Source organism: Paenibacillus eucommiae (assembly GCF_017874215.1).
Classification (GTDB): domain Bacteria; phylum Bacillota; class Bacilli; order Paenibacillales; family NBRC-103111; genus Paenibacillus_AI; species Paenibacillus_AI eucommiae.
Genome location: NZ_JAGGLB010000030.1, coordinates 1 through 57,671 on the forward strand (window position 1 = coordinate 1; position 57,671 = coordinate 57,671).

Genomic DNA, 57,671 nt, shown 5'->3' on the forward strand with positions numbered 1-57,671 from the left:
CTCGCTGATCCCACTGCTTGCATAGGTAGCCACGGTTACAGTGACATTCCCATTCGTTGAACTTGTCGGACTCACTGTCAAATCAATCGTGGGCACGTTGCGGTCAATGTTGCTAATTGCGATCGTCTCAACCGCTTCATTGCCGGCATTATCCCTTGTATAGACGGTATAAGTACCATTCGCAGTAACGGTAAATTCATTGCCGACAATTGCTTCTCCGCCAGTTGCGAAGAATGCTGTTCCTTCATTGCCTGCTGCCCATCTCAGCTCGCTGATCCCACTACTTGCATAGGTAGCCACGGTTACAGTGACATTCCCATTCGTTGAACTTGTCGGACTCCCTGTCAAATCAATCGTGGGCACGTTGCGGTCAATGTTGCTAATTGCGATCGTCTCAACCGCTTCATTACCTGCATTATCCCTTGCATAGACGGTATAAGTACCATTCGCAGTAACGATAAATTCATTGCCGACAATTGCTTCTCCGCCGGTTGCGAAGAATGCTGTTCCTTCATTGCCTGCTGCCCATTTCAACTCGCTGATCCCACTACTTGCATAAGTAGCCATGGTTACAGTGACATTCCCATTCGTTGAACTTGTCGGACTCCCTGTCAAATCGATCGTGGGCACGTTGCGGTCAATGTTGCTGATTGCGATCGTCTCAACCGCTTCATTGCCGGCATTATCCCTTGCATAGACGGTATAAGTGCCATTCGAGGTTACGGTGAATTCATTGCCGATAATTGCTTCCCCGTCAGTCGTGAAGAACGCTGTTCCTTCATTGCCTGCTGCCCATTTCAACTCGCTAATCCCACTACTTGCATAGGTAGCCACGGTTACAGTGACATTCCCATTCGTCGAACTTGTCGGACTTGCTGTCAAATCGACCGTAGGCAAGTTGCGGTCAATGTTGCTGATTGTGATCATTTCAACCGCTTCGTTGCCTGCCTCGTCTCGCGCATAAACGGTATACGTTCCGTTAACTGTTGCGTCGAACGAGCCGCCTGTGAGCACCTGTCCGCCTGTTGCGAAGAACGCAGCAACCTGACTGCCTGTAGCCCATTTCACGCCGTCAATGGCGCTGCCCGTACCATCCGTGCCGACTGTTATAGTAACATTCCCATTCGTCGGTGTTGTCGGGCTAGCTGTCAGGTTAATCGTGGGCACGTTTCGATCAATGTTGCTGATTGTGATCATTTCAACCGATTCGTTGCCTGCCTCGTCTCGCGCATAAACGGTATACGTTCCGTTAACAGTTGCGGCGAACGAGCCGCCTGTGAGCACCTGTCCGCCTGTTGCGAAGAACGCGGCAACCTGGCTGCCTGTAGCCCATTTCACGCTGTCAATGGCGCTGCCCGTACCATCCGTGCCGACTGTTACGGTAACATTCCCATTCGTCGGTGTTGTCGGGTTAGCTGTCAAATCAATAGATGGGCTAGTATGATCAACCTTAAATACTACTGTATATTGTTCTGTAGAGTTGTCTGGAGCTTCCACATCCAAGGTAATTGTCACCGTTCCTTCGGTAAGATCGATGGATGGAGAGTCCGACCCGTACGGCACCAGCGTATGATTGACTTTCACTTCCGAGAACGGGACAACAGGAGTAGGCGTCACGATGACAGCATTCGCATTTGTCATCAGGTTGAAGGTGCGTTCCGCCAGATTGAATGTCAACCCGGGTATGTTAAGTTCCAGGTCTGCGAGCTCTGCCGTGATTGTCTGGAAATGGAGACTGTTAACAGTAGCATAAGTCTTCGAAGTTGATGAATCATAACTATATAGTGTCAGATTGGATAAATTATAATTAAAGATTTGGTTACTCTGGAATGTTATATTCTCGCTAAGGACCAGAACATCCGAAAGTAACGCGTTATAGTAAAATGCTCTATTTCCAATTGTCGTTACGCTATCCGGAATCATCACACTTGTCAGCTTGTTTTCTTCAAACGCTCCAGGCCCGATCGTCGTCACACCTTCAGGAATCGTCAGCGTGGCCAATTCATTAATCTTGAAAGCAGAATTATCGATTGTGGTGAGACTGCTTGGAAGGGTCAAACTAGTCAGCTTGTTTGCTTCAAATGCTGCAGTCCCGATCGTCGTCACACCTTCAGGAATCGTCAGCGTGGCCAATTCATTATACTTGAAAAGAGCATTACCGATTGTGGTGAGACTGCTTGGAAGGGTCAAACTAGTCAGCTTGTTTCTTTCAAACGCTGCAGGCCCGATCGTCGTCACACCTTCAGGAATCGTCAGCGTGGCCAATTCATTATACTTGAAAGCAGAATTATCGATTGTGGTGAGACTGCTTGGAAGGGTCAAACTAGTCAGCTTGTTTGCTTCAAACGCTTGTGGCCCGATCGTCGTCACACCTTCAGGAATCGTCAGCGTGGCCAATTCATTAATCTTGAAAGCAGAATTATCGATTGTGGTGAGACTGCTTGGAAGGGTCAAACTAGTCAGCTTGTTTTCTTCAAATGCTGCAGTCCCGATCGTCGTCACACCTTCAGGAATCGTCAGCGTGGCCAATTCATTATACTTGAAAAGAGCATTACCGATTGTGGTGAGACTGCTTGGAAGGGTCAAACTAGTCAGGTTGTTTTCTTCAAACGCTGCAGTCCCGATCGTCGTCACACCTTCAGGAATCGTCAGCGTGGCCAATTCATTATACATGAAAGCAGTATTATCGATTGTGGTGAGACTGCTTGGAAGGATCAAACTAGTCAGCTTGTTTTCTGCAAACGCTGCAATCCCGATCGTCGTCACACCTTCAGGAATCGTTACCGAGGGCAGCTGCTTATTCTTGAAAGCATTCATTCCGATTTCGACCACAATTAATCCGCTACCCACAGTATTCGGTATGACAACATCCACTCCGCTAGCTCCAATGTAGCTTGTAATGATAGCGGTGCCATCGCCCAGGTCCTCATACTCAAAAACTCCTCCATGCACTGCAGCTTGTACAGTTGATACTGGAAACGACATGACACTTCCTAACAATAGCAATATTGACAGTGCTGTAAGTCCTGTTTTACGTGAAAAACCTCGCAACATCATGAATTCCCACCTTTCATATCTGCATATATGATAACTACGTAGCAATTAGTTTTCATCCTAGCATACTGATATGATAAAATTATGATAGAATTCAATTACAACATCCAATTCTCTCAACATCAAAGGAGCAACTTACTTATATATGGAAGGTCTATGGACACTACCCTCAATCACAATCCTACTATCGGCCATTCTAATGTGCATCATGTTGATGTATGCGATCGTGTACTACCGGGAACGAGGTGTGCGCTTTTTCGTATGGGTATTAGGCTGTAGAGTCGTTTATGCCGGAAGTGTGATTCTCGAGATCAGTCGCACAGACTTGCAATCCAAGCTTTTTTTTCGAAATATAGAGCAAACCGCACTTTTATTCATGGTGCCATTGATGGTGCTATTTGTCCTGGACCTGATCGGCAAGGACAGGTGGTTGAGGCTGCGATGGAGCTTCCCTCTCCTTGCCCTATTCGCTTGCTGGGCCGTTCTGATCTGGACAGATCCTTATTGGCGCATCATTAATAGATCTCAAGAGTTGATTAATGGACACCTGGTCACGACCAAGTCCCCGTACGCTCTAGCTTTCAATCTATTGTGCTATGCCATTATTGCGGGCTGCGTATTCGTTCTGTTCCGTTACATACGAGGCACGCGTCCTGAAATCCGCGGCGCCGGCATGTGGCTGCTCCTGTTCGGCAGCATTCCAGCGTCGGTGGAAATGATGAAGTTATTCATGCCCACTCTCTCTCCGTGGCTTCTACCTCTCTCCGTGTATAGCGGGATTTGTGGCATGATCATGTTCTGGATTATTCTGCGGAAGAAACTATTCACAAGTGTCCCCGTGGCGAGGAACATCGTTGTAGAAACGATGCATGAAGGGATGCTCATTATGAATACGGATGGCAAGATTATCGATAGCAATAGATTGGCTCGTTTACTGTTAGAGGATAACGGTAACCGACCAATTCTAGGCCGTAATTACGGCGAAGTACTCACAGCTTGGCCCCAGTGGCAGTCTGCATGTGCTCACATGGAAGAATGCCGAATCGAGATCAGTACACAGATCGGACATGAGAAGAAATCATACATAGTGAATATCTATCCATTCTTCACCCAGCGACAACGCAAGCTAGGAACCATCTCCATCATTATCGATATTACGGAGAAGCAACAAACGCTGGAGCAGATCGCTCACCTTAACCAAATGAAGGATCAGCTCTTCACAGCGGTATCCCATGACATTCGTAATCCGTTAGCCGTTCAAGTCAACTTGTTGGAGCTGCTAGAGCAAGAGAAAGGACCATCCAGCCAAGCTGGCAACGAGATTATTCATGCATTAGGCGAACAAATTCGCAACACCTATACGATTGTCGAGAATCTCATGGAATGGTTCCGCGGTCAGAAGGAAGGCATTGTGCTGCATCCTGAATCACTTCTCGTATCTGATATTGTCGAAGAAGCATGTCGTTTACTCTTGCTGAACTGTGAGGTGAAGCAATTGACTCTGCACGTCCATATAGATGAAGACATTCGTGTTTACGTCGATCGCGAAGCGCTTATTCTGGTAATTCGCAATCTTCTATCCAATGCGATTAAGTATTCTAATCAAGGTGGCATGATCCAAATAAGTGCTATACCTACCGAGAGCAGGGTCGAAATCTCTGTTACCGATAATGGTGTGGGGATGAGCGAGGAACAAATTCGCCATGTGTTCGATGAAACTCGGTTTGATTCCACTGTAGGCACCGCTGGCGAGAAAGGAACTGGTCTTGGATTACTCGTAAGCCGGCAATTCCTACAAATGTGCGGTGGATATCTCAAGGTGCACAGTAAACCAGGAAGCGGAAGCAACTTTACAATTGTTCTAGAGGGTGGGGATTTGCGATGAGGGTTATTGTGATTGATGATGAGAAGGCCATGCATATCGTGATGAATCACTTACTATCCGAGATAAGCGGCGTAGTCGTGGTTGGTTGCTATCAAGATGCCGAACAGGCGCTGGAGCACGTACGACAAGAAGCCATAGATCTAGTATTCATAGATATCATGATTGGGCAGGATCATGGGTTGGAGGTAGCCCGTCAGCTTCGTTCTACCCACAGTGAGATAGACATTGTATTCGTAACCTCACACAAGGAATTTGCTATTGATTCATTCGACAGCTATCCCCTAGATTATATGATTAAGCCTGTTTCGAAATCACGTCTAGAGCAGACGATCGATCGAGCCGCAGCAAGAATCAGAGAGAAATCCATGATTGCGGACAGCCCCACCGGAAAGCTGAAGGTGCGGGCCTTTGGAGGGTTCGAAGTAAGGAGCGAGCAAGTTGGACTTGCCAAATGGATCTCGAAGAAAAGTATGGAGCTGTTCGCCTACCTGCTCATGCATAGAGATCGCCAGGTTTCCAAAAGCCGGATCATCGAACACATTTACACCGACACTCCACAGATGAATGCTGCACTCTACGTGAATACGAATGTGTATCAGCTACGTAAAACCCTGCATGCACTTGGATATAAGAACATCATTGTCCATTCTCAAGAACAATACTGGTTGCTCCTCGATCAGATCGAGATTGATTTCGTGCAATTCGAAGATCAGATATCTCAATTCTCTGCAATTGAATCCGATCATATTGAGCAGGCATTGGCATGCGAACAACTGTATTCTGGAGAATTATTCGAGGACCGATCGTATGAATGGTCGATTACCGAGCAAGTCCGTCTGCACAATTTGTACGCCCACTTCGCCAAACAGTTGAGTCAGCTTCTGATATCGCATCGAAGATCCGAGCAAGCAACCCTCCTAATCAAGAAGCTGCTTCTAAGCGATGAATGGGACGAGGATGCGAACTTGTTACTACTTCAGGCTTATGGAGAATTGAAGGATTATGTATCATTTACGCAACATTATGCCCACATATCAAATCTGTACCAGCAAGAATTATCCGTTCCCCTTCCCATTGAATTCTCGGAGATGTATGAATACTTCATAAATAAATGCAATAAGACACCTTAGAGCAATTTTCACTCTAAGGTGCCTTCTGTTTACACAATGTGGGCAAAAATCTGTTTCCCCTCAAGTAAACCCTTTACAACAGGCTTTTCAGCCTACTACATCATTCCACCCATACCGCCCATGCCACCCATTCCGCCCATATCAGGCATCGAAGGTTTGTCTTTTTCCGGTTTGTCAGCGATGACAGCCTCGGTTGTCAGGAACATAGCCGCTACGGATGCAGCGTTTTGAAGCGCGTAACGAGTTACTTTAGCTGGATCTACGATACCAGCTTCAAACATGTTAACCCATTCGCCGGTAGCAGCATTGTAGCCAATACCTACTTCTTCTTTTTTCAGACGCTCAACGATAACGGAGCCTTCTTGACCTGCGTTGGAAGCAATCGTGCGTACAGGCTCTTCTAGAGCGCGTAGAACGATGTTAACGCCTGTTTTCTCGTCGCCAGATACATTTACCGCAGAAACTGCGTTATAAACGTTAACAAGGGCTGTACCCCCACCGGATACGATACCTTCTTCAACTGCAGCACGAGTAGCGTTCAATGCATCTTCGATGCGAAGCTTACGCTCTTTCAGCTCAGTTTCAGTAGCAGCTCCGACTTTAATTACAGCTACACCGCCGGAAAGCTTAGCAAGACGCTCTTGCAATTTTTCTTTATCGAAATCGGAAGTAGTTTCTTCCAATTGTGCGCGAATTTGTACGATGCGAGCGCCGATGTCTTTCTTGTCGCCAGCGCCATCAACGATGATTGTGTTTTCTTTGGTTACGCGGATTTGACGCGCGCTTCCCAGTTGCTCTGGAGTTGTTGATTTCAGTTCCAGACCCAATTCTTCAGTGATCAGCTGGCCGCCTGTAAGAGCAGCAATGTCACCCAGCATAGCTTTACGGCGATCGCCGAAGCCTGGTGCTTTAACAGCTACGCAAGTGAATGTTCCGCGAAGTCTGTTAACTACTAGTGTAGCCAGAGCTTCACCTTCAACGTCTTCAGCAATGATCAAAAGCTGCTTACCGGATTGAACGACTTTTTCCAGAACAGGCAGAATTTCCTGAATGTTCGTGATTTTTTTGTCAGTAATCAGGATGTACGGGTTTTCCAGAACAGCTTCCATTTTGTCTGTATCTGTAATCATGTAAGGGGAAATGTAGCCGCGGTCGAATTGCATACCTTCTACAACTTCCAGCTCAGTAGCAAATCCACGGGATTCTTCTACTGTGATAACTCCGTCATTCCCTACTTTCTCCATAGCTTCAGCGATCAATTGACCCACTTCATCGTCAGCAGCGGAAATAGCAGCTACTTGTGCGATGGATTGCTTGTTTTCGATCGGCTTAGCAATTTTTTGAAGCTCTTCTACAGCTGCTTTAACGGCTTTCTCAATCCCTTTGCGAATAACCATCGGGTTAGCGCCTGCAGTTACGTTCTTCAATCCTTCACGGATCATGGCTTGCGCCAGAACAGTTGCAGTTGTAGTACCGTCACCAGCTACATCATTGGTTTTGGTTGCTACTTCTTTAACAAGCTGAGCACCCATATTTTCAAATGCATCTTCAAGTTCAATTTCCTTGGCGATAGTCACACCGTCATTGGTGATAAGCGGGCTGCCGAATTTCTTCTCAAGTACAACGTTACGGCCTTTAGGACCGAGAGTTACTTTTACAGCGTTAGCCAAAGCATCAACCCCGCGAAGCATCGCGCGGCGTGCGTCTTCACTAAATTTAATTTCTTTTGCCATGAAAATGAAACCTCCCTAAGAGTGTTTGGTTAAGTAATAACGAAATGCTAATTTAATAAGTAAGTGTCCGTATGGACTCTATGCATGTGTAAATTGAGTGTGTGTGTAAATTAAGCAAATACTGCTAAAATGTCGCTTTCGCGCAAAATCAACAGCTCGCGTCCTTCGTACTTCACTTCAGTGCCTGCATATTTGGAGAAAATGATGCGGTCGCCTTCTTTAACTTCAAGCGGAACACGCACGCCATCCTTCAAAACACCTAAACCTGCTGCTACGACTTTACCTTCTTGCGGCTTTTCTTTAGCTGTATCTGGCAGCACGATGCCGCTTGCAGTAACCTCATCCTTCGCAATGGCTTCAATGATTACGCGATCACCTAACGGTCTGATCATGGAAAAATAGCCTCCTTAGATATGGTTCTTTTTATATTGTGGGTCATTAGCACTCATAAGCACTTAGTGCTAACAACAATTCTTATGATAATCATTTCAGCGGAAATTTGCAAGTCCTTTTACACATTTTTCAAACTTTTTTGCACCTCTTCATTGTATCCACGGGTTGGACGATTATTCCAAAGAAAAAAGAAAAAGCAGCCGACATCATCGTTAGCTGCTTATTCAGGTGTCGATTCTTGAGCCCACTCAGCATCCTGCAAAAGCTGCTTACGGTGGATTCTGGTCGAAAAGAACACGCCAATTTCATATAAAATAATAAGCGGAATAGAAACAAGAATAGCTGAAATTGCATCTGGTGGAGTAATCAATGTGGACAGGACAACCATCAGCATATACGCATACCGGCGAAATTTCTGCAGCAGCTTGGGGTTCAGAAGCCTGATTTTTGTAAGGAACATAACTACAATTGGCATTTCAAAAACTAGCGACAAGGGAATCAGAATGTTGAACATAAAAGAAAAATACTGCGAAACACCATAAACCTCATTAATCTCAAGGCTTTGGCTAATCGAAGACGTAAAGTGAAAGGCCAGCGGAAACACAACAAAGTAACCGAAAGACAGACCTGCCAGAAAAAATATAAAAACCGCAGGAATGTACATGATCGATGCTTTCTGTTCAGATACGCGAAGACCCGGCTTCACAAAAGCCCAAATATGATAGAGCGCAATAGGCAAGGTTATTAACAAGCCAACAACAAGGCCAAAATTCATATAAAGCTTGAGGGAGTCCCACGGGGAAAAAACATTCCACTCGATGCCATTAGCAGGGGGAACGCTTTTCAAGAACCGGATCAAAGACCGCGCAAATACCAGCCCGATTACCATGCCAATGACCAGCATTAGCAGCACCCACATAATCCGTTTCCGAAGCTCTCCAAGATGATCTACCAGGGACATTTCTTCCTTCATTGACATGTTTCACCAACCTACTTTTTTCTATTAATAATAGCATAAAAAGATAGAATAAAACGTTTACATGATCTCAGGTGGGGCTAATTAATCTGGCAAACGTCTTTCCCGTTCCCGCTGAGGCTGGACTTGTGTTGTAACGGCCTCCTGAGGAACACTTGAATCTGGCAGCAACTGCTCTTCTTTGGCCGAATCTTCTTTGATCGAATCTTCCTTAATCAAATCTTCTTTAACCAATTCGACGGTGACTTCTTTCTTCTGGGGAGCAGGAGGATTTGACTGCATGGCTTGCTTTATCATTTCTTGTGGTGGCTCCATCTTCACATTTTCCACAATTTCACGGGCGCCCTTTTTCAACTCAGCCAGCGTTTTTCCAACCGTGCGGGCAATTTCCGGAAGCTTCTGTGGCCCGAACAAAACAAGCGCGATAATAACAAGCAGTACAATTTCGCTGAAGCCGACATTTTGCAGCATCATACAGCCACCTTTCTATAGTTTAAACTAACAGTTGTAAAGCCCTCCGTACCCCATCTCCGTAATATCACCCCGTACAATTTCCTCACCTGCACAAATTCTAGGAAGCAGCACATCAAAAGAAGTATATGGATCGTGCATTACGCAACCTGGCAAACCCATTATAGGAACATCGTCCAAATAAGCCATCATTAACATAGAGCCTGGAAGCATCGGTGTTCCGTAGCTGACTATCCGGGCTCCAGCCTGCTTGATCGCCCCTGGTGTCCTGTCGTCAGGATCTACCGACATTCCTCCCGTAACGAGAATCAGATCAGCTCCCTGCGCTCTATATTGATGTATGTGCCGCACAATCATCTCACTATCGTCAGGCGTCAGCTGCTGATCTATCACTTCAGAGCCAAGCGCAGCAACCTTTGCTGTAACAACAGGACCAAACTTATCGGCGATGCGCCCCTTAAAAACTTCGCTTCCGGTCGTAATAAGCCCCACACGAAGCTTACGGAACGGCTTCACTTCAATAATCGGCTCACCTGCCTGCCGGAGCTCACGCGCCTGCTGTTCAATCCGCATAACCTTGGCTTCTTCGACAAGGAGCGGAATAACCCTCGTACCTACCAAGGATTGTCCCGCTTGAACGACCGTGTTCGTCTTCATCGTAGAGATAACGACCTGATCCTCTGCATTCGCACGGTCAACGAACGCTTTGTGGATTTTGGCCAGTCCATGAATCGCCGATTTCACATTGACCTTGCCTTCATGAGGCTCTGTGCATGTTACATTTGCGCCGCTTATTGCCCGCGCCATCCGTTCGGCCGCTTCATCCTCATGAAGGTAGCCTGGAGCAAGCTCCATAACATATATGTGTTCCTTACCTATGCTTAATAAAGCGGGAATATCCGCCTCTTGAATTTGGTAACCCTTGCGGAATAATCTCCCCTTGAACTTGCCTGGCAGAATTTGCGTCAAATCATGCGGCAAAACCATGCCAACCGCATCCTCTACCTTCACTTCCCGCAGCATGCCCTCAGGCTTCATCGGTATGCTCTCCCTCTTTGCCAGTCAGAATACCCAGCGCATGCGGCAGCTGATCGATGATAGCCATCAAATTCTCCTGCACGCCCTTCGGACTTCCTGGCAGATTGATAATGAGCGTCCTGCCGCGGATACCGGCTACTGCGCGCGAGAGCATCGCCCTGCGGGTTTTCTGCATCGATGAGACTCGCATGGCCTCTGCAAAGCCGGGAGCTACCCGGTCGATGACATTCAAAGTCGCTTCCGGCGTAACATCTCTTAGCGCAAGCCCTGTCCCACCCGTTGTGAGAATCAGGTCAGCCTGATAATAATCAGTCATTTCGATCAAGGAAGCCATGATTTCATCCATCTCATCCGGAACGACCCGGTACTCGATAATGTCCCCCTGAATTTCTTCCTCAACCAGCTCGCGGATCACCTGAGCGCTAGTGTCCTCCCTCTCGCCTCGGAAACCGCGGTCGCTGGCCGTTAGAATCGCAACCTTCCAGCGCATCAGCGTCACCTCTCTTTCTTATTACTTTACCAGAAAATCATGAAGAAAGGGGAGCATTTCTGTGAAAATCCCCATTTTTACCGCCAGTTTTCGCTAGCAGCATCGTAGAGCTTATGACCATACTCTTTTCCACAGCCTTGCACATATCATAAATTGTTAGCGCAGCCGCAGAAACAGCGGTTAAGGCTTCCATTTCTACCCCGGTTTGACCCGTAGTACGAACGGTAGCTTCTATGTATAACTCGTTATCCCCATTGTCGGAGAATTGAATATCAATGCCTGTAAGCGCAATCGGGTGACACATCGGAATCCAGCTGGACGTTTGCTTGGCACCCATAATGCCTGCCACCTGAGCCACAGCAAGGACGTCGCCCTTCTTCAGCTTGACTTGCTTAATTAGCTCCAACGTTTCGCGCTGCATGGAGATGCTGCATCTGGCGGTTGCTGATCGTTTCGTTTCTGCCTTTTCGGTCACATCCACCATGCGGGCGCGCCCCTGCTCGTTAAAATGAGTCAGCCCGGAGGAAGACTCCATCGGTATCAGCTCCTTTAAGTTTATGCTTAAGCCTGATGCAATTCAAGCGTTTCTGTTATTAGCCCATCTACACGAAAATCATGCCACGAGACAGGCACCTGCTCTACGATCTGCAAATCAAATGCAGCAGCAACCAAGTAGGGCTTGGCCAGCCCGCGTGCTGCAAACAGCTGGATAAACCGGTCATAAAATCCTCCGCCATAGCCCAGCCTGCCAAACGCTTTGTCAAAAGCAAGTCCAGGCACCAGAATCATCGACAAAGCTTCAATATGATGCTCTACAGGCAGCTCAGCTTTAGGCTCTCTAATGCCCCACAAGCTGCCTTCCACGTCCTCATAGCTGCTGACCGCATGCAAATTTAAGCTTCTCGTCTCCTTGACGACCCGCGGTAACAGTACACGCACCCCTTCCTGCCAGCACCACTCCATAAAAGGAGTAATATCAGCCTCTGAGCGAAAAGGCATATAAGTCAGCACGGTAGGCGCCATTTGCTTGACTGTAGTCCCGTCTTCCCCGCCGCCGTCTGGATGCAGAGAATCAGGAGAAGGACTCAGAGTTGGACTATAGGACAAATTTTGTGCATGAGCCAAAAGACGCTCCTTGCCAAGCTCTATAAGCTGTTCATTAATTATGGCCTGCTTGGCGGACCGGATGTCAGGAGTCAGCAGTGAGCGCTTGGCTTCTAGTTCCTTGCGCAGCTCTATTTTACGTTCACGGATGTTCATGATGTCTTTCCCCTTCCTTAGGGGTGGTTTTCCTCATTCTAACATACAGAGATCAAAAACTACACTCATACAAATACACTCCATGGTGAATAGGTGGCAGTCCGCCCTGGAATCAGGTATTCTGAAGATAGGAAAAGAAAATACGACCGGAGGTACTACAATTATGCTGCTGCAAGTGTCAGGAATATCCAAAGGCTACGGGGTTCGTACCGTGCTTTCAAATATAACGCTGCAAATAGAAGATCGCGAGAGAATTGGGCTTGTAGGCGTCAATGGCGCAGGGAAATCTACACTGCTGCAAATCATTGCAGGCGAGCTTTCCTATGATAGTGGAGATTTATTCAAGGCCAAAGAAACGAAGATTGGCTACTTGCGCCAGAACAGCGGCCTGCATACAGACAAATCGATCTGGAATGAGCTGCTGAGCGTGTTCACGTCCCTGCTGGAAACCGAGAGAGAGCTGCGCGAGCTGGAGGCGCTTATGGCCGATCCGCAGCTGCTTCTTGATGAGAAGAAATATGAAACCACCATGAACCGTTATGCGGTTAAGTCGGAATGGTTTCGCGAGCATGGCGGCTATGAAATTGAAGCTAAAATCCGCGGTATTTTGCATGGCATGGGCTTTGGCAGCTTCCCCCCGGACACGGCCGTCAAAACGCTTAGCGGAGGGCAGAAAACAAGGCTGGCATTGGCCAAGATGCTGCTGGAGGAGCCCGACCTGCTGATGCTCGATGAGCCAACCAACCATCTGGACATCGCTACGCTGACATGGCTGGAGAACTATTTACGCGGGTATCCCGGCGCCATCCTGGTCGTCTCGCATGACCGTTATTTTCTGGATGCTCTCGTTACTTCCATTTATGAAATTGAGCGCAACGCCTCCCGCCGCTACACAGGCAATTATTCCCGATATGTAGAGCTCAAAGAAGCCGACTACGAAATTCAAATGAAGCAATATGAAAAGCAGCAGGGCGAAATTTCCAAAATGGAAGAGTTTGTACAAAAGAATATTGTCCGCGCCTCTACGACCAAAAGAGCGCAAAGCCGCCGCAAGGCGCTGGAAAAGCTGGACCGCCTGGATAAGCCGTTAGGCGATTTGAAACGGGCCTCATTTTCTTTTGAAGTGGCCCATGCCTCCGGCAAAGAGGTGCTCCAGGTTGACCATATTGCCCTTTCCTATGATGGCAGCAATATGCTGGTTGAGGATGTCTCCTTTCAGCTGAAGCGCGGCGAGACGGCTGCCCTGATCGGACCTAATGGTGTGGGCAAATCCACGCTGCTCAAAACATTGATCGGCCAGCACAAAGCGGAACGCGGCAGCTTCAAGTGGGGGGCCAACGTTAGCGTCGGCTACTATGATCAGGAGCAGACCGGCCTGACGGCGTCAAACACTGTACTGGATGAAGTGTGGAACAAGTTCCCTCATTTGGAGGAGGCGAGGATTCGGACGGTGCTTGGCAACTTTCTTTTTAGCGGCGAGGATGTTTTCAAGAAAGTGTCTGCGCTCAGCGGCGGCGAAAAAGCCCGAGTCTCTCTGGCCAAGCTGATGCTGGAAAATGCCAACATGCTCATTCTCGATGAGCCGACGAACCATCTTGATCTATACAGCAAAGAAGTGCTCGAATCCGCGCTTATGGACTACGAGGGCACTCTGCTATTCATCTCTCATGACCGCTACTTCCTCAATAAAATGGCAGAGAGCATGCTTGAGCTTTCTCCCCAAGGGTTAACCAGCTATTTAGGCAATTACGATGATTTTGTCGAAAAGAAAGCCGAGCTTGCCGAAATGGAAGCTGCCCGTCTTGCCAAGGAGGCCGGCAAGCTGAAGGCAGCCGGGCAAGCGGGCGGACAGGCTGACCAGCGCCAGGGGGCAGGAAGCAGTTCAAGCGCTGGCGGCTCTAGCTCTGGCTTGAGCTCCAAGCAGGCCACGCGAGAAGAACGTACCCGACAGCGCAAGCTCGAGCAGTTGGAGCTGGACATTGCCCGGCTGGAGGGAGAGGTTTCCGCCATCGAGGCTGAGCTGGCTGACCCCTCCGTGTACAATGACTACATCCTCGTTCAGGAAAAAACGGCAGCTGCCGAGCAGCGTAAAGCAGAGCTGCAAAGCTGCTACGAGGAGTGGGAAGCGCTGCTCTTGTGAAGACTGGCTAGCCGCTGCGACTGCTCTTCCTCAAGCCGCAGCAGCAGCATTGGAACCGCGACGTAGACAATAAGCGTCGCAGCAGCAACAATTCCGGAGTCATTGAGCAGCAGTGCTGCTATGGCTCCAAGTGTATTTGCCGCAAACCCGTACATTAGATACGGGTATTTGTTTTGCCAGAGGACGAGTCTTCCTCTCGGACGAAGCACGAGCACCGCCATCACAAAGAGGCTGGTGATCAGCACTTTGCTCCATGCGGATACACCGATCAGGTGCCGGTTCATCCGCAGCTTGCGCACGATCAGCTCCCGCAGCTGATCGAACTGCCCCTCGCGCAGCGCGTGGAACGCGCGCCCCACATGGCTCTCCCGCCCGGCCGCGGCGGGAGAATCTGCGCTGTTGAGCAGCCACAGCGCCAACAGCCCTACCGCGAGCAGCGCTGCCAGCAGGGTGACCACCCTGCTCCAGCGGAGCTCGCGCAAGCTCTTGCCGGCACAGCAGCATGTGCCGGCTGCGCCGAAGGCGATGGCGGCGCTGAGCGCGCCGCCCGCATTCGCGCCCAAAGACGGTGCCGCCAGGTACACCGTCACTAGCGCGAACACCGCGCAGGCGAGCAGCGCGGCGCAAAGCAAAGCAGACGGCGCCCGGGCGCCGGAGGCACCAGATGCTGCCGTAGGAGTTCCTGCGGCAAGCCGTATATGCCAGCGCTGCAGACTGACCGTCACGGCTAGCAAGAGCGCCCCGATGAGCACACCCATCAGCTCATTGCCGATACCATAATAACGGGCTCCTATCATCGGATCATAGCTTAAAACTGAATACCTCATAGCATAGGCACCTGTTAAACCATCCGTCAAAATCATGACACTAACAATCCAGGCTAACAACGAAAGCGCACTTAGCAGCTTAACTCGCTGAAGTAAATAAGCGCCAACCAACACGACTAGAACAAAACCCGCATACATCCATCCCAAAACAGCTCCTCTTCCAACTGCAAACAACAGCGGCTTTATCCACAAACCCATTACTAGCATCACACAGGGAGCAGCAAGTATAGTTAAGAGGCAAATTCTGCATGCCTTAACGGCCCATTCTTTCCCGATTCCCATGCCTGCATATGGCCGAAAACCTATAAACACCATAAACACCAGACACAGCAGTAAAACAATCACCTCATAAGTAGCAAAAGCAAGCAAAAGCTTCAGCCGCAAACGATAAATAGTCTGCATAGCAGACACATCGCTAATCAGCCACTTGGAATCCCTCTTTTGACTTACCATCTCTACAGATTGCCCAGTCATCTCCTTTGGAATTCTAATACCGAATTCCGTTAACAGCGACGCCGACAGATCCGTGTAAGCAATCACTCCCACCCGCCGGGTAGTCTCCGAAACAAGAAGTCCTGCCCTCACTCCTCCCTCCATATCTGCAGAATAGCGAATCACCGGCGCTAAAAAAGCCTTCTCCTTCACAGCATCTACACCAACTTCGGGTGAAAAAATCCACATAACCCCCTCCTTGGATATTCCTCCCGCTATTACGCCGAGACATTCATCCAGCTCTTGAAGAATTTCAAGCTTAAGCTGCACAAACCTCTCCGCACTATAACTATCCCTATCTGCATAAAGCCGGTACAAATCTCCTAACTCCAGCAGTACGACTCGCTTCTGATTACTTTCCTCTTCCATTACACTCAACAAATGCTTATAATCCGTTTTTACACCAAAGGGCCTGTCCACAGAAGCCATCAAAGCGTCATTTCCAATCACGCCACGGTCCACTCCGCCAGCACGATCCATTAACATCTGCGCAGCGTATCTGCGAAGCTTCTTTGGATCCTCAAAAGTTATCCCCAGATCACTGCTCCCCAAAACCATTCTAAGCACTCCATGCTGCTTCAAACTTTCTCCCAACGTTCCTGGAGAAGCATTCGAAAAGCTATTCTTATTCGCCTTATCCAGAACATGAACTTGTGGAACCAAAACCTCTCCAACGTTAAAAGCAGGCTTTCCCGAATATCTATTCATAAGCTCTAAAGCAGATGCACCACCCCACAGCTCCTTAGCCCCAAAAGTCTGCACACCTGCCATTCCCACAGCATTAGCTCCGGCCCCCAAGCTCACATAAACGTCGCTCATCTGCCTTTTCTGCGTACGAATATTCATCGCTGCAAAGCCGGATTGTTTGACAAGACGTTGTAAATTCGGCATTTCCTCCAAAACAGCAGGCTCCAGCTCCATAAAAGAAAACCCCGGAATCGCCACCAGCACCACTTGCTCAAACCATCTATTTTCGTCCACAGAGGAGGCATACAGCTTTACCGGCAAACACCCCCAAACAGCCAAGCAGCTCAATATTACAATCATAATCCCAATTATATTTCGACCTAAAAACCCTCGCTTTCTCATTTATGCGTCACCCAGCCTCCCTTTTGTGCTAGTCTTAGCTTATCTCCGAAAGAGAAACCTATCCCTAACATTTTCCAAAAAGGCATGGACTATTATGTTTCACAAATTCCCAACCACTTTTCAGCCATTTTTCAACCAACGATTTACAACCATTTACAGCGATTTACAGCTAATTACCAACAAGTTAACAACTACTTACCCACTACTTATCCACAACCAAAAACGCATAAAAAAGAGGATTCCCCTCCTTATTTAGAAGGAAATCCCCACTTCTTCACAATCTTATCCACATTATCCACAAAATCTTCGAAAAAAGTTATTCTGTTGTTATCCATTTCCATGGCTATTTACAAACCCTTAATATATAAGCAATTCTACGACTTATCCCCATTGTACACAGGGTATGTGCATAACTTTACCCACACTGCGTTGTTAGTTAAAATCAGGAGCTTGCCAATTCGGTCTGAAGTGACGCATTTTGTATCCTGACAGCCTGATTGCATGCTGAGAGGAAGGCTTTCGCTACGGCCATTAGCACATCCTGGTCAATGCTTGAATTTTTAAACGTCCTGCCATTTACCGTTATCGTTACCTCAGCTTCACCTGTTGCTTTTTCTCCTGTGGATAAAGATTGAAGCTCCATATCAGAAAATTCCACTGGCATCGGCATTGCCTGCTTAAGACTGTGCACAATCGCCTCAATCGGACCTTCACCCGTAGCTGAATATACCCGCTCTTCCCCAGTCTGATTATTCCTGATGGACACAGACGCCAGCCGTTCCCTGTCGCTGCTGCTTACTACTTGCAAATGAAGCAGCGTATACGGCTCCATTTGACCATGTGCTGCTTCCCCTACAAGCTCCATAAGCTGGTCATCTGTAACAATCTTTTGTTCATCAGCCTTTACTTTGAAACGATTATAGAGATCCTCAAGCTCCTCGTTGTTAAGTTGCAGGCCGAACTGGTTGACGCGATGCTTTAGTGCATGCCGGCCGGAGTGTTTGCCAAGGATAATCATGGAGCGAGGAATGCCCAGCTTCTCAGGATCCATAATTTCGTATGTGTTTCGATTTTTAAGCAGCCCATCCTGATGAATGCCAGCTTCATGTTGAAAAGCATTACGTCCCACAATAGGCTTATTAAATGCAATCGGAAAATGCATAACTCTGCTAACCATACGGGAAGTATTAAAAATCTCCCCCATCACAATTCCCGTCTCTACGCCAATTGTCTCTTTTCGGGTTTCGATGGCCATCACCAGCTCCTCCAGCGAACAATTCCCAGCGCGCTCCCCAACGCCATTGACGGTAACTTCCACATGGGTAACACCTGCCGCAATAGCTGCAAGACTATTGGCAACAGCAAGGCCCAAATCATTATGACAATGCGCGCTGTATTCCACAGTGTTTCCGCCGCGAACCCCTTCACGAACCCTGCGGAACATCCGTCCATACTCCTCAGGCAGCGCATAGCCTACCGTATCCGGAATATTAAGAATCGTTGCCCCTTCAGCAATAGCCGCCTCCAACACTTCAAACAGGAACTCCTCTCCAGTTCTTGTTGCATCCATAGGCGAGAATTCGATTTGATCCACCTGTGATTTAGCATAAGAAACCATCGACTTGGCCATCTCAATAACCTGTTGCCGCGATTTACGCAGCTGAAAGTCAAGATGAATGTCTGAAGAGGACAGGAACAAGTGCAGCCTGCGCTTAGCAGCAGCTTCTGTAGCTCTAACCGCCTCGTCAATATCAGCTTTAACCGATCTGGCAAAACCACATATCTCTATACCTTGAAGCTCTTTCGAAATTTGCTGAACAGCATAGAAATCTCCAGGGCTCGATATTGGAAAACCCGGTTCAATCGTATCTACACCCATCTTCGCCAATTGACGTGCTATACGTATCTTCTCTTCAGGAAAAAGCGATGCACCCGGCGCCTGCTCCCCATCCCTCAACGTAGTATCAAAAATTCGAATTCGCTTGTTATTCTTATTTGTATTCATTCTCAACTTCCTCCTTTGAAATTAAATAAAAAAATAAAAAACCCGCCATCTCTATATAAGAGACGACGGGTTTATTCAACCTGACGCGGTACCACTCTCGTTGGCTCAATCAATTGAACCCACTTAAGACTCCTGTCCTTGCATTTGTACAACTAAGCCATTATGACGGCCTGCTAACAAACGAATTCGACGGAATCACCCTTTCACGGAGGTTACCCGTTACCACCTATTGGCCTGGCCACACAGCCCGTCAGCAGTACCGCTCCCAAGCGAGTTCAAGGTCCTTACGGACTGCGTCGCATCAACCCGCAGCTTTCTGTACCGTCTTTTCGCCTTTACTACTCTTGATCATTGCGTTTTTTGCATATTGTTTTTTATCAAACATCAAAAAAAGCCTACCATCTCCTATAAAAGAGACGATAGGCTTGTGCCTTCCGCGGTACCACTCTTGTTGATTCGAGAAGCTTCTCAAATCCACTCATGCACCCGTTCACGAGGGTCAACCGTCAAAACCTAAAATGGGAAGCAACTCCAATCCCACACTTCAGTCTTGCCGCTCGCAGGCGAGTTCAGGCGATGTTCCGACTGCGTTGCACCAACCCGCAGCTCTCTTGACGAAACGATCTTCCTTACTAATCCCGTTCTTAGCGTTTTTAGATATGCTGTATATTATAGTATGACAAAAAATCAATGTCAATACACATTAAAAACAAAAAAATACAAACAACCTACCACACTTGCCCACCACATTTATACCATATTTTATCACTTTCTGAATTTATTTTATCCAATAATTTACCCCTCTGACGCTTTATTGTTTTATCGCTTTATCAATTTAAAGTAACCCCCCATCTCCCTCAGTTCCAAAGTTTTTAAAACTATGAACACTATCCCCTCTCCTCAGAAAAAAATCCCTTTTATCAAATATTTGTTCTTCTTTCTTCTTTCTTCTTTCTTCTTTCTTCTTTCTTCTTTCTTCTTCCTTCCTTCCTTCCTTCCTTCCTTCCTTCCTTCCTTCTCTCATTCTCTTCCTCTTCCTCTTCCTCTTCCTCTTCCTCTTTCTCTTTCTCTTTCTCTTTCTCTTTCTCTTTCTCTTTCTCTTATTCTTTATTCTTTATTCTCTTTATTCTTTATTCTCTTTATTCTTTATTCTTTATTCTTTATTCTTTATTCTTTATTCTTTATTCTTTATTCTTTATTCTTCAATTTAATCTTTAATCTTTAATCTTTAATCTTTAATTAATTTATTCGATTAATTGTTAAACGCCTAAATGAAACTTCGAATTAGTATTTTTTATTTTCCGAATCCTCAATGACGTATATGTTAGCAATCTTATAAAATATGTAAAAAACAACCTTGAAACAAGAACAAATGTTTGGTATTATTAAAATAATAGAAATTAGGAAGATTGTTTGCATCCAACAAACCGAGGTGAATATCTTGAAAAAGAAACTAGCCCTACAAATCTCACCTTCAACCCTTAACATACAAATAAACACAGACATAACTTCTGCATTACAGAAAAAATTACATATATATGCCATATCAACCGACGAGATTTTTACAAATAACCCGATTACTAGTACCAATCAAACAAACAATATTCCTTCAAATAGTATTCTTACTGCTAGTATTCCATCTACTCATTTCCCAGCTACTCATATTTCATCTACTCGTATTCCACATGCTCGTACTCCTATAGATTCTTCTTCAGATAACGTTCCTACTTCTTCAGAGAAGGTTTCTTTAATTAGCATCCCTTCAAATAACGTTGACTCAGATAACATTTATACAGTTAATTGTAAATTTGTTTCTGCAGCTATTTCTAAAGTTATTTCTACTACAAGCATTCCTACTAATCATTTCCCAACAGAGGAATTTCATCTTCTCTTTAAAGAAGATCAGGATTTCGAAAATACGTTATTTGCAGCCAAATGGCCTAATGGATTTCGTTGTCCGCGCTGTGAACACCGTCATGCGTATAAGATTTCCAGTCGAAGGCTGCCTCTATATGAGTGCAGCACATGTAGACACCAGTCTTCTCTTACTTCAGGCACCATTATGGAAGGCAGTCGTACAGATCTACATAAGTGGTTTCTTACCTTCTTTCTTCTCTCTCACATGGAGCAGGGGATAAATGCCGTCGCCTTAAGCTCTATTATAGATGTTACATATAAAACCGCATGGCTAATGCTTACCAAGATTCGGCATGCTATGAGTCAAGCTGATTTAAAGATTATGCTTTCAGGCGTGGTCAATGTAAATACAGCTACTTATGGCAGGCCTTATAACCCTACTGTTTTCCGCCATCCCCAGGAACATCCTTTACTTATCGGCTCCTCCATGAATGAACAAGGAGAGCCACTTTATGTTAAAATAAAGAAGGTACGAAAAACTCATATGAGAGAAAAGTGTGTATTACGCTTCGGAACAGAGGCATTTAACGAAAAACATGTAGATGTCCAAACCACAGAAATTACATGCGTTACCGCCCGTTTCAGTCCTCTTCGTTTTAAAGGTTTATTAGGGATAGCTAAACAAGCAACCAGATGGATCAATAATACATTCCATGGCCTTGGATCTAAGCATCTTCAATCCTATTTGGACGAATTCTGTTATCGATTAAATCTCAATATTAACAAAAGACCTATCTTCCAAAACCTAGTTAATCTTTGCGCCAACTCATCTTCTATTTCCTATTCGATGTTAACTATTCATAGAAGTTGTTAGTTTGCAAAAGTTCTTCTCTGCATCATGAGAAATATTATGAATTTATACGATATCTGGTATGGAAAAATTACTTATATACTATAAACCTATTAGTACCAAACCTGAGCCAAAGGGATAGTTCCCATAGAAAGATAAAACACAACATATTTATCAGGAGTGGAGGAATTTTAAGTATTCACCATCACTTTAACGTTTTAGCGCGTCATCGTAACATCGCACATCTAACCTAACAAACCTCCGGCACACATTAGGCTCAGATCAACTACTTACCACTCTTCAAGTTTTAACTGTGGTTCTGCCTTTAAGTCAAGCTCAGAAAATTCCTGTTGCTCCCATTTTAGAAACGCCGCTGCAGCAATCATAGCAGCATTGTCCATGCACAAATTCAAAGGGGGGAGTAATAGCGGTACATTAAGCTCGAGACACCGTTCTGATAAGCGACTGCGCAGTCCTTTATTAGCTGCGACCCCTCCTGCAAGAAGAAGTTGTTTGGCACCGAACTCTCTCACGGCCCGGCTTGCTTTTGTGACGAGAACATCTATGACTGACTCTTGAAAACCTTTGGCGATATGAGCTGTTTGAAGCTCTTCACCACGCATTTGGGACCTGTTTACTACGTTTAAAACTGCAGATTTTAATCCACTAAAACTGAAATCATACGATATAGGATCAAGCCAGGCTCTTGGCATCACAATCTCATGATCGGCTTCCTGAGCCAATTGATCAATATAAGGCCCTCCTGGATAAGGGAGATGCATAGCACGGGCTACTTTATCATACGCTTCCCCGGCAGCATCATCTCTAGTACGTCCAATGATTTTAAATTTTCCAGGCTCATCCATAAAAATCAGTTCCGTATGACCTCCGGAAACAACTAAGGCCATTAAAGGGTATTCAAGTTTATGCACAAGCTGATTCGCATAAATATGGCCAGCAATATGGTGTACACCAATTAGCGGAAGCTCAAGTGCACAAGCAAGTGCTTTTCCCGCTACCACTCCTACTAACAATGAACCCACCAAACCTGGTCCCTGCGTAACGGCTATTGCAGATAACTCCTGCAACGAAACTCCAGATTCTTGCACTGCTTCCTCAAGCATCCACGTGATGGATTCAACATGCTTTCGGGAAGCGACTTCTGGTACTACGCCGCCAAAGCGCTGATGAGTCTCAATTTGGCTGGAGACAACGTTGGATCTGATCACTGTTCCATTTTCAACAATGGCCACAGAAGTATCATCACAACTCGTTTCTATCGCCAAAATAAAAACCGATTTACGATTCATTTCTTTGTTGGTCTCTTTGTTTGTCTCTCTGTTTGTTTCTCTGTTTATCTCTCCGTTTGTTTCATCGGCTATCGGTTCGATCATTTTTTCATTCATTGGAATATTCATCAGTCTCAGGACTGTCCTCTCGGTATTTCGGTAAGTCTAGCCACATAATGATGGCATCCTCCCGATTATCGGTGTAATAGCCTCGGCGCACTCCGACTGATGTAAATCCCATTTTGTCATATAAGCGCTGGGCTCTTACATTTGAAGTACGGACTTCGAGTGTCATGCGTTGTGCTCCTAAGAAACTTGCTGTTTTCATCAGCTCTTTTAACAGGCGTTCGCCCAGCTTCTTTCCTCTATATTTATCCCGTAAGGCAATGTTAGTAATATGGGCTTCATCCATAATAAGCCACATCCCACCGTATCCGGCGACCTCTCCGCCCAAATCCATAATCATGTAATGAGCAAATTGATTATTTGTCAATTCATTGTGAAATGCTCCAGATGTCCACGGTGTTGTAAATGCTTCTTGTTCAATTTCACATACCCACGGAATGTCATCATGCCGCATCGAACGGAATTCAAGATAGGCCCCCGATTCCTGCAATTGCTGCTGCTCCACGATTACTCTTCCCCCTTCCCCACTTTAGCTTGCAGCTTTGCTTCTGCTTCAGGCAGTTGGGCATAGTTAGGCGCAAAAGTATGCAGCTCCTGCAGTTCGCCCTTCTGCCACAGCGGATAAGCTAACAAGCCTATATTTTGCGCTTTAATTAAATGAGGAATGACTGTAACCGTCCCGCTCCAGTTTTCAGCAAATTGGGAAATCTGTGCTTCAAAGCTGTCTGTTTCCCCAACAAATACAACGTGTTCAGGGGCGCCCCATTCAACAAGCCCGGAAACCTTGCGTCTAAGCTGGGCATCATCAGCTAATATGGCAACTTGCTCCAGCCATGGCTCCACAACACGTATGCTATCCGGTATAAAAGTGCGCCATTTTGAGAATTCTTGGGTGTCATTTTCGTTATCATTAATCCTATTAACCATATATTCTATTGCATTCCAAATATTTCGTTCCTCGTAAACTCCTGTGAAGGCTTGTCCACGTCGAGCATCCACTAGTGGAATAATCCACTTTGATTTTACTGAATCCGTCCAGCCGTCAATCTGCTTTGAATCCTGTGTTGTATCCTTTGTTGTATCCTTTGTTGTATCCTGTGCTGTATCTTTGATATCCTGTGTCAGGTCATTTCCCTTGATCAGATGGATCATATCAGGCTCACCTGCAGCTACTCTTCTTCCACCAAGTGCCATGGCTTCAAGACTAGATACGCCGATTAAATCGATTCCTAGCGACCATGCGAAGGTTTTGGCAGTTGACACTCCAATTCTGACCCCTGTGTAAGAACCGGGGCCTTTTCCGCTGACTACTGCTTTTAAATCTTTTGGTTTAAGCCCTAATGAGGTGAGCAACTGCTGGATGTTAGGTAGAAGTCCGATAGAATGATTGCGCTCTGCATAGGTGCTTAATTCTCCCAAAAGATGTCCATTCTTCAGCACCGCCACTGTCAAAGAGGATGTCGAAGTATCCATAGCCAAGTATAGGCCCTTGCTATTTATATTTATTTTAGGCGTTTCTGTCGTATCTATATCCATATCCATCATTGTAGGTTCCCGTTCTCCTTCATCACTCGACACCAGCTGCGATAAGGCTCTCCATAAGGAGTTAAGTGGAATAATCGCTCTTGTCCGGCTTGATTCTCAATATATATACTAAGCCGCTGCGGTGGCAGCAATGCTTCTATTTTACTTGACCATTCCACAAGTGTAACGCCTTCCCCGTAAAAATATTCGTCCAGTCCCAGTTCATCCGCTTCTTCCAGAGTAATCCGATAAACGTCCATATGATAGAGAGGAAGCTTTGTGCCTTCATATTCTTTTATAATTGTAAAGGTGGGGCTATTGACCACATCCTCTACCCCAATTGCTTTGGCGAATCCTTGCGAAAACCGTGTTTTACCAGCGCCCAAGTCACCATCCAAAGCAATAATGGAGCCTGGAATTAACAGCAAGGAAAGATGCTTGGCCAATTCATCCGTGTTCTCTTCCCTAAAGGCTTTGTAAGTATAAATCGCCTGCTCCAGCCTCCTCATTCCCCTCTACTTTTTATATTGTTCCTATTATAGCCCTCAAAAAGCTGCCTTAGCAACCACCTTATTGCCTTCATTACCACATCTCTAAAGTAATTACCACTTTATGTACCATCAAACCAACGGTGCAACTTTCGGATTAATCAAAAAAAGCTACTGGGCACATATAGATGCACCAATAGCTTTTGTATAAATTTTTATTAGGAATTCTTCATTCTTCATTTTTATTATTCAATTCTTATTATTCAGTCTCAACTGATTCTTCTGCAGATAAAACAGATTCTTGTTCAGCCAATATGGATTCCGGATTGTTCATTGTGTCAGTCGTGGTTGCTTCAATTAGACCGTTGTGCAAAGTGACGTTGCCTCCTCCCAAACCTTCATTGATCATACGATCAATGTCCATAAAGGAGTCTTCCCTACCTTGATTTTGTTTGTCCTTGTTTTCATTTGGATTGTACGCCATCAGATTTCCTCCTCCCTCATGTAGAATTATTTCAGCTGAATTTGAACTACTTTTTGAATACTTATTGTAACTTTCCCTGTAATCGCTTGGCGCATTCTTGATTTTTCCGAATAAAATTGGGTTTTGAAGACTATACTGAACCAAAAAGGATTTGTAACTATATACTGAATTTCATTGTTACGAGGGGAGACTGCCTGTATGCATACGGTTTGGAAAGGTGCGATTAGCTTCGGGCTTGTTAATGTTCCAGTGAAGATGTTTTCAGCTACGGAAGATAAGGATATTTCCATGCGTTATATTCATAAGTCGTGTACAACACCTTTGTCCTATGTACGGAAGTGTACCACCTGTGAGAGGGAAGTCGATTGGGAGGAAATCTCCCGCGGCTATGAGTATGAGCCTGGTCGTTTTGTGCTTTTTGAGAAGGAGGATCTGGATAAAATATCTGGTGAGGCCACGAAGGAAATAAAAATTTTGGATTTTGTTAATTTAACGGATATTGATCCGATTTATTTTCAGAAGACTTATTATTTATCTCCGGGGGATACAGGGGCTGGCGCTTACAATTTGCTGCTGGAATCCATGCGACAAACTGGCAAAATCGGCATCGCCAATGTCTCTATCCGGTCAAAAAGCTCTTTGGCTGCTATTCGAGTGATCGATAGTTGTATTGCGATGGAAACTATATTTTATCCCGATGAAATACGTCCTATTTCTCAAGTCCCTAATTTACCGGATCCGGGTAAGGTAACTGTTCAGGACAAGGAGCTTGCGATGGCTAAAATGCTCATTGAGCAATTAACAACTCCTTTTGATCCGGAAAAGTACAAGGATGAATATCGCAGCAGATTAGTGGAGGCTATTGAGCATAAAGTTTCGGGCGAAGAAATTCAGACAGCTCCAGAGCCGCATAAGGCTAATGTTATTGATCTGATGTCCGCCTTACAGGCGAGTCTAGATGCCATGAAACCGATCACGGCTGATACTACTGATTCTCACGATGCCAAGAAGTCTAAAGCCAAAGGCAAAAAAGACGGATCCAAAGAAACCGTTTCATGAAAATGCCCGCTTTGTTTTCTTTTGCACCTGTCACACCGTTTGAGCCTGTACGTGATTCGTCTGTGCCTGACGGTGAGCAATGGATTCATCAGATTAAATGGGACGGAGTCCGTATGCTGAGCTATTTTGATGGCAAGGAATGCCGTCTATTCAACCGCAAGGGCAACGAGCGCACTCAAAACTATCCGGAGCTGGTCGATGTTCGCAGCTACAGCGCGGCCGGTTCTTTTATCATGGACGGTGAAATTATTGCTCTGGGAGCGGATGGGAAGCCTTCCTTTCATGAAGTTATGCGCCGCGATGCTATTCGCAAAAAGGAAAAAGTGGCTTCGGCCCAAAAAGCTGTGCAGATCACTTATATGATTTTCGATATTCTTTATTATGAGGGTGAATGGACAACAGGGCTGCCGCTGATTGCTCGTGATTCTTTGCTGAGTGAAGCTATCCGTCCTTCGGACAAGGTTCAGAAGATTGTGAGCTTCAAGGAAGGCCAGCCCTTGTTCGATTTGATGCGCCAGCAGGGCATGGAAGGGATCATAAGCAAAAACCTGCAGAGCACCTACGCTTGCTCAGGCAAGGATAGACGCTGGATCAAGGTGAAAAATTACGGCGATCTTGTGGTGGTCATTGGAGGCTTCACACTGAATGGCGGCACTGTCAATGCTATTCTGGCCGGGATATATGATACGAATGGCCAGCTTCATTATATAGGACATGTGGGGACTGGCACTTTGGCCAGGACGGAGTGGGGCGAGTTAACTAAACGGCTTCGGCCGACGATTCAAGCCAATTGCCCATTTGTAAACAATCACCCCGATATGAAGGGGGCCACTTGGGTTAAGCCGTTGTTTACAGCTAGAATTATGTACTCGGAATGGCGCTGGCGGGAAGGTCGTACGTTGAGACATCCATCCATTCAAGCTTTCGTAGACATACCGCCGCACGAATGTGTGTTTCAGGCGGAGAAGGAGGACGCTGATGGTGACAGGCACTAAGACGACAGGCACAAAAGGCTACAAAAAAGTCAAAGGCACCTTGATTATCGAAGGACATGAGCTTACGATCACGAACCCGGATAAACCGCTCTGGCCTGAAGCACAGATCACCAAGCTGGATTACCTGCAAAATTTGCTGCAGCTTGCCCCTTATTTATTGCGTTATTGCCGCAACCGCCATTTAACCACGATCCGCTTTCCGCATGGCTATGGCGATAAATCCTTTTATCAGAAAAATGCCCCGGAACCAGTCCCGGACTTTGTAAATCTGGCCCCGCTCTCCGGCATTAACTATGTCAATCTCGATTCTCTGCCTACCTTAATATGGCTGGGCAATTTGGCATGCCTGGAATTCCACCCATCCTTCCACTATATTGGCGAAACGACGCCTGCTGAATGGGTTATCGATATCGATCCTTCGCTTGAGGAGGAACCACGGATTATGCTCGCGGCGCAGCTCATTGGAGAGGCTTTGGAGGCGATGCATATCCAGTCCGTACCCAAAACCTCCGGGGCAACCGGGGTCCAAATCTACATCCCTATCCAGCGCGGCTACAGCTTCGATCAACTGCGCAAGCTTGGACATTTCATCGGCTCCTATGCCGTCAATAAATACCCCCGCTTGTTCACCATAGAACGGTTCAAGAAAAATCGCGGAGACCTCATTTATATCGACTATTTGCAGCATGCTTACGGTAAAACCTTATCAGCCCCCTATACGCCCAGAGCGCGTAAAGACGCAACAATCTCCACCCCGTTATTGTGGAAAGAAGTCGCTTTAAACCCTAGCCCGCGTGAATTTAACCAGCACACGATAATTGACCGGTTGAATAGCATGGGAGATTTAATTGATCAAACACCTCTTCAAAATCTGGATTTTGTTCTCGAACACATCGGTGCAAAATAATCTAATCCGGGATCAGATCCGGATCAAAGTCTGATCAAAGTCAGATTAAAGCCAGATCACAACAAGGGCGACAGCAGCCTGGCCAGCATTTCCTTGCGCTTTTCCCAGGAAGAGCGCTGTTCGAATTCCGCGAGTTTCAGCTCCACGCTTTCCTTTAAATCCTCGATAAAATCTTTTTCCAATCGGATGATAGCCTCCCTGTTGTACATCACTGCGTTAAGCTCAAAATTGCTGAAAAAGCTGCGCATATCGAGGTTGGTTGAACCAACCGTAGCGATAAGCTGATCAATTAGCATCACTTTGGCATGCATAAAGCCCTTTTTATATAAAAAGAAACGGACTCCAACCTGCAGCAGCTCATGAAGATAAGATTTGGATGCGTACTGCACCACTTTTGAATCTGGAACGTCTGGAATAATAATTTTCACGTCAACACCACTAAGAGCTGCCAGCTTGAGTCCCATAATAAGGCTTGGATCCGGAATGAAGTAAGGTGTTGTTAGATAGATCCGCTCCTTTGCTGCAGTAATTCCAGCGAAAAAAAGCTGCAGAATGGAATCTGTATGGTCATCAGGTCCGCTTGCTACCATCTGTACAAGTTCCGAATGCTGCTGATTCTGCTCGGGAAATAAATCAGGACCGGTTAGCTGCTGTCCACTGCAATGCGACCAATCCGTCATAAAGGTTTGTTGCAGGAAATACACCGCATCTCCTTGCAGCTTAAGATGGGTATCCCGCCAAAATCCGAGCTTGGGATTGGCACCCAAGTATTCATCGCCAATGTTAATGCCCCCGAGAAATCCGGCCTGCCCATCGACAATGATGATTTTGCGATGATTCCGGTAATTCATCCTTTTATTAAAAAAAGCAAACAGCGGCGAAAAGAAAGAATAGGCCTCCACCCCCGCGGCTTTGAGCTCTCTGAGATAATCGCCGGAAAGCTTATAGCTGCCCACACCGTCATAAATGACTCTCACCTTAACCCCTTCTCTGGCTTTGCGGATCAGAATTTCCCGAAACACACCACCAATATCATCCGAACGTATCGTATAAAATTCGAAATGAATATGCCGCCGCGCTTTACTGATAGCTTCCAACATAGCTTTATAGGTTACATCCGCATTGGTGAGTACGTTAACCTGATTATTTCCGCTGATCGAGGATTCAGGTATATGTTCACAAATAGCCCGCAGCCTGGTGTTTCCGTATATCTCCAGATTTTTTTGTTTGCTGCGCGTATCTAAGGCCGTAGGATTTCCAGCATCATCGATAGCATTGGGTTTGCTTGCAGCCAGCATTGTCTGGTTCAAACGGTGCTTCCCTGATGAACTCTGCCTGGGTAGACTCCGTCTGTCCTCTTTGCCGAGTTTGTTTTTTGTGCTGTGCTTTTTGGTATATTCCTTGGCCAGAAAATAATAGATGATGAAGCCGACAAAAGGCACAATGAACAGAATAACCAGCCAAGCTACTGTTTTGGAAGGGTGTTTGAAATGTCCTACAAGAACTGTTGCGATTTGAATGATAAATAATAATAGTACCACTGCGATCCATAGCACGCATAGTTCCTCCCCTTTACCTTAAATTGCCGCTGCCTGTCTGAACCATTGTCTGATAGATGATCCAAGGTCTCGTTTCTAGGGTTTCTTAGGTTTCTAGGGTTAGCTTGTACTATCTCACTTCTCTCTATGCGAACAGCTCTGGACCCATACAAACAGCTCAAAGAAAAAGATGTGTAATAAATTTTTGCTTTATTGCAGAAAATAACCTGGACAGGAAGGTGAACCCAATGGCATTCGGAACAAAAAAACTTTTGGATCTCGTTCTTCGGCATCGTGGTCAAGATCATGCCGAGGACAAGGAAAAAAAAGATCTGGCTAGCTCGCTGGATTATCATTTCATTGATGAGCTTAAGAGAACACCATTATCGCCAAGCTTGGATGACAATCACAAATTCATGAAGCAGATTTTCCAAGACTGCTCTGATATTATTGTGCGTGAATTTCATATGGACTCTTCCATCCCTGCACTGTTGGTCTTCGTTGATGGTTTAGTAAACACCCAGCTTCTGAACCAAACTATGGAAACGCTGATGCTGCTAAGCGGGGATGATACTGGTATCGATCGCATTATGGAAACAACGCTCCCTGTATCCCAGACAGAAATGGCGGATAACTTTGGCGATATGCTTCTGTCCGTACTGGGAGGGGACGCTTGTCTGTTGATGGATGGCAATGCAAAAGCTGTACTGCTGGGAATCCGCGGAGCCCAGAAGCGCTCTGTTGGAGAGCCGGAGACGGAAACGGTTATAAGAGGTCCCAGAGAGGGCTTTGTCGAGAATCTTCGCACCAACACCGCATTAATCCGGCTCAAACTAAAAACTCCCAGACTGAAAATGAAGTCTATGACAGTAGGCCGGGAGAGCAATACGAGCCTTGTCGTCGTATATATGGATGACTTGGCAATGCCTTCATTAGTGGAAGAGGTAGTCAAGCGGATTGAGAAAATCGATATTGACGCTATTCTGGAATCCGGCTACATCGAGGAATTGATTCAAGACGATGCCTATTCTCCCTTTCCGCAAATGCAAAATACCGAACGGCCTGATGTCGTAGCCAGTGCGCTGCTGGCTGGGCGTGTGGCTATTATCGTGGATGGAACACCTTTTGCTCTGCTGGCCCCCTTTGTATTCGTACAAATTATGCAAGCAAGCGAAGACTATTATGAACGCTACCAGATTGCTACCTTGCTTAGATGGCTGCGCTATCTCTTCATGTTCCTGTCTCTGACTACGCCAGCACTTTACGTAGCCATAACGACCTTCCATCAAGATTTGCTTCCTACAACGCTTATGCTCAGCGTTGCAGCAGCCCGTGAAGCCATTCCTTTTCCCTCTGTGGTAGAAGCTTTAATTATGGAGATTACTTTCGAGGCCTTACGTGAAGCAGGGATACGTCTTCCTAAAGCTGTAGGATCAGCCGTTAGTATTCTTGGTGCCCTTGTAGTCGGCCAGGCTGCTGTGCAAGCAGGTATCGTCTCTGCTCCTATGGTCATTGTCGTATCTATCACCGGGATCGCCTCCTTCACGATTCCCCGTTTCAACGGAGCGATTGCCGTTCGGATGCTACGCTTTCCATTTCTGTTAAGCGGAGCGATCTTCGGCTTCTATGGGATATTCATCTGTATGATGATATTGCTTGGACATTTAGCTAATCTGCGCTCCTTCGGAGTGCCATATTTATCACCATTAGGCCCTCTATCTGTTGGCGATTTGAAGGATGTTCTTCTCCGTACGCCTCTATGGAATATGCGCGATCGCCCCGCATTTATGACCGTCCAGGACCCTAGCCGGATGAGTGATGAAATGGCTCATGAAATTGCCAATGACGGGGGCATGGACGGCAGCAGAATCGAGCATGAGCACAAATCCAGTGAGGAGGGCAAGTAGCATGAGAATTCTCAGCAAAGCAGCCCGTCTCTCTTGTGCGCTTTCTCTCTTGGCCGTTCTTTTGAGTGGCTGCTGGGATCGCACGGAGACGAATGATCTTGCCTTTGTTCTGACGACCTCCATTGACCTTGAGGAAAGCGGACTTTACCGGGTCGCCTTCCTCCTCCCACTTCCTGGGGAAATGGGTGGGGCCGGAGGTGGGGGCGGAGGCACGGGAGGCAGCAAAAGCTATTATATAGATTCCGATGTGGGCAAGACGTACCTTGAAGCAACCGTACGCCTTCAGAACCGCATGCCACGCCGGCTGTTTCTCTCTCATCGCAGGACAATTGTCGTTGGAGAGGCACTCGCCAAGCATGGAATAAAACCGCTGTTCGACAGTTCTCCCCGCCTTCCTGAGAGCCGCTTAAATACTTACATCGTAGTTGCTAAGGGAAAAGGCTATGATCTTCTGAATTCGGAGCCAAGCTTCGAACGGTTTTCCGCCGAGGCTATACGTGAATTAGCCAGACCACCTATTGCCATGGCTACTACAATCAAGGATTTATCTATGACACTTAGTAATAACAATGACCCCATCGTTGCCTATATGCAGGCTACAGAAAGCAAGAAGGGTGTCACTCCAAGCAAAGAAATTGAATTTATAGGTTACGCCCAGTTTCAACTTGACAAAATGATTGGCGTCTACAAGGACGAAGCAGCGAATGGACTCGCCTGGCTGCGGGATAAGGTGATGGATCATATCATCTCTTTCCCTATAGAGCCTAATAAAGACATAAGCATTCTCGTTACTGATGGAAGAAGCTATGTCACCCCCAATATTAAAAATGGAGAACTTTCCTTTGATATTGACATGGAGATCGTAGGTAAAGTAAGAGAGGACGCATCAGGTGAAGACTTAGGAAAATCCTCAGCTACAGAAAATGTAGAGAATAAACTCGCAGCTTATACGAAGCAAACCATCCAAACCACAATTAAACAGATGCAAGAAAAAGGAACGGATTCTGCCCATCTAAAAACGCTTGTTTGGCGCAGATATCCCTATGAATGGAAGCATGGTCTGGAAGCGAACTGGAATGAGCTTTTTAAGAAGGCAACTTTCCATATTAAAGCAAAAGCGTCTATTACCGAAACAGGTCTTATCAATCGCAATTTGATTGAAGAAGGGACATAAACATGAACTTTATTTTCTTAATAAGCTTTCTTTGCATTATGGCACTTGGTATGTACTATGATGCAAAGAAGCTTAAATCTCAGAAGAAGAGTATTCAAATAACTTATTATGCTATTCACGCTTTAACTCTAACGCTCTTTGTAGGCAAGCTGATGCATATTTCCATGCCGCTGCCTGCACGATTTTTTATTCACACTGTCTCCCCCTGGGTTGGCCGGTTGATCGGTATTTAAGCCCACACACAACCCACACGCCAAAAGAAATATACGGAGGAATCCATGGACCAGAAGCAAATCATTAATCAAAGACAGATGGCTTGGCTAACAGCCTCCATTATTACTAGCGGCGGTATTATCAGTCTGCAAAATATTTTGATTCGTGTCTCGAAAGCAGATGCTTGGCTTAGCTATTTGATGCCTATCGTCTACTTATTTGTAATTGCTGCTTTTTTCGCTTTTTTGTCCAAAAGGTTTCCACAGAAGCATATTTTCGATATCTCTATGCTGCTATTGGGCAGATGGGGCGGCAGCTGCCTGAACTTGCTGCTCATCTTCCATTTTTTGATGATCGTGATCCGCGACCTCTCTTCCTTTTCCAGATTCAGCTCCATCATTCTGCTCGATAATACACCGCTGGAAATACTTATTTTACTTCCCTGTCTGGTGCTCATTTATTATGGAAGAACCAGCGTGGAAATTATAGCCAGAGTTAATGATGTCTTCTATCCTTTATTCGTCATTTCGATCTTATCCATGCCCCTGCTGCTCTCCAATGAAATTTATATCCGGCTTTTAGAGCCTGCTCTCACGACGCTGCCTAAACTTATTGGGTATGGAAATGTGCTCAGCTTAGGGGGAATTGGCGATGTTTTTGTCATGGGAGCTTTCCTTCACACGATTGCCAGTGCTAATCAGATTCGCTCCTCCATCCGTAATGGGGCGCTCATCGGCATTTGCCTGCTCACGCTCATAACTCTAATGGAAATCGTAGTCCTGGGGCCTAAAATATCTGGCAACTTTCTGTTCCCGCCTTATGATCTTGTACAAATGATTCATCTTACCGATTTTCTGGACAGACTCGATATTTTCATGCTTGTGATTTGGTTCCCAACCATTACCTGCAAAAGTATCGCCATCTATCTCGCTCTGCTTATCGGCATCGGCAGCCTCTTCAAGGAACGGGAGTATCCTCTTCTTAACAAACCGGTAAGCTTGTTAATTGCCATTATGGCTATACTTTCCTTTAAAAGCACTACAGAAGTGTTTGCCATGGCGAATTTAAGCGACCCTGTTATCGTGCTGCTCTATCAGCCATTAGTTATTATCGTTCTGATTATCGCCATAAAAATAAGGGAACGAAATGGCACACTCAAAAAGCAGCTGACCCATCATACTTCCAAATCTTCTTCCGATCCCTCTGCGGATTCGTCCACTGCTTCGTCTAATGATGTGTCCAACGCAGCGTCTAATGGGGCGTCCAACGGGGCATCCAATGGCAATGCACCAAACGGCGATGCATCCAATGATGGGTGCAATATTGGATCCAACAATGGATCCAATAATACATCACAAGGCGGTACAACAAGCAAGAAATGGATAGATCGCCTTTCCTATCTAGGATGGATCAGGATCGGAAATCTGCTAATCCTGCTTGGCGCACTTCTCTCGGCAGTTGGTCTGATATTCGGTTCACACCATCCCTGGTTAGCCAATATTTGCGTAATGGGCTACATGCTTTGTTTAATTTTCACAGCTTTATCTACATACTTCGAGCTTGCGAAATTAAAACAATCAGGCAATAATGGGTAGATTTAATGACCATTCCCCTTCCCTCATGCTACAATAAAAGAGCACATCCTTGAGTTTGCTGGGAGGAGAGTCACACAATGAAGGAACAAACGATACTTTTTGATTTGGATGATACGTTGGTTCACTGCAACAAGTATTTCGATTCCGTAATTACACAATACGTTCATTCTATGCTAGGCTGGTTTTCCGAGTATGGTGTGAGCTTTGAAGATATCAGGCAAAAGCAGCTTGAGCTCGATTTGATCGGCGTTAGCCAGCATGGCTTTATGGCTAATCGCTTTCCGCAGTCCCTGGTTGAAACGTACCACTACTACTCAGCGCTCTATAAGCGCCATACGAAACGAAAAGAAGAGGACATGCTGCTGCAGCTTGGCCACACCGTCTACGAGTACAGTGCAGAGCCATATCCTCATATGAACGAAACGCTTGAAACACTCAAGAAGTCAGGACATCAATTGTTTCTGTATACAGGAGGAGATATCTCGATCCAGATGAAAAAGGTAACCGACACCGGACTCGACGCCTATTTCCAGGATCGTATCTTTGTTACCCTGCACAAAACGAAAGAATTCATGGAATCACTGCTGCTGCAACATCAATTTGACCGTCGCCAAACCTGGATGATTGGCAATTCGGCACGTACGGATGTGCTGCCCGCTCTTAGTGCCGGCATTCACTCGATTTATATCCCTGCCTCTCAGGAGTGGCTGTACAATACGGTAGATATCGATATTGAGCCCAAAGGCGCTTTTTTCACCTTGCCTTCACTACGGGACGTTCCCGAGGCCATTGGCGAGTACACCAGAAACTTGCCTTCCAGCGTCATTTGAGGAGCGTGTTCTTGACTTAGGCGCGTTACGGAAGGAAGGGCTGTGAGTCCCAACCGCTGTTAAAGATTTGTTCCTTTGAATGGAATCAATGTGAGGGTTGGAACAAATTTTTCAATGCAGGCGCAGGCGCTGGGGATGAAGAGCGTGCAGCTGAGGAGGACCTGAGAGGCCATCTGTCCTCTTTTAACGATGAAAAACATCGTTAAGTTGAGTGCACGCTCAGTTCGGCGGAGGACGGGTTGCTACTAAGCTGATACTAACGCTCATCCTTCTCACTTCCCCTCCCTCTCCAGCTACAAAGTCTCGAACGTGCCACGCTCAAACGGACTGCCAGCAAAAGCTGCTTTCCTGAGGGAAAGGGATAGTGGAGATAGGATGTTCTGAGCTTCCTTTCTGATTCCCTAGGAGGATGAACCTTCACACCGTCCACTTTCCCACTGTAAAGCTGCACTGTGTTATATTTTCTAGTAAAACCATAAAACAAAAAAACTGCGCCCCCCACACCGGGAACCCGCAGTTTTTTTCTATTTCGGCTTACGCCGCTACATCCCGTTTCTTGAAGATGATCCAGGATAGAACGTTGAACAGGACAAAGTATACAGCAAGAACGGCGATGGAGAAGCCCATTGTCATACCTTCAATTAAAGGTCGGCCGCCTTCCAGATACTGAGTAAGATCCGTGTTCGCGAACAGATAATATTTACCCCAGCTGTAACGCATCAGGAATAGGGTGACGAGCTGGCCGGCAAGCATGATAAATATACTAAATCCGATTGCCAGTGATGAGCTGCGGAAAACAGTTGAGATCATAAAAGCAAGCGTCACAACCATAACAAGCTCAACCAGCTTTAGAGCATAGGTCCCGAACACGTGAAGCGGCATACTGCTCTCCTGGACCACACCGTTTGCACCAACACTTAAATAAGGCAGTCCGACGTCCTGAAACCCATACAGAATTCCATTGACCAGAATCGCACTTAAAAACAGTACAAGCAGTAAAAGGAGGGAAAACAGCAGTGTCGACACATACTTGGAAAATAAAATCTTGGTACGGCTTGCCGGGCGAATAAGCAGCAGCTTGATAGTGCCCCAGGTGAATTCACTCGCAACCATATCGCCTGCTATAATAACGGTGAACAGCGTGATAATCTGCACTAGGCCTGACAAAGTCATGACCCCGCCCCACATCGTGTTCTGCACAGGGGGAATGTTATTATCGAGCGAGTGCTGGCTTATTTTAATGCTGTCCTCCATCTGTTCCTTTATGAACTCTGGCAGATCGGGACTGGCGAGCTGCGCTTGATTGTCTTGAATAGATTGCTGTAAAGACGCTCTCCAGTCGCCTCCCTGGCTGTTGCTCTTATCATAATGATCAATAAAAGAAACCAGACAGCAAAAAACGATGAGCAGCACCAGCAAAATCCAAGTGCGCATCCTCCGATATATTTTCATATTCTCATTCTGCACTAGACTAAGCAATTTGATCACTTCCCGTCATTTCTAAAAATTTATCTTCAAGTGATTTGCTTGTCGTGCGAATTCCATACACCTTAATTCCCGCCTCTACCAGCTTCTTATTCACTTCAGCGACTTCTTCTTTCAGCAGTGATAGCAGCAATCCATCATGCTCGATCGTGACGGCAAGCTCCGGCATGGATAGCTCCAAAGCTGTTTTTGCTGCTTGCGCCTGATCCACCTCGAATATGACCTGTGCGGTGCTGCCTTCCTGTACGTAATCTTTAATCAAACGGACGTCAACCAGCTTGCCATTTTGAATAATCGCCACCCGGTCGCACATTAGTTCCATCTCAGAGAGCAAATGGCTGGAGACGATGACCGCGATTCCCTCATCACGGGTAAGCTTCCTCAAGTGATCACGAAGCTCCCTGATTCCGGCAGGATCGAGCCCGTTTGTCGGTTCATCAAGAATGAGCACCGATGGCTTATGCAGCAGCGCTTGGGCAATTCCAAGCCGTTGGCGCATACCTAGAGAATAGGTCTTCACCTTCTCATGAATCCGGTTCTCCAGCATAACTAAACGAATAACCTCATGAATTCGCTCTTTCGTTACACCCGGCACCATCCGTGCATAATGCACGAGATTCTGATACCCTGTAAGAAACTTGTACATTTCCGGATTCTCTACAATGGCGCCTACATGACGAATCGCCTTCTCAAAATCGGTGCGAATCGAGCTGCCGCCAATGAAAATATCGCCTGAGGTAATCGACATAAGTCCTACCATCATGCGGATCGTTGTGGTTTTACCTGCTCCATTGGGTCCCAGAAAACCGAATACCTCTCCTTTGGGCACATCAAAGCTCAAATTGTCGATAATCGTCTTGGAGCCAATCCGTTTGGATATTTGACGAATTTCTACAATCGTTGTTGGACTGGTCATGAATTCTCTCCTTTACTTCTTGAAAAGTTGTACATAATGTTAACAGCTGTTAACAGCATACCAAGCTTACGTCAAACAGCCAAGTGAAAATAGTCATAAAAAGTCACAGTCATGGTCATGTTTCCTTTATGACCGGCAACACTATGATAGGCGCGTTTTTTTTTGTACAATGAAAGAACTAACTAAATGAAAGAACTAAGCTTATGAGGGGATTTTGAAATGATTCAAAGAAGACGATGGAATTGGGTGGACTGGTCCATTTTTTTCGTATACACAAGCTCCTTCCTTCTAAACATGCTCTATTTGTGGACTCAGCTGCAGGGTTTCTCCAATACTTCCCTGCTTCTATTGTCGGCAGCATTCGTAGTGGCTTATACATGTCCCCTGTTATTTTGGCGGCCTCACTATATAAATCCATTTCTCTTCCCGATTGCTGTACTGCTGACATACGGACCTTTGGAGCTGTTCTTGGCTCATTCCCAGCAGGAATTTCTGCATGTCCTATATTGCCCGTTACTCGTTATCGGCTTCCTGTCAGACCGCAAATATGCATGGTGGACTGCTCCTGTTTTTATTTTGGGTTTTCCAATTGCCGCTCAGCTTTTGATTCAGGAGAGGGATACAATCAACACTTTTTCCCTAACTATATGGTATGAAATTCTGTTTTTTGGAATTGGTTTAAGCCTGCAGCGATTTATGAAAACCAACGAAAAAACCGAAAAGCTTTTACAGGAAAATCAATACCAATATCAACTCATTCAAGGACAAAACAAAGTACTAGAGCAGTACGCCAATCAAATTGAGCAGCAGACGCTTGTGGAAGAACGCAATCGTATGGCCCGCGAGCTTCATGATACGGTAGGACATACGTTTACTTCAGTCATTATGGGGATGGATGCGGTATCCTATCTAATCGAGACTTCTCCGCAGAAGGCTGTAGAAAAACTGGAAGTGCTGCGAGATGTAACACGCAAAGGGCTTGAAGAAGTCCGACGCAGCATTCATCAGATGGCCTCCGAAGAAGAGGATTTGCTCCTGTCACAGCAATTGTCCAGGCTGGCCAATGAATTTGCCCTGCATACCGGTACAGTCGTTCAGGTAGAAACCATTGGAACAGAGTACGACTTGCCTAACCCAACCAAGCTCACTTTCATCCGCTGCCTCCAGGAATCGCTAACTAATGCCAAAAGGCACGGCAGCGCCTCCTCTGTCAAGGTAAGTATCAGCTTCAAGCCCCACCAGGTAGAGCTGCATGTGCAAGATGACGGTATCGGGAATGCAGAGCTTCAGGCCGGCTTTGGTATAAGCGCCATGCAGGAAAGAATTTCTGCACTTCAAGGATTGCTTCAAGTAAACTCCGCCATCGGCGAAGGTACATCTGTGGTCTGCTCCATCCCGACCAGAAAGCAGCCGGGCAGTTAGTTAGTGTCCTGCATCTGCGGCATACTACAATATTGCAAAAAACGTATTAAAAGTATTAGGAGGAGAAAAACATGAAGGAAGCCTTAGAGGAGATCAAGCTGCTGCTGGTCGACGACCAGGACTTAATCAGAGAAAGCCTCCATATCGTCCTCGATATGGATCCCGAGATTAAGGTCGTGGGACTTGCGGAGAATGGGCGTGTAGCACTGGAGCTGTGCGAAACGCAGCAGCCCCATGTCGTCCTGATGGATATACACATGCCGATTATGGACGGGGTTGAGGCTACTCGTGAGATCAAAAGCAGATGGCCGCATATTCGCGTCATCATCCTGACCACCTTCCAGGAAATCAATTATGTAGTAGATGCCCTTGGAGCCGGCGCAGAAGGCTATTTGCTGAAAGCGATTCATCCGAAGGATCTGGCAGCAGGCATCAAATGGGTAAGCAGAGGCGGAACGCTGATCCCTCAAGACATCGCCAAGATGCTCGTAGAGCAGCTGCGGGGTGATGCAGCCAAGAATGCGACCGCGATCGCAGATAATGGGCCAGCAAGCAAGCCGAAGAGCTCCCCAGCGAGCGATACAGGCCGCTCGGAAGCCTATGGCCTTAGTGACCGTGAACAGCAGGTGCTTCAATCGATCTCCGACGGGCTCAGTAATAAGGAGATTGCCGAGAAGCTCTTCCTGTCCGAAGGCACCGTGAAAAATTATATTTCCAATATCTACTCCAAATTGGATGTAAGAGATCGTGTACAAGCTTCCAAAAAAGCTCATGACGAAGGCATGTTTTAGTACCCTGCTTACATTAAACCCTGTCTTGATTATGTATGATTAACGCTAGTCAAACCATCTTTGAAAAAATGTTTTTTTCTTTTTATTATTTTTCCGGTAGCTTTCAGTTCGTGAGAAGGTGCCTGGTTCGGGAACCTTGGGAGCTTCAGGCACATTAGAAATTGCGGCCAGGAGATCCCCGTGTTCCTTGTCTGCAGTTTGAAGCAGCAGTTGACGCTCAAGCTCCTCCACTCTATATGTTAAAGCCAGCATATGCTCTTTAAGCTCTTCCAGCACAGCATGTCCATAAGCAGGGGGGGACTCCACCCATTCTAATGCTGCTCCTGCCTCCTGCTTCGCCGCATCCAAACGGAACCGTTCTTTTTCCTCAGTGGTCAACAACGCTTTCAGTTCAGCTGGAGTAATGAGATCCTCACTCTTCATCGGTTCACCTCTTTATCCATACGATTAAGCAGCCTTGAAGCAGCAGCCTTCTTCCTTCCATTGTACCTTACAAATTGGAAACATTCACTATTTAATAGAAAGCAGCTTTCTCTGAAAAACATTCGATTCCATGATCAAAAGGAGCCTAATAAAAAGGCTCCTTCTATATATGTTTAAGGAAGATTGCTAGAGCCCATTAAATATCGATCAACCTCACGGGCCGCTTCACGGCCTTCGTTAATTGCCCAGACGACCAGGCTTTGCCCGCGGCGCATGTCTCCTGCCGCGAATATTCCTTTCACATTCGTAGCGAACTTGCCGTGTGCCGCCTTAGCGTTGGAGCGCTCGTCTTTCTCGACGCCGAGCTGATCAAGAACTGCGGACTCCGGCCCCAGGAAGCCCATGGCAATAAGCACCAGCTGAGCGGGATAAATCTTCTCGCTGCCCGGCACCTCAACCGGAGCAAAGCGCCCTTGCTCATCCTTCTTCCACTCAATGAGGACGGTATGCAGCTCCTTCACGTGGCCGTTCTCATCGCCCACGAATTTTTTCGTGGATATCAGATACTGGCGGGGGTCTGCGCCTTGCAGGGCGGCCGCCTCTTCTTGGCCATAATCCATCTTGTACACCTTCGGCCATTCCGGCCATGGATTATTATCCGCTCTACGGTCCGGCGCTTTCGGCATAATCTCGAACTGAGTGACACTCCTGCACTTGTGACGAATGGAAGTGCCCACACAATCCGTCCCTGTATCCCCGCCGCCAATGACGATGACATCCTTGCCTTCAGCGGAAATGAATGCGCCGTCCTGATGTTCGGAATCCAGCAGGCTCTTCGTATTCCTTCTAAGGAAATCCATAGCCAGGTGGATTCCCTCATTTTCCCGGCCTTCAATCGTTAAATCGCGCCCTTTGGTCGCTCCGCCGCAAAGCACGATGGCATCGAACTCCTCCTGCAGCTTCTCCACCGGATAATCGACGCCAACATGGGCTCCCGTTATGAAGGTAACGCCTTCCGCTGCCAGAAGCTCCACACGGCGCTGGACATATTTCTTGTCCAGCTTCATGTTCGGAATGCCATACATCAGCAGGCCGCCGATCCGGTCCGCACGCTCATACACAGTCACATAGTGGCCTGCTTTATTCAATTGGGCAGCAGCGGCAAGCCCAGATGGCCCTGAGCCAACTACCGCCACCTTCTTGCCGGTCCGCTCTTCCGGAGGCTCAGGCACAACCCAGCCCTCGGCGAAGCCTTTGTCAATAATCGCTTTCTCAATATTCTTGATCGTCACCGGAGCATCATTGAGGCCCACTGTACAAGATCCCTCACACGGCGCTGGACAGACCCGCCCTGTAAACTCGGGGAAATTGTTCGTCTTGTGCAGCCGCTCCAGCGCTTCCCGCCACTGCCCCCGATAAACCAAATCATTCCATTCAGGTATCAGATTATGGATCGGGCAGCCCGCAGCCATGCCGCTGATCAGCTTGCCAGTGTGACAAAAGGGAATTCCGCAGTCCATGCATCTTGCGCCTTGCGTCTGCAGCTTTTCATCTGGGAGCGGAGTTATAAACTCCTGCCAATGGCTGACTCGCAGCAGCGGAGCAGCTTCGGATGCTGTTTCACGTTGATAATCAATAAAACCGGTTGGTTTACCCATTGCGCTTCCTCCAGGAATGAATTTAGAATTAGTTGCCGCCGACTCGTGAAATATCCTTCATGTTCGCTTCGAAAGCAACCATGACTGCTTCCTCCTGGCTGAGCCCGGAGCGCTTGACCTTCTCTATCGCCTCAAACATCCGTTTATAATCCTTCGGAATGATCTTTACGAACTTCCACACATTCTCATCCCAGTGGTTCAACACACGATGGGCAACCTCACTACCTGTAAATGTGGCGTGATATTGGATCCTTGTTTTGAGCTCGTTCATTTCATAGATTTCTTCAGCCTGCTCAAGCAGAACCATCTCTTGGTTCACCCGGCCCGCTAACCCGCCATCCTCATCAAGCACATACGCCACACCTCCGGACATTCCAGCGGCAAAATTGCGCCCCGTCGGACCGAGGATGATGACCTGGCCGCCTGTCATATACTCGCAGCCATGGTCGCCAACACCCTCCACAACGGCACGGACTCCACTGTTTCTTACACAGAAGCGCTCGCCCGCCCTGCCGCGGATATACGCATCTCCATCTGTAGCGCCATAGAAAGCGGTATTCCCGATAATCACATTCTCTTCTGCTGCAAAACTTGATTTCTGAGGCGGGAAAATGATGATCTTCCCCCCGGACAATCCCTTGCCTACATAATCGTTGGAGTCCCCCTCCAGCGACAAGGTAACGCCTTTGGGCACGAAGGCCCCAAAGCTCTGGCCGGCTGAACCGTTAAAGTGAATGCGGATTGTATCATGCGGAAGTCCCTCTGCCCCATAACGGCGGGTGACTTCACTGCCCAGAATCGTACCCGCTACCCGGTTCACGTTATGAATCGGCAAAATCGCGTTGACATACTCTTTATGTTCAAGTGCAGGCTTGCAAATATCCAAAAGCTGCGTCATATCCAGCGAGCGTTCCAGGCCATGATCCTGCTTGATCTGGCAGAAGCGTCCTACTTCCTCCCCAACATCAGGCCGATGCAGCAGTGGCGCCAGATCGATACCCTTGGCTTTCCAATGATCTACAGCCTGCTTCGTTTCCAGGATATCCGTGCGTCCTACCATCTCTTCCACGGTGCGGAAGCCAAGCTCCGCCATCCATTCACGTACATCCTGGGCGATGAAATGCATAAAGTTGACGACATGGCTGGGGTCTCCGGCAAATTTCTTGCGCAGCTCCGGATTTTGTGTAGCTACCCCGACCGGACAGGTGTCCAGATGACACACACGCATCATAATACAGCCCAAAGTGATAAGTGGCGTCGTAGCAAAACCAAACTCCTCAGCTCCAAGCAATGCAGCTACAATCACATCGCGGCCCGACATCAGCTTGCCGTCTGTCTCAACCGTGATTCGGCTGCGCAGGTTGTTCAGCACCAAGGTCTGGTGTGTCTCGGCAAGTCCAAGCTCCCAAGGCAAACCTGCGTGTCTAATGCTTGTTTGCGGAGAAGCCCCGGTTCCGCCATCGTAGCCGCTGATCAGAACAACGTCCGCTTTGCCCTTGGCTACCCCTGCAGCAATCGTCCCGACGCCTACTTCGGACACCAGCTTGACGCTGATTCTGGCCTGCGGGTTAGCGTTCTTCAGATCATAAATCAGCTCTGCCAAATCCTCGATGGAATAAATATCATGATGTGGAGGCGGGGAGATCAAGCCTACCCCCGGAGTCACACCGCGGACTTCAGCAATCCAGGGGTATACCTTGGAGCCTGGAAGCTGTCCGCCTTCGCCCGGTTTAGCGCCCTGCGCCATTTTAATCTGAATTTCGTCCGCATTCACAAGGTAGCTGCTCGTTACGCCGAAGCGTCCGGAGGCAACCTGCTTAATCGCGCTGCGGCGCGAATCGCCGTTCTCATCGCGCGTGTAGCGGTCCGCGCTTTCCCCGCCTTCGCCGGTATTGCTTTTGCCGCCGATGCGGTTCATCGCAATCGCAAGTGTTTCATGCGCCTCCTTGCTGATGGAGCCAAAAGACATGGCACCGGTCTTAAAGCGCTTGAAGATCGTTTCAGCCGGCTCGACTTCTTCAAGCGGAATGGGCTGCCGTCCTGCCTTGAAGCTAAGCAGTCCGCGCAGGGTCATATACTTCTGTGAATCCCGCTCGATCAGCTTGACGAAGTTTTTGTACATCGCATAGCTGTTCGTTTTCACCGCTGTTTGCAGGGAATGAATCGTCTCTGGCGTATAGAGATGCTCCTCGCCGTCCTTCCGCCACTGCAGCTCGCCCCCTGTATCCAGCACACGGTCACGGCCCTCCTGCCCGGAATACGCCCGGGTATGCCGCTGCACAGCCTCATGGCCAACAACGTCAAGCCCTACACCTCCAACAGGTGAATACGTCCAGGTAAAATAACGGTCTATTAGCTCCTGATTCAAGCCAAGCGCCTCAAAAATCTGCGCACCACGATAGCTTTGAATGGTGGAAATGCCCATCTTGGCCAAAACCTTAACGACACCCTTCGTTACTGCCTTTATATAATTGTACACAGCCTTCTCATGATCCATGCCAACAAGCATGCTGCGGCCAATCATATCATCCAGCGTCTCCAAAGCCAGATACGGATTAATCGCACCAGCACCATAGCCAAGCAAAAGTGCAAAATGATGCACCTCACGCGGCTCGCCCGATTCGAGCAGCAGCGCCACCTTCGTCCTCGTCCCTTGGCGGATCAAATGATGGTGCAGCCCCGAAACGGCGAGCAGTGCCGGAATAGCCGCATGCTTCTCATCGATGCCCCGATCCGAGAGAATCAATAGTGCCGCACCCGCTTGAATAGCCTGGTCCGCCTCTACGCACAAAGCGTCCATTGATTGCTCAAGCCCTGAAGCACCCTGTGCAGCTTGAAACAGGATAGGCAGCGTAACCGTTGTGAAGCCCTCCTGGTCATTATGGCGCAGCTTCGCCAGCTCTGCATTCGTCAAAAATGGCGTTTTCAAGCGGATCTGCCGGCAGCTTTCCGGCTCCGGTCCAATTAAATTTCGTTCGGGTCCGATTGTAGTTCCTTGGGCGGTAATTATTTCTTCAAAGTTAGCGTCGATTGGGGGATTAGTCACTTGTGCGAATAATTGCTTGAAGTAGCTATACAGCAGTTGCGGACGTTCCGAAAGTACAGCCAGAGGAGCATCGGTACCCATAGAGCCGATTGGGTCTACACCCGTTTTGGCCATAGGCTCGAGAATTTTGCGGAGTTGTTCGAATGTATAACCAAAAGCTTGCTGCCGCTTTAATAGCGTCTCGTGATCAGAGCCTGGCACATCATTGGCAGCTTTCAAATCTTCAAGACTGATCAGGTGCTTATCGAGCCATTCCCGGTAAGGCTGCTCAGAGGCCACCCTCGCCTTGATCTCTTCATCCGAAACGATCCGGCCTTCCACCGTATCCACCAGCAGCATGCGGCCAGGCATCAGCCGTTCCTTGCAGAGAATCCGTTCCGGGGCGATATCAAGCACACCGACCTCAGAGGCCAGCACGATTAAATCGTCTTTAGTTACATAATAGCGTGAAGGCCTCAGGCCATTGCGGTCAAGCACTGCTCCGATCAGACTGCCGTCTGTAAACGCAATGGCAGCGGGACCGTCCCAAGGCTCCATTAAGGTGCTGTGATATTCGTAAAAAGCTTTCTTATCATCGTCCATCGTTTCATGCTTGGACCAGGGCTCAGGTATCATCATCATCGCAGCATGAGGCAAAGAGCGGCCGGAAAGCATTAAGAACTCCAAGGTATTATCGAACATTTGCGAGTCTGAGCCTTCTGCGTCGATAATCGGCAAAATCTGTTTCATCTCGCTGCCAAACAGCTCGGATTCACACATAGCCTGGCGGGCATGCATCCAGTTGACGTTGCCGCGAAGCGTATTAATTTCTCCATTATGAATTAAATAGCGATAGGGATGGGCGCGTTCCCAGCTTGGGAATGTGTTGGTGCTAAAGCGGGAATGGATGAGGGCTAATGCGGATTCTACGATGGGATTTTGAAGCTCCAGGTAATAGGAATCTACTTGCTCGGGGGTTAGCATCCCTTTGTAAACAATAGTTCTGCTGGAAAAGCTGGAGAAGTAAAACTGGATGTGGTCGTATTTCGATCTGACCTCGTTCTCGATAAGCCTGCGGATGATGTAAAGCTTGCGTTCAAAATCCAGATTGGTTGGCAAATCCCCGTTTTGCCCGATAAAGGCTTGACGTACATACGGCTCTGAGGATTTCGCCGATTCACCAAGCAAGCTATTGTCGGTGGGGAGTGTCCTCCACCCGAGGAACTGCTGGCCCTGCTCCTCCACGATCCTCTCCAGCACATTCTCGCAGGCCTGGCGGTCTTCTAGTGTCTGCGGTAAATAAACCATACAGACTCCATACCTGCCTGCAGCCGGAAGCGTAATGCCTTCCTTCACACATTCCGCCTGAAAATACCGATCTGGAATTTGCAGCAAAATGCCTGCGCCGTCTCCGGTATTCTTCTCACAGCCTTGACCGCCGCGATGATCAAGATTACAAAGCACGCGCAGTGCCTGCTTGACAATTTCATGCGATTTAATACCTTTAATATTAGCTACAAAACCAATACCGCAAGCGTCATGCTCAAACTGCGGATCGTAGAGCCCCTGCTTCTGGGGCAACCCTGTTTTTTTCATAGATTACAACCTTTCTACCCCTTATATTTTTGTAAATGATTGCGCTTTAAAAAAAGTTTTTATATCATATATTAACACTTGAAGCGCCAAAAAATCAATCAAAATCCTATTATGAAAAGCGATTCCGCATCTATGCCTACTTTCCATCATCACGCTGTCCGTTCAAGAAAGCGGGTTCACTCCTTATAGCAAATATTGGCTGTTTCATGCTATGATGGTTATATGTATAATCAAACAACCAGAAGGACAGCTAGGAGGGACTCGGCTTGAGCCTTGAAAATACGTTTGCTTCCGGCCGCATTTGGGAGCCCCTCTATCGATGGGAGAAAACACCCCACAAGGTTGAGATCGAGCTGTTTCAATCTCCACCTGTCAGACGACTGAAATTTCTTCACCATATTGGGGCATCCGCGTTATTTACGCCAATTGTGCACTCTAGACTGGAGCACACGATTGGAGTTTGGTCGTTAATGGCGCATTTTTTCCCGAAGGAACCGCTGCTGCGCATAGCCGCACTGCTTCATGATATCGGGCACCTGCCCTTCTCTCATGCCGTCGAGAAGACGCTTGGCTTCGATCATCATGCACAAACTAATCTGCTTATTGAGGAAAGCTGTATTGCCGATATTTTGCATAGACACAACATATCACCTGCTTCCATCATTGCCATTCTCAATCAAGACAGTCCATTGTCCGGGCATCATACTTTGCTTGGACTGGATCACCTGGACAGCTTTCTCAGAGATACGTATGCAGCAGGCAAGTATACCATTCCTCCTTATGAAATGATAAGAAAGCTTCGTTTCCGGGGGGAATTCATCGAAACCGATCAGGCCGCCGCGCTGCCGTTAGTCACATCCATTATCGATGATCACAGGATGCTGCTGCAGCCTGAATTTCTGGCTATGGACGCCTTATTGGCAAAAGCGGTTATTCACCACTATGACGCCGATCCAGGTGTCAGAGCAGACATTCAAGGCATGGTGGATCACGAGCTGATTCACGTCCTGAAGCAGAGCAAGGATGCTACCGCGAGCGATATCATCAGGGTGCTGCTGCATGAGCCCCATCGCATTATTATCAGGCAGGAGCCCGCGCCGGGAAGCATACAGGTACAAATCCGCAAGCTGTGCAAGAAGCAGCCGCTTATAAACGGCCTTCCCGCTTCAGAGGTTTGCGTGGAAACGGCCAGTAAGCTTGCAGAGCTGGACTCACTTACAGCGACTTATTTTTTTACTTATAGCTAAAATTCCGAAGGGTTTTTCTTTTTATAAACGTCTATTATTCAAAAGAGGAGCAAGAAAGCTGTTCACAGCTTTCTGTCAAGGAAAGGTGAGTTTCTTGCGTAAAAAACGAATCTTGCTTTTATCCGAAGGCTTCGGCAAAGGCCACACTCAAGCGGCATATGCCCTCTCGGTTGGAATTAGGCAAAGCTCAACAGAGGTAATCACTCGCGTTATAGAGCTCGGTGCCTTTCTACATCCCACGCTAGCGCCCTTGGTTTTCTCTGCCTATCGTCGGACAGTTATATCCCAGCCCAAGCTGTATGGCATGCTGTACCGCCATCAATATAAAAAATCGTTGAACCGCGTCGCCGGGCTCGCCCTGCACCGCATTTTCTACTCGCAGACGAAAGCGATTATTGAGCAGTTGAAGCCGGACATTATCGTCTGTACGCATCCTTTTCCCAATATTATCGTTTCCCGCTTAAAGCGCTCGGGACTTTCCGTGCCTTTATTTACGGTTATTACGGATTATGACGCACATGGCACTTGGGTCGACAGCGAGGTAAACAAGTATCTGGTTTCAACGGATGAGGTTCGCAAGAAGCTGCTGTTGCTAGGCGTTCCCGAAAGCAATGTGGAGGTGACGGGAATACCCGTCCACCCTAAGTTCCGCCTTATTCATAGTAAAGAGCAAATTCTGCAGGAATTCAGCCTGAAGGAAATGCCGACAGTCATGATCATGGGCGGAGGCTGGGGTGTTTTCAACAAGGATGAAAAAAGCCAGCTGCTCGATTATGTCGCAGGCTGGCGCGATTCCATCCAGCTTATCATCTGTATGGGGACGAATGAAAAGGCCAGACAGCAGCTGCTGGAAGAGCAGGCCTTCCGTCATCCCAATATCCATGTGATTGGCTACACGAAGGATATCAACAAGCTGATGGACGTATCCGACCTGCTTATAACCAAGCCTGGCGGGATGACCTGTACGGAAGCAGTGGCAAAAGGGATCCCGATGCTGTTTTATAGCGCCATTCCCGGACAAGAGGAGACGAACTGCCAATACTTTGAGGAACAGGGCTTTGGGCAGATGATCACTTCGCTAGATAAAATCGATCACTGGTTCCACCTCTTGCTTGAGCAGTACCCCGCTTTGATGCAGCGCCGGGCCGATGCGATCCACAGCCAGCAGGAAGAGACTCAGGATTGCTCGCAAGCCATCTTAGACTACTTGAACCTCTCTGAAAACAGCTCTTATCTCAAATCATCCAAAGCACCGCTCATTCAAATGTATTGATCCTTTGAATGAGTGGTGCTTTTTTTATTTTTTTGCAAAAATCGGAATATAGATGACATGCCCCCTACCTTTGGCGAATACAATCGAAACTAGGGGGTGATCGCTTTGAAGTTCTTCCGGGGGAAGAAGGAATTCACACTACTGTTTATTCCTGACGCCAACCGCCGAACTGTAAGAATCAAGCTTCCACATTACAGTCTTTATATGGCTCCTGCCCTGATTGTGCTTATTTGGATCGGAATTGCATCGGCGTTTTATTTGCTGCATACCAACTACGAACAGACTATGAGCCTCATCAAACAAACGTTTAATGGACAAGAACGCCAGTTATCCCGTCAAATTACGCTAAAAAATAGTGAGCTGGAAAAGCTGCAAGCAGGCCTCATTGACATATCCCAGCAAACCAGAGCGTTTAATGCCAAGCTGGAGGTGATCAAAAAACTCAAGAACGCAGCGGAGCTTATAACTTTGTCGGGAAAAGCCAGTGCAGACGGAGTTGTTGTGGAGGAAGCAGGAGCGGACATCGCTGACTTGCATACTGCCCTACTGGACATGGGAGGACCCGAGGTTGAGATCACGCCGGAAGACGCCGCTATCCTTCTGGATGGAACCAAGCAAAGCCTGACTATGCTTGTTACCGATCTCACCCTTATGCTTGGAACTCTGGCAGAAACAGAAGCCATGCTGCAGGAGGCAGAGCATCTGGCAAGCATCACACCCACTTTGTGGCCAGTTGCCTCGCGCCAAATTACGTCCCGTTTTGGCATGCGCAGAGATCCTTTCACGAATAAGCCAAGCATGCATACCGGCATGGATATCGCTAGTAACCTGAATGATCCCGTCTATGCAGCGGCAGAAGGACAGGTTATTCTGGCCGAATGGGATTCACAGCGCGGCAACCATATCCGGATTGATCACACTGGCGGCTTGCAAACCGAATATCTTCACTTGAACAAAATGTTGGTAAAAAATGGAGACAAACTGCTTAAAGGCCAATTAATAGGACTCGTTGGCACTACGGGGCGAAGTACTGGAGCACATCTGCACTATGAAGTCCTCAAGCACGAGGTGCCCATTGATCCGAGCCCCTACCTGACCGAGTCCTTGCCTGATTACTGATAGGAAGGAACCGATTACTGATAGAAAGGAAGAACGCTGATGCTGCGGAGGGGAACCAAGAGAAAGCTTGACTCCAAAACGACCGATACGCTTATAGGGGAAGGCACTATTTGTGACGGCAATATCATGTCGGAAGCCAGCTTGCGCATTGAAGGGCAAATGAATGGCGATATAGCCTGTACAGGCGATGTTACCATCGGTCAAAATGCGGTCGTTGAATCGAATATAGAAGCGCGGGATGTCATCATTGCCGGTCAGGCCAGGGGGAATATTCATACCAAGGGAAAACTCATTGTGACGAGTACGGGAACCCTGATCGGCAACATTAACGTAAAATCGTTCGTGATTCAAGAAGGAGGCATTTTTCAAGGCACCAGCAGCATGAGCACTTCCATCGCGGCCGCGGATCGTTCAGCAGCCAACGTCATTGACGCACAAACACATAAGCAGCAGAAGGCTGAGCAAAAAGCTGATCAGAAATCCGATCAGAAATCCGATCAGAAATCTGACCATAAGTCAGATCATAAGTCAGATCATAAGTCGGACCATAAGTCTGGCCATAAGTCCGATCAGAAGGCGGCTAATGCAAATTGACTTGAGAAAAATGCCTTGTGGCGTCCTTTGAGGAGCGTGTTAGTGACGTGGGAGCGTTGCGGAGGGAAGGGCTGTGGGCTCCAGCCGCTGTTAAAGATTTGTTCCCTTGAATGAAATGGATGTAGGGGTTGGAACAAATCTTTAAAGGCGGACGCTTCCTCTCTTCCGCCCACACCCCTTCCCTCTCTCTAGCTACAATCGCACGAACACCAAGCTCAAACAGAACAAACGGAAAGACCCCAGGCGTCTGTTTCCTGAACCAAGGGGATAGTGAAGACAATGAAAATTTGGATTTCCTTACAGATTTTCTTAATCAAATATTTCAGCACTATACTTCTTTATCTCTTTACTGCTTTACCGCTATAAAATTGCACTGCATCATTCAAACATATCCACGCACTCCAGGCTCCCATCCAAACTTATATTTTCCGGCAAAATATTAAAAAGAGGGTGTCCCTCGAGGTCATTACAGACCTTCCGGACATCCTCTTCACTAAATTTACACCCGCTATATCTACAACACTAAATCTACAACCACTAAATTCCGTAATCGTTAAACGGAATTCAAGAAATTACTTGCCCTGCTTCACTTCATCCAGCAGTGAAAGGTCTAGGAAATCAGTGAGATCCAGCTTGTCTTTCTCGATACCTTTGATGTAACCGGCATCGATCGATACTTTTGCCATTTCTTCGATAGCTTCCTTGCTAACATCTGAGGTTAAGCTTAAGCGGGATATGGCTGCTTTGATCAAGTCAAGGTCCATCCCTTTGCCGCTAAGCTCTTTTAGACGGTTATCGATAAGTGTGTAGGACTCATCAGGATTTTTTTGGATAAAATCGATCGCATCCAGGTTTGCTTTAATCGCACCCTTCACGATATCGCGGTGGTCCTTAATGAACGCATCACTAGCAACCAGGATAACTAATGGGTAGTTTCCGTTGTTAGGCGGGATTTTGTCCCAATCAAGAAGAATTTTTCCTACGCCTTGATTCTCAATTTGCGTACCCCATGGCTCTGGGATCAGTGTAGCGTCGATTTCCTTTTGACGGAAAGCTGTAAGTGTATCTGCAGGAGCGGCTGCAAGAATCTGAACGCCTGACTTATCTGTAGTCACCTTCAAGCCCTCTTGCTCCAGCAGCAAGCGGAGGGAAATTTCATTCGTGCTTCCCTTGGTAGGAATAGCAACTGTTTTACCTACTAGATCTTTTACACTGTTAATTCCTGCATCGTTGCGAACAGCAAGCACGGCACCACCGTTATTAGAACCGGAAACGACTTTAAAGTTTTTGCTTTTCAAATATTGATTCGTGGAAGGACCTGGACCCACAAAACCTAGATCAATTTCTCCAGTTGCCAGTGCTGTAGAGAATTCCGAGCCATTATCAAAAGGCAGAACCTCTATTTTCACATCGTCTCCAAAAGCTTCTTGGAAATATCCTTTTTCCAAAGCAACATAGCCGGCAGCATGAGTAACGTTCTTGAAAATTCCCAGTTTAACGGTGGCTGGCTTCGGCTTTGGAGCGGTAGTCTCAGTCGAACCAGGGCTTGGAGATGTGGCCGGTTTCTCCTCCGATTTTCCGCAAGCCGCAAGGACCAGGGAGGTAAGCAGCAAAATTGTAATCATCCATGTAAATTTCTTCATATGATTCCCTCTTCTCTCTATTTATGATCTATTTTTTTGAGCCGGCTAAGCCGTATCTCACTAAAGCTCTATCTTCCAGCTTTTTAAAGCAGAAATGGTCGGAAAGTGTCCCCAAAACGGCGATGATAATGACGATACATAACATCAGCGAGGTATCCCCGATACTGCGTCCATCCTGAAGCAATTGACCCAGCCCAACGCCTCTGGCGATAAGCTCTCCCGCTACTAGCGCACGCCAGGCGAACGCCCAAGCAACGCGCACTCCCGTCATTAAATGAGGGAAAGCAGCTGGTACCATTATTTGCACGAACATCCGCAGGCCATTGCCAGTACCCATCGTCTGTGCGGCCTTGAGATAAATCGGTGGTATATTAATGATACCTGTTCGGCTGGCCATGGACATCGTCCAAGTGGCACCCAGTGTAGTAATGAAAATAACTGATATATCATTCAGTCCGAACCAGATAATCGCAAATGGCAGCCAAGCAATACTTGGTATGGTTTGCAAAGCGACGACTAAAAATCCAAGCGTGTCATCCAAAAAACGATAACGTGCAAACAAAAAGCCAAGAATCGTTCCTAAAGTCAGAGAAATCACAAAGGAAATCAATAGCCGCCGGATGCTGCTAAATGTTGCCTCTAACAATTGTCCATGCACGAATCCATCATAGAAAGCTTGAAAGGTCTGCACGACAGATGGAAATTTCCAGCCCCAATCGAAGATCCTATATCCCGCCTCCCAAGCTATCAGAAGCAGTACCAGAAAAATCGTTCTTCTTAATGCTGTACTCATCACCCATCTCCTCCTTTACAACCTTCTCCAGCTCGTCGGCCAACGTTTCCATGATGGCATGCTCTACATGATGCAGCAACGTATCCGCACTATCTCGAGGTCTCGCCGCTTGTACGGTAAATTCCTTCTTGATTTTCCCTGGACGGGTAGACATTACGAGCACACGGTCGGATAAAATGACGGCTTCCCGAATGTTATGAGTGATGAAAAGGATGGTCTTACGTGTTCGCATCCAAATTTCTTCCAGCTCTTTATGCAAAATGAGTCTGGTTTGCTCATCGAGTGCAGCAAACGGCTCATCCATTAGTAATATTTGTGGATCCATCGCGAGTGCCCTGGCAATTGCTGCCCGCTGTTTCATTCCTCCTGATAGCTCATGCGGATAACGATCCGCGAACTTGCTAAGGTGAACCAGCTTCATTTGCTCCATCGCCATTTCGATCCGTTCCTTCTTGCCTATTCCCTTCTGCTTTAAGCCGAAAGCAACGTTTTCCAAAACGGTTAACCAGGGAAACAGCGCATGCTCCTGAAAAACAACTACACGATCCGGTCCCGGTGCGGTGATACTTTTTCCGTTAACTTTGATACTTCCCTGCGCATAGGGCTCGAGCCCCGCTACTAAATTGAGAATTGTCGATTTCCCGCATCCTGAAGGTCCAAGAAGAGAAACAAATTCCCCTTCCTTGATGTTAAGGGACACGTCGTCCAGCGCCATAAAATTGCCGCCAGTACGTTGGTCAAAGCTTTTACTCACATGATCGATTTGAATCAAAATAGAACACTCCCTAGGCCTCGTGACGTTCGGAGCCATTTTGTTTATACCAACTTATTCTATCGGAATTAGAAATTTTGTCAATGGTTTATTTGGGAATTTGTGAAAAATAATCAGAAAAAAGAACGCCTTGTGGCGTCCTTTGAGGTGTGTTCGTTATGTTGGTGGTTCGGGGAGGGAATGGCTGTGGGCTCCAGCCGCTGTTAAAGATTTGTTCCCTGAATGGAATGGATGAGGAGGTAGGAACAAATCTTTAAAGGCGGACGCTTCCGCTCTTCCGCCCACAGCCCTTCCCTCTTCTCAGCTACAGCCGCACGAATCGCACGAACACCAAGCTCAAATGGACAGCTAGAAGGCGCCTGTTTCCTGACCAGAAGGGATAGTGATGACAATGAACATCTGGACTTGGACTTCTTTACAGCTTTCATGTTTTAAACATTTAAACATTTAACATGTTAACACTATTACCCTTTACCGCAGTAAAACTGTATTATGTCAATCCTGTTAAAGATTTGTCCTACACAATCATCTTTAAAGCTGCCAAAGCAACTCCGATGAAAAAGCCGCAAATCGCGCCGTTGACACGAATCCATTGTAAATCGGGGCCAATCTTGTCTTCCATCATTTCAATCAGCTTGGCATTGTCCAGCTTATCCAGATTTTCTTTAACGAGCTGGCCGATTTTACCGTGATTCTGTTCCACATAGCCAATGATTTGCCGTTGAATCCATTCTTCCCCCTGCTGGATAAGTTCCGGATTATTTTTCACAGAAGCTATCAACTTGGAAATCGTAGGAATGACGAACTGTGGAATAAACTCAGGCTGCTCCACAAACATCTCCGCCCGATCCCTCAGCCTTCCAAGAAGCTGAGCTATTTTCTCTTCGAGTGACAACAGACCGGGCAACTGCTCCTTCCAGCTTTCCAGCTCAGCAAGCAGCTGTAGATTCTGCTCCAGCTTCTGCAGCTCGCTGCGAACTACCTCCAGCAAAGCTTCGCGGCGCGGATGACCCTCCGTTCGCAGCTCTTCCGTGTAGGACAAAATGAAATTTTGCAGAATACCCCCGACCTTGTCTTCGTTCAGCATACCTATGAAGGCATTAACGGCGAATTGCATGAAGCCATTGCCCTGCAAGCCCTCCAGTGCTTTTAGAGCTAGGCCTCCCAGCTGCAAGCGCGTTTCTTCCTTCGCTGCCCAAACGTCTACCTTATCCAAAAGAAAGGAAAAAGCCTTCCCTTCATACCCATGATCCGTTACATGCTTCATCACCTTATGCAGCAGGCTGGAAGTATCTAAATCTTTGACAGCTCTACTGATCTCTTCAGTAAGCAGCGGGGCCAGCTTCTCCAAATCAACCGCCTGGATCGCTTGCTTACATACATATACCATCCCTTTATGCAGCGCTTCATGATGTAAATTCTGCTCGGCAAGCTCTATACCCCGTTCCAGGAAACGAACTTGCTGGAGCCTGGCGCGGATGGTTTCCTTGGACAGCAGCTCATTCTCCACAGTAGATACCAGCGCCTTCGTTATTTTCCCCCTATTATTGGGCAGCAGCGCTGTATGTGGAATCGGAATGCCGAGCGGGTGACGAAATAGCGCACTCACCGCAAACCAGTCGGCCAGGCCCCCTACTACGCCCGCTTCAAAACCGCCCTGAAGCAGCGATTGAACTGTAGAAGCTTCGAAGGGAAGCGTCGCAAGAAAGCCTGCCCCCATAACTCCCAGTGATACCGTTGCAATATATTTCGCTTCTTTTTTCATCGTTAGCTACATCTCTTTCCACTCAAAGTTTAGTCCAAGACTCTATCCCGTATTTTAACATATAATACCGCAAAAGCAGCATAACCATTTCATGTGTTACACAAGTTATGGAAACGAATTGCATACCCATCTTGGAAAATACCTAGAAAGCTGAGTGGCCTGAGCGAAAGGGATAGTCCTCACAAAAAAATTCCACGGCCTGGCGATCGCTCACCTATGGGTTCAACTCCAGTCGTCGGCTGCTAAGCACACAAAAAAACCTCCCTACCCTGGGAGGCATATGGCATATCAAATATGTTTTTACACATTTTTCACTAGCTATTATTTGCTTTACCTGCGGGCTTTAATCAGCCAGACTACTCCCTCTACCACAATGCCAATCACAACCCCACCGATGACCCCCACGAAAAATCCGAGCAGGCTGGACAAATCCTCCCACCCCGTCATATCCCTCGTTGAATAAAATAACATCAGCAGCCAGCCTGCGACCGTTCCGATCGTAGTATACAGCCAAATATGGCGGGCACCCAACCATCCGAGGCCATTGGCAGCAATAGCAATGATGAGAGCCATAGCCGCAAAAGCAAAAGCATGCCGGGCTTCGAAATCCTCCCCCAGTACGATGTACCGATTCAGCCATAACAGCAGCGTCAGCACCACACCATAAACAATGAACCAGATCAACCAAGCTTTACTTCTTCTTCCTGGCAACATCCACATTGTGATCCCACCTCACTAAAGTGTATAGGTAAAGGTACAGGTACAGGTACAGGCTTAGGTTTGTCATGACTTTGATGGCGCACGTATATCTAATTATATATGGGAAGTTATAATTGTCCAGACTGAACGGGCTGCAGCAAGAAAAATGCCATGCGAGTCTGCTACTTTAACGATGAAAAACATCGTTAAATGGAGCACACTCAATCCGGGGAGGTGGTTTTTTTAGTTTTTGCTTCTTTACTTCTTTGTCACTTTACTACTTGCTACTTTGCTGCTTGGCTGCTACTATCACTCTTTCTCACCCTTCCCTTCATTTCCCTTCATTTCCCTTCATTTCCCCTCCTTCTCAGCTTCAAAGTGCCGAAAACATGCTACGCTCTAACGGACTGCCAGCAGCAGCAGAGGTTCCTTCCTGAGGGAAAGGGATAGTGGCCATATGGAAAAACTGTGCTTCCTTTTTGATTACCTTGGAGAACTAATGGTGATTCGGATCGCTTTAACACTGCAAAGCTGCAACGCAAATTCGAAACCATTCACTCCAGGCGTCCCAAAAAAATTATTCTATCTGCTTAGTTCAACAACAAAAACAGACAAACGGCCTACTGCCTGT

46 protein-coding genes and 2 other annotated features are annotated in these 57,671 nt (G+C 47.1%); of the genes, 18 read left to right on the forward strand and 28 right to left on the reverse strand.

Annotated elements, in window-relative coordinates:
* Window positions 1-3,057: leucine-rich repeat domain-containing protein (locus J2Z66_RS31845; RefSeq protein ID WP_209976812.1), on the reverse strand; the 3,057-nt coding region annotated here is incomplete at its 3' end.
* A gap of 142 nt (window positions 3,058-3,199) precedes the next feature.
* Here J2Z66_RS31845 and J2Z66_RS31850 point away from each other — a divergent pair.
* The gene (locus J2Z66_RS31850; RefSeq protein WP_209976813.1) at window positions 3,200-4,939 is read left to right on the forward strand and encodes a sensor histidine kinase; all 1,740 of its coding nucleotides are present in this window, start codon (window positions 3,200-3,202) and stop codon (window positions 4,937-4,939) included.
* Window positions 4,936-6,069 (forward strand): response regulator, encoded by a 1,134-nt coding sequence (locus J2Z66_RS31855; RefSeq protein ID WP_209976814.1) that lies wholly within the window; start codon window positions 4,936-4,938, stop codon window positions 6,067-6,069. The genes J2Z66_RS31850 and J2Z66_RS31855 overlap by 4 nt, the downstream gene beginning before the upstream one ends.
* Window positions 6,070-6,164: 95 nt before the next feature.
* On the opposite strand, the gene groL is transcribed toward J2Z66_RS31855, so the two are convergent.
* The 8 genes from groL to J2Z66_RS31895 form a co-directional block, all read right to left on the reverse strand.
* Entirely contained in the window at window positions 6,165-7,802 is a 1,638-nt protein-coding gene (groL, locus tag J2Z66_RS31860; protein WP_209976815.1) for a chaperonin GroEL, read from the reverse strand.
* A gap of 110 nt (window positions 7,803-7,912) precedes the next feature.
* Window positions 7,913-8,194: a co-chaperone GroES gene (gene groES, locus J2Z66_RS31865; protein WP_209976816.1), complete on the reverse strand. Its 282-nt coding sequence runs from the start codon at window positions 8,192-8,194 to the stop codon at window positions 7,913-7,915.
* Window positions 8,195-8,415: 221 nt separating this feature from the next.
* A complete protein-coding gene (gene tatC / locus J2Z66_RS31870; RefSeq protein ID WP_376774527.1) occupies window positions 8,416-9,168 on the reverse strand; it encodes a twin-arginine translocase subunit TatC in 753 nt (250 codons plus the stop codon).
* Window positions 9,169-9,255: 87 nt separating this feature from the next.
* Complete coding sequence (locus J2Z66_RS31875; RefSeq protein WP_245375996.1) at window positions 9,256-9,645, reverse strand: twin-arginine translocase TatA/TatE family subunit; 390 nt, start codon at window positions 9,643-9,645, stop codon at window positions 9,256-9,258.
* A 24-nt stretch (window positions 9,646-9,669) separates the two neighbouring features.
* Complete coding sequence (locus tag J2Z66_RS31880; protein WP_209976818.1) at window positions 9,670-10,680, reverse strand: molybdopterin-binding protein; 1,011 nt, start codon at window positions 10,678-10,680, stop codon at window positions 9,670-9,672.
* Entirely contained in the window at window positions 10,670-11,170 is a 501-nt protein-coding gene (locus J2Z66_RS31885) for a MogA/MoaB family molybdenum cofactor biosynthesis protein (RefSeq protein ID WP_209976819.1), read from the reverse strand. The genes J2Z66_RS31880 and J2Z66_RS31885 overlap by 11 nt, the downstream gene beginning before the upstream one ends.
* 37 nt (window positions 11,171-11,207) lie before the next feature.
* Window positions 11,208-11,705: a cyclic pyranopterin monophosphate synthase MoaC gene (gene moaC / locus J2Z66_RS31890; protein WP_209976820.1), complete on the reverse strand. Its 498-nt coding sequence runs from the start codon at window positions 11,703-11,705 to the stop codon at window positions 11,208-11,210.
* A 26-nt stretch (window positions 11,706-11,731) separates the two neighbouring features.
* Window positions 11,732-12,430, reverse strand: coding sequence for a 5-formyltetrahydrofolate cyclo-ligase (locus tag J2Z66_RS31895; protein WP_209976821.1), 699 nt, complete (start codon window positions 12,428-12,430; stop codon window positions 11,732-11,734).
* Between the two features lie 163 nt (window positions 12,431-12,593).
* Here J2Z66_RS31895 and abc-f point away from each other — a divergent pair, with 163 nt between their 5' ends.
* The gene (abc-f, locus tag J2Z66_RS31900; protein ID WP_209976822.1) at window positions 12,594-14,570 is read left to right on the forward strand and encodes a ribosomal protection-like ABC-F family protein; all 1,977 of its coding nucleotides are present in this window, start codon (window positions 12,594-12,596) and stop codon (window positions 14,568-14,570) included.
* Here the strand turns inward: abc-f and J2Z66_RS31905 are convergent.
* The 3 genes from J2Z66_RS31905 to J2Z66_RS31915 form a co-directional block, all read right to left on the reverse strand.
* The gene (locus tag J2Z66_RS31905) at window positions 14,540-16,978 is read right to left on the reverse strand and encodes a hypothetical protein (RefSeq protein WP_209976823.1); all 2,439 of its coding nucleotides are present in this window, start codon (window positions 16,976-16,978) and stop codon (window positions 14,540-14,542) included. The two genes, abc-f and J2Z66_RS31905, sit on opposite strands and share 31 nt — an antisense overlap.
* 442 nt (window positions 16,979-17,420) lie before the next feature.
* Window positions 17,421-18,983, reverse strand: coding sequence for a 2-isopropylmalate synthase (locus J2Z66_RS31910; protein WP_209976824.1), 1,563 nt, complete (start codon window positions 18,981-18,983; stop codon window positions 17,421-17,423).
* A gap of 55 nt (window positions 18,984-19,038) precedes the next feature.
* Window positions 19,039-19,344: a binding site (T-box leader), on the reverse strand.
* Between the two features lie 48 nt (window positions 19,345-19,392).
* Window positions 19,393-19,638 (reverse strand) — a binding site (T-box leader).
* A 180-nt stretch (window positions 19,639-19,818) separates the two neighbouring features.
* On the reverse strand, window positions 19,819-20,007 hold the full coding sequence (locus J2Z66_RS31915; RefSeq protein ID WP_209976825.1) for a hypothetical protein: 189 nt from the start codon (window positions 20,005-20,007) through the stop codon (window positions 19,819-19,821).
* 417 nt (window positions 20,008-20,424) lie between these two features.
* On the opposite strand from J2Z66_RS31915, the gene J2Z66_RS31920 reads away from it, so the two are divergent.
* Window positions 20,425-21,714: a transposase gene (locus J2Z66_RS31920; protein WP_209976826.1), complete on the forward strand. Its 1,290-nt coding sequence runs from the start codon at window positions 20,425-20,427 to the stop codon at window positions 21,712-21,714.
* A gap of 266 nt (window positions 21,715-21,980) precedes the next feature.
* On the opposite strand, the gene tsaD is transcribed toward J2Z66_RS31920, so the two are convergent.
* The 5 genes from tsaD to J2Z66_RS31945 all read right to left on the reverse strand — a co-directional run bounded on the left by tsaD (window position 21,981) and on the right by J2Z66_RS31945 (window position 25,601).
* A complete protein-coding gene (gene tsaD, locus J2Z66_RS31925) occupies window positions 21,981-23,000 on the reverse strand; it encodes a tRNA (adenosine(37)-N6)-threonylcarbamoyltransferase complex transferase subunit TsaD (RefSeq protein WP_209976905.1) in 1,020 nt (339 codons plus the stop codon).
* 88 nt (window positions 23,001-23,088) lie between these two features.
* Entirely contained in the window at window positions 23,089-23,559 is a 471-nt protein-coding gene (gene rimI / locus J2Z66_RS31930; RefSeq protein ID WP_209976906.1) for a ribosomal protein S18-alanine N-acetyltransferase, read from the reverse strand.
* Between the two features lie 53 nt (window positions 23,560-23,612).
* Window positions 23,613-24,650 carry a tRNA (adenosine(37)-N6)-threonylcarbamoyltransferase complex dimerization subunit type 1 TsaB gene (tsaB, locus tag J2Z66_RS31935; RefSeq protein ID WP_209976827.1) on the reverse strand — a complete coding sequence of 346 codons (1,038 nt, stop codon included), beginning with the start codon at window positions 24,648-24,650 and terminating at the stop codon, window positions 23,613-23,615.
* Window positions 24,647-25,138, reverse strand: a complete 492-nt coding sequence (tsaE, locus tag J2Z66_RS31940; protein ID WP_209976828.1) for a tRNA (adenosine(37)-N6)-threonylcarbamoyltransferase complex ATPase subunit type 1 TsaE — start codon at window positions 25,136-25,138, stop codon at window positions 24,647-24,649. The genes tsaB and tsaE overlap by 4 nt, the downstream gene beginning before the upstream one ends.
* A gap of 238 nt (window positions 25,139-25,376) precedes the next feature.
* On the reverse strand, window positions 25,377-25,601 hold the full coding sequence (locus J2Z66_RS31945) for a hypothetical protein (RefSeq protein ID WP_209976829.1): 225 nt from the start codon (window positions 25,599-25,601) through the stop codon (window positions 25,377-25,379).
* Window positions 25,602-25,799: 198 nt separating this feature from the next.
* Between J2Z66_RS31945 and ku the strand changes: the two genes are divergently transcribed.
* From ku to ligD, 3 genes are read left to right on the forward strand one after another with little or no spacing between them, the layout of a single operon-like run.
* Entirely contained in the window at window positions 25,800-26,660 is an 861-nt protein-coding gene (gene ku, locus J2Z66_RS31950) for a non-homologous end joining protein Ku (protein ID WP_209976830.1), read from the forward strand.
* Window positions 26,657-27,655 (forward strand): ATP-dependent DNA ligase, encoded by a 999-nt coding sequence (locus J2Z66_RS31955; protein ID WP_312894866.1) that lies wholly within the window; start codon window positions 26,657-26,659, stop codon window positions 27,653-27,655. Before ku ends, J2Z66_RS31955 begins: the two co-directional genes overlap by 4 nt.
* Window positions 27,639-28,562 carry a non-homologous end-joining DNA ligase gene (ligD, locus tag J2Z66_RS31960; protein WP_209976831.1) on the forward strand — a complete coding sequence of 308 codons (924 nt, stop codon included), beginning with the start codon at window positions 27,639-27,641 and terminating at the stop codon, window positions 28,560-28,562. Before J2Z66_RS31955 ends, ligD begins: the two co-directional genes overlap by 17 nt.
* Window positions 28,563-28,618: 56 nt before the next feature.
* Here ligD and cls read toward each other — a convergent pair whose 3' ends face one another.
* Window positions 28,619-30,118, reverse strand: a complete 1,500-nt coding sequence (gene cls, locus J2Z66_RS31965) for a cardiolipin synthase (protein WP_209976832.1) — start codon at window positions 30,116-30,118, stop codon at window positions 28,619-28,621.
* Window positions 30,119-30,348: 230 nt separating this feature from the next.
* Between cls and J2Z66_RS31970 the strand changes: the two genes are divergently transcribed.
* The 5 genes from J2Z66_RS31970 (at window position 30,349) to J2Z66_RS31990 (ending at window position 35,819) form a co-directional block, all read left to right on the forward strand.
* Complete coding sequence (locus tag J2Z66_RS31970) at window positions 30,349-32,007, forward strand: spore germination protein (RefSeq protein ID WP_209976833.1); 1,659 nt, start codon at window positions 30,349-30,351, stop codon at window positions 32,005-32,007.
* A gap of 1 nt (window position 32,008) precedes the next feature.
* Window positions 32,009-33,181, forward strand: a complete 1,173-nt coding sequence (locus J2Z66_RS31975) for a Ger(x)C family spore germination protein (protein ID WP_209976834.1) — start codon at window positions 32,009-32,011, stop codon at window positions 33,179-33,181.
* A 2-nt stretch (window positions 33,182-33,183) separates the two neighbouring features.
* Window positions 33,184-33,414 carry a hypothetical protein gene (locus J2Z66_RS31980; protein WP_209976835.1) on the forward strand — a complete coding sequence of 77 codons (231 nt, stop codon included), beginning with the start codon at window positions 33,184-33,186 and terminating at the stop codon, window positions 33,412-33,414.
* Window positions 33,415-33,459: 45 nt separating this feature from the next.
* On the forward strand, window positions 33,460-34,989 hold the full coding sequence (locus tag J2Z66_RS31985; RefSeq protein WP_209976836.1) for a GerAB/ArcD/ProY family transporter: 1,530 nt from the start codon (window positions 33,460-33,462) through the stop codon (window positions 34,987-34,989).
* Window positions 34,990-35,066: 77 nt separating this feature from the next.
* The gene (locus J2Z66_RS31990) at window positions 35,067-35,819 is read left to right on the forward strand and encodes an HAD family hydrolase (protein WP_209976837.1); all 753 of its coding nucleotides are present in this window, start codon (window positions 35,067-35,069) and stop codon (window positions 35,817-35,819) included.
* A 534-nt stretch (window positions 35,820-36,353) separates the two neighbouring features.
* Here J2Z66_RS31990 and J2Z66_RS31995 read toward each other — a convergent pair.
* Both J2Z66_RS31995 and J2Z66_RS32000 read right to left on the reverse strand, forming a co-directional pair.
* Window positions 36,354-37,307, reverse strand: coding sequence for an ABC transporter permease (locus J2Z66_RS31995; RefSeq protein WP_209976838.1), 954 nt, complete (start codon window positions 37,305-37,307; stop codon window positions 36,354-36,356).
* Window positions 37,291-38,220, reverse strand: a complete 930-nt coding sequence (locus tag J2Z66_RS32000) for an ABC transporter ATP-binding protein (RefSeq protein ID WP_209976839.1) — start codon at window positions 38,218-38,220, stop codon at window positions 37,291-37,293. Before J2Z66_RS32000 ends, J2Z66_RS31995 begins: the two co-directional genes overlap by 17 nt.
* Window positions 38,221-38,439: 219 nt before the next feature.
* Here J2Z66_RS32000 and J2Z66_RS32005 point away from each other — a divergent pair, with 219 nt between their 5' ends.
* A complete protein-coding gene (locus J2Z66_RS32005; protein ID WP_209976840.1) occupies window positions 38,440-39,642 on the forward strand; it encodes a sensor histidine kinase in 1,203 nt (400 codons plus the stop codon).
* A 71-nt stretch (window positions 39,643-39,713) separates the two neighbouring features.
* On the forward strand, window positions 39,714-40,433 hold the full coding sequence (locus J2Z66_RS32010; protein ID WP_209976841.1) for a response regulator transcription factor: 720 nt from the start codon (window positions 39,714-39,716) through the stop codon (window positions 40,431-40,433).
* Window positions 40,434-40,478: 45 nt separating this feature from the next.
* Here the strand turns inward: J2Z66_RS32010 and J2Z66_RS32015 are convergent, their stop codons facing one another.
* The 3 genes from J2Z66_RS32015 to gltB form a co-directional block, all read right to left on the reverse strand.
* On the reverse strand, window positions 40,479-40,856 hold the full coding sequence (locus J2Z66_RS32015) for a hypothetical protein (protein WP_209976842.1): 378 nt from the start codon (window positions 40,854-40,856) through the stop codon (window positions 40,479-40,481).
* 173 nt (window positions 40,857-41,029) lie between these two features.
* The gene (locus tag J2Z66_RS32020) at window positions 41,030-42,514 is read right to left on the reverse strand and encodes a glutamate synthase subunit beta (protein ID WP_209976843.1); all 1,485 of its coding nucleotides are present in this window, start codon (window positions 42,512-42,514) and stop codon (window positions 41,030-41,032) included.
* A gap of 28 nt (window positions 42,515-42,542) precedes the next feature.
* On the reverse strand, window positions 42,543-47,135 hold the full coding sequence (gltB, locus tag J2Z66_RS32025; protein WP_209976844.1) for a glutamate synthase large subunit: 4,593 nt from the start codon (window positions 47,133-47,135) through the stop codon (window positions 42,543-42,545).
* Window positions 47,136-47,401: 266 nt separating this feature from the next.
* On the opposite strand from gltB, the gene J2Z66_RS32030 reads away from it, so the two are divergent.
* The 4 genes from J2Z66_RS32030 to J2Z66_RS32045 all read left to right on the forward strand — a co-directional run bounded on the left by J2Z66_RS32030 (window position 47,402) and on the right by J2Z66_RS32045 (window position 51,368).
* Window positions 47,402-48,382, forward strand: coding sequence for an HD domain-containing protein (locus J2Z66_RS32030; RefSeq protein WP_209976845.1), 981 nt, complete (start codon window positions 47,402-47,404; stop codon window positions 48,380-48,382).
* Between the two features lie 94 nt (window positions 48,383-48,476).
* Complete coding sequence (locus tag J2Z66_RS32035; RefSeq protein WP_209976846.1) at window positions 48,477-49,655, forward strand: MGDG synthase family glycosyltransferase; 1,179 nt, start codon at window positions 48,477-48,479, stop codon at window positions 49,653-49,655.
* Between the two features lie 105 nt (window positions 49,656-49,760).
* The gene (locus tag J2Z66_RS32040) at window positions 49,761-50,774 is read left to right on the forward strand and encodes a M23 family metallopeptidase (protein ID WP_245375998.1); all 1,014 of its coding nucleotides are present in this window, start codon (window positions 49,761-49,763) and stop codon (window positions 50,772-50,774) included.
* A 39-nt stretch (window positions 50,775-50,813) separates the two neighbouring features.
* Window positions 50,814-51,368: a bactofilin family protein gene (locus tag J2Z66_RS32045; RefSeq protein WP_209976847.1), complete on the forward strand. Its 555-nt coding sequence runs from the start codon at window positions 50,814-50,816 to the stop codon at window positions 51,366-51,368.
* A 572-nt stretch (window positions 51,369-51,940) separates the two neighbouring features.
* Here the strand turns inward: J2Z66_RS32045 and J2Z66_RS32050 are convergent.
* The 5 genes from J2Z66_RS32050 to J2Z66_RS32070 all read right to left on the reverse strand — a co-directional run bounded on the left by J2Z66_RS32050 (window position 51,941) and on the right by J2Z66_RS32070 (window position 57,061).
* On the reverse strand, window positions 51,941-53,011 hold the full coding sequence (locus J2Z66_RS32050) for an ABC transporter substrate-binding protein (protein WP_209976848.1): 1,071 nt from the start codon (window positions 53,009-53,011) through the stop codon (window positions 51,941-51,943).
* A 28-nt stretch (window positions 53,012-53,039) separates the two neighbouring features.
* Complete coding sequence (locus J2Z66_RS32055; RefSeq protein WP_209976849.1) at window positions 53,040-53,804, reverse strand: ABC transporter permease; 765 nt, start codon at window positions 53,802-53,804, stop codon at window positions 53,040-53,042.
* Window positions 53,737-54,576 carry an ABC transporter ATP-binding protein gene (locus J2Z66_RS32060; RefSeq protein WP_209976850.1) on the reverse strand — a complete coding sequence of 280 codons (840 nt, stop codon included), beginning with the start codon at window positions 54,574-54,576 and terminating at the stop codon, window positions 53,737-53,739. The genes J2Z66_RS32055 and J2Z66_RS32060 overlap by 68 nt, the downstream gene beginning before the upstream one ends.
* A 517-nt stretch (window positions 54,577-55,093) precedes the next feature.
* Window positions 55,094-56,341, reverse strand: coding sequence for a DUF445 domain-containing protein (locus J2Z66_RS32065; protein WP_209976851.1), 1,248 nt, complete (start codon window positions 56,339-56,341; stop codon window positions 55,094-55,096).
* A gap of 330 nt (window positions 56,342-56,671) precedes the next feature.
* Window positions 56,672-57,061, reverse strand: a complete 390-nt coding sequence (locus tag J2Z66_RS32070; protein ID WP_209976852.1) for a hypothetical protein — start codon at window positions 57,059-57,061, stop codon at window positions 56,672-56,674.
* Window positions 57,062-57,671: the final 610 nt, after the last annotated feature.

What these genes read in the sequence shown, in the direction of transcription:
- J2Z66_RS31850 (WP_209976813.1), top strand. Translation starts at nt 3,200, where the DNA reads ATGGAAGGTCTATGGACACTACCCTCAATCACAATCCTACTATCGGCC.
- J2Z66_RS31855 (WP_209976814.1), top strand. Translation starts at nt 4,936, where the DNA reads ATGAGGGTTATTGTGATTGATGATGAGAAGGCCATGCATATCGTGATG.
- groL (WP_209976815.1), bottom strand. Translation starts at nt 7,802, where the DNA reads ATGGCAAAAGAAATTAAATTTAGTGAAGACGCACGCCGCGCGATGCTT.
- groES (WP_209976816.1), bottom strand. Translation starts at nt 8,194, where the DNA reads ATGATCAGACCGTTAGGTGATCGCGTAATCATTGAAGCCATTGCGAAG.
- tatC (WP_376774527.1), bottom strand. Translation starts at nt 9,168, where the DNA reads ATGAAGGAAGAAATGTCCCTGGTAGATCATCTTGGAGAGCTTCGGAAA.
- J2Z66_RS31875 (WP_245375996.1), bottom strand. Translation starts at nt 9,645, where the DNA reads ATGATGCTGCAAAATGTCGGCTTCAGCGAAATTGTACTGCTTGTTATT.
- J2Z66_RS31880 (WP_209976818.1), bottom strand. Translation starts at nt 10,680, where the DNA reads ATGAAGCCTGAGGGCATGCTGCGGGAAGTGAAGGTAGAGGATGCGGTT.
- J2Z66_RS31885 (WP_209976819.1), bottom strand. Translation starts at nt 11,170, where the DNA reads ATGCGCTGGAAGGTTGCGATTCTAACGGCCAGCGACCGCGGTTTCCGA.
- moaC (WP_209976820.1), bottom strand. Translation starts at nt 11,705, where the DNA reads ATGGAGTCTTCCTCCGGGCTGACTCATTTTAACGAGCAGGGGCGCGCC.
- J2Z66_RS31895 (WP_209976821.1), bottom strand. Translation starts at nt 12,430, where the DNA reads ATGAACATCCGTGAACGTAAAATAGAGCTGCGCAAGGAACTAGAAGCC.
- abc-f (WP_209976822.1), top strand. Translation starts at nt 12,594, where the DNA reads ATGCTGCTGCAAGTGTCAGGAATATCCAAAGGCTACGGGGTTCGTACC.
- J2Z66_RS31905 (WP_209976823.1), bottom strand. Translation starts at nt 16,978, where the DNA reads ATGAGAAAGCGAGGGTTTTTAGGTCGAAATATAATTGGGATTATGATT.
- J2Z66_RS31910 (WP_209976824.1), bottom strand. Translation starts at nt 18,983, where the DNA reads ATGAATACAAATAAGAATAACAAGCGAATTCGAATTTTTGATACTACG.
- J2Z66_RS31915 (WP_209976825.1), bottom strand. Translation starts at nt 20,007, where the DNA reads ATGAGAGAAGGAAGGAAGGAAGGAAGGAAGGAAGGAAGGAAGGAAGAA.
- tsaD (WP_209976905.1), bottom strand. Translation starts at nt 23,000, where the DNA reads ATGAATCGTAAATCGGTTTTTATTTTGGCGATAGAAACGAGTTGTGAT.
- rimI (WP_209976906.1), bottom strand. Translation starts at nt 23,559, where the DNA reads ATGCGGCATGATGACATTCCGTGGGTATGTGAAATTGAACAAGAAGCA.
- tsaB (WP_209976827.1), bottom strand. Translation starts at nt 24,650, where the DNA reads ATGATGGATATGGATATAGATACGACAGAAACGCCTAAAATAAATATA.
- tsaE (WP_209976828.1), bottom strand. Translation starts at nt 25,138, where the DNA reads ATGAGGAGGCTGGAGCAGGCGATTTATACTTACAAAGCCTTTAGGGAA.
- J2Z66_RS31945 (WP_209976829.1), bottom strand. Translation starts at nt 25,601, where the DNA reads ATGGCGTACAATCCAAATGAAAACAAGGACAAACAAAATCAAGGTAGG.
- ku (WP_209976830.1), top strand. Translation starts at nt 25,800, where the DNA reads ATGCATACGGTTTGGAAAGGTGCGATTAGCTTCGGGCTTGTTAATGTT.
- J2Z66_RS31955 (WP_312894866.1), top strand. Translation starts at nt 26,657, where the DNA reads ATGAAAATGCCCGCTTTGTTTTCTTTTGCACCTGTCACACCGTTTGAG.
- ligD (WP_209976831.1), top strand. Translation starts at nt 27,639, where the DNA reads ATGGTGACAGGCACTAAGACGACAGGCACAAAAGGCTACAAAAAAGTC.
- J2Z66_RS31970 (WP_209976833.1), top strand. Translation starts at nt 30,349, where the DNA reads ATGGCATTCGGAACAAAAAAACTTTTGGATCTCGTTCTTCGGCATCGT.
- J2Z66_RS31975 (WP_209976834.1), top strand. Translation starts at nt 32,009, where the DNA reads ATGAGAATTCTCAGCAAAGCAGCCCGTCTCTCTTGTGCGCTTTCTCTC.
- J2Z66_RS31980 (WP_209976835.1), top strand. Translation starts at nt 33,184, where the DNA reads ATGAACTTTATTTTCTTAATAAGCTTTCTTTGCATTATGGCACTTGGT.
- J2Z66_RS31985 (WP_209976836.1), top strand. Translation starts at nt 33,460, where the DNA reads ATGGACCAGAAGCAAATCATTAATCAAAGACAGATGGCTTGGCTAACA.
- J2Z66_RS31990 (WP_209976837.1), top strand. Translation starts at nt 35,067, where the DNA reads ATGAAGGAACAAACGATACTTTTTGATTTGGATGATACGTTGGTTCAC.
- J2Z66_RS32000 (WP_209976839.1), bottom strand. Translation starts at nt 38,220, where the DNA reads ATGACCAGTCCAACAACGATTGTAGAAATTCGTCAAATATCCAAACGG.
- J2Z66_RS32005 (WP_209976840.1), top strand. Translation starts at nt 38,440, where the DNA reads ATGATTCAAAGAAGACGATGGAATTGGGTGGACTGGTCCATTTTTTTC.
- J2Z66_RS32010 (WP_209976841.1), top strand. Translation starts at nt 39,714, where the DNA reads ATGAAGGAAGCCTTAGAGGAGATCAAGCTGCTGCTGGTCGACGACCAG.
- J2Z66_RS32015 (WP_209976842.1), bottom strand. Translation starts at nt 40,856, where the DNA reads ATGAAGAGTGAGGATCTCATTACTCCAGCTGAACTGAAAGCGTTGTTG.
- J2Z66_RS32020 (WP_209976843.1), bottom strand. Translation starts at nt 42,514, where the DNA reads ATGGGTAAACCAACCGGTTTTATTGATTATCAACGTGAAACAGCATCC.
- gltB (WP_209976844.1), bottom strand. Translation starts at nt 47,135, where the DNA reads ATGAAAAAAACAGGGTTGCCCCAGAAGCAGGGGCTCTACGATCCGCAG.
- J2Z66_RS32045 (WP_209976847.1), top strand. Translation starts at nt 50,814, where the DNA reads ATGCTGCGGAGGGGAACCAAGAGAAAGCTTGACTCCAAAACGACCGAT.
- J2Z66_RS32050 (WP_209976848.1), bottom strand. Translation starts at nt 53,011, where the DNA reads ATGAAGAAATTTACATGGATGATTACAATTTTGCTGCTTACCTCCCTG.
- J2Z66_RS32055 (WP_209976849.1), bottom strand. Translation starts at nt 53,804, where the DNA reads ATGAGTACAGCATTAAGAAGAACGATTTTTCTGGTACTGCTTCTGATA.
- J2Z66_RS32065 (WP_209976851.1), bottom strand. Translation starts at nt 56,341, where the DNA reads ATGAAAAAAGAAGCGAAATATATTGCAACGGTATCACTGGGAGTTATG.
- J2Z66_RS32070 (WP_209976852.1), bottom strand. Translation starts at nt 57,061, where the DNA reads ATGTGGATGTTGCCAGGAAGAAGAAGTAAAGCTTGGTTGATCTGGTTC.